The organism is Virgisporangium aurantiacum, from assembly GCF_016863635.1.
GTDB classification, from domain to species: domain Bacteria; phylum Actinomycetota; class Actinomycetes; order Mycobacteriales; family Micromonosporaceae; genus Virgisporangium; species Virgisporangium aurantiacum.
The window spans coordinates 57,672-113,801 of the sequence record NZ_BOPG01000064.1 but is presented as its reverse complement, the minus strand read 5'-3'; the positions used below and the strand labels follow the sequence as shown (position 1 = coordinate 113,801).

The following is a 56,130-nucleotide window of genomic DNA, read 5'->3' as shown; positions in this document are numbered from 1 at the left end:
GGTCGAGGGTCGCCGCGACCCAGACCTCGGCCATCCGTGGCGGCGAGGCGGCCAGCACCGAGCGCAGGCTGTCGGCCTGTTCCGGGCCGAGCCGCTCGATGTGCCGCACGACGAGCGCGCCGGTGCCGTTCGCCGCCTCCCGGCGGACGGCCTCCGGGAGGTCCGGGCCGGCCTCGAGCACGGTGATCCGGCCACCGGGATGGCGGCGCTGGTACACGGCCCGGATCAGGGTGAGTCGGCCCGTGCCCGGCTCGCCCTCGACGACGAGCCACTCCTGCGCGGCGTAGGCGGCCTCGACGAGTTGCCCGGCGCGCGCCCACAACGGTCCGGAACCGATCAGACCGGGCAGCGGGAACCGGGCCGACGGCACCGGCGCGGCGACCGGGTCGATCAGCTTGACGTGGAGGATGCCGCCGGCCAGGCGGCCCTCGGCATGCACCGGCCGGCACTGGAACTGGCTGGTGGAGCCGTTGGGCAGCTCGACGACCGAGGTCGCGGAGCGCCCCGCGGCGAGCGTCTCGGCGGCGTGGCCGAGCAGCACCGACTGCGCGGCCGGGTCGAGCACCCGGCGCGCATGCTCGTTCATCATCACCATGTCGTCGTTGAACGCGACGACGAGACCCGCGCCCCGCCGGCAGACGCGCAGGAACTCCCGGGTCAGCGCGAACTCGCCGGCGCCGCTGTCGGCGAGCAGGGCCTGCTGGATCTGGTCCGTGGTGGTCTTGGCCAGCGTGATCAGGAGCGGGCCGGCGTCGCGGCACCAGCACGTCAGGTTGACCGCCCCGACGGTCTTGCCGGTGATCGGGTGGTGGATGGGCGCGGCGGCGCAGGCCAGATTCTCCAGGTTCTCCGCGTAGTGCTCATGACCGAAGACGTGCATCGGGCGGCCGCCCTCGAGCGCCGTGCCGATGCCGTTGGTCCCCACCCACTCCTCGGCGTAGCTGAACCCGGGCGCCAGCAGCACCCGGTCGAGGTGTCGCTCCAGGTCGGCGTCGCCGGTCATCCGGGTCAGCACCAGGCCGGCCGGGTCGGTGAGGAGGACGCTGATCGGCTGGCCGTCGAGGTGGTTGCGCAGCACCCGCAGCACCGGCAGGGCGCTGCGGATGAGCGGGCTGTCGAGATCGGGATCGCGGACGTAGCGCAGCCGGATCCGGTCGGCCGCGACGTTCCAGTACCGCGACCGCTGCCACGACGCGAGGATCGTGTCGCGCACCTCGTCGGGCTCGACGGCCTCCGACGTGAGGAATCGTTCCCGCGCTTCGGCGAGCCGGTCGCCGTTCGTGCGGACGGCCGGCCCCGGGCGCGTGGGCCGAACCAATGCACCCTCGTCTCCTCCGGACCGCACCGGCGGGTGGGCGCGGCCAGACCTGTCGTCCTGGTCAGCCTAGGTCGCGAACGCTACCGGGGCGAGTACCCGGTCGATGTCTCAAGTTGAGACCGCAGGCGCGCGGGTCAGGCGGTGTCATGGCGCTCAACGGAGAAGGGCGGAGCCATGTACGAGAAGGACGGCGAGAAGTACTTCGTGGTCGACGCGCACATGCACTACTGGAACGCCGCGCCGGACAACTGGGTGCCCGGTGCCGAGCAGTTCGCCAAGGGCTGGATCGAGTGCTTCTACGCCTACCACGGCCTCGGGCCCGAGCACACCAGGTGGCCGCTGGAGAAGTACATGAAGTACTCCGAACAGGACACCATGCACGACCTGTTCGAGACCGGCCACGTCGACGTGGCGATCATGCAGCCCACGTACCTCAAGGAGTGGTACACCGAGGGCTTCAACACCACCGAGCGCAACGCGCGGCTGGCCGAGAAGCACCCGGGCCGGTTCGTGCTGAACACCCGCTGGGACCCCCGCGAGGGGGACGCCGGTCTCAAGACGCTGGCCGACAACGTCGCGCGGTGGGGTTGCCGGGGCGTCAAGCTGTACACGGCCGAGTGGCGGGAGGGCTCGCGCGGCTGGAAGCTGACCGATCCGGAGGCCTACCGGTACCTGGAGAAGTGCCAGGAACTGGGCATCAAGAACATCCACATCCACAAGGGCCCGACGATCTGGCCGCTGGACAAGGACGCGTTCGACGTCTCGGACGTCGATCACGCGGCCACCGACTTCCCCGCGCTGAACTTCATCGTCGAGCACGTCGGGCTGCCGCGCATCGAGGACTTCTGCTTCATGGCCACCCAGGAACCCAACGTCTACGCCGGCCTGTCGGTGGTGATCGGCGGTCTCATGCACGCGCGTCCGCGGTTCTTCGCGAAGGTGATGGGCGAGCTGTTGTTCTGGGTCGGCGAGGACAAGATGACCTTCGGCAGCGACTACGGCATCTGGGAACCGCAGTGGCAGGTCGAGGGCTTCGTGGACTGGGACTACCCGGCCGGCGAGGAGTACGACGACTTCCCGCGCGTCACCACGGCCACCCGGAAGAAGATCCTCGGCCTGAACGCGGCGGCGCTGTACGACATCCCGGTGCCGGCCGAGTGCCGGCTCCCGGCGGAAGCCGGCACGCCCGCGGCCGCCGAGGGCGCGCAGCTGGTCGAATCGACATGACAGTTCTTCGGGACCGGGTGCTCACGGCCCTGTCCACCGTGCGGGACCCGGAACTGGACGAGCCGGTGACCGCGCTGGGTTTCGTCGCCTCGTGCGAGGTGTCGGCCGGCGGCCACGCGGAGGTCCACCTGCGGCTGCCGACCTACTTCTGCGCGCCGAACTTCGCGTTCCTCATGGTCGCCGACGCGTACGACGCGGTGTCCACTGTGGATGGTGTCGGGCACGTGGACGTGGTGCTCGACGAGCACTTCGCGGCCGACACGATCAACGAGGGGGTGGCGGCCCGGGCCGGCTTCGCACGGAGCTTCGCCGGCGAGGCGGTCGGCGAACTCGACGGGCTGCGCGCGGACTTCCTCCGCAAGGCCGTCCTGGCCGGCACCGACCAGGTGTGCCGTCCGATGCTCGCCGCCGGCCGTTCGCCGGCGGAGCTTGCCGGGATGACGATCGGAACGGCGCCCCGGACCCCTGCGCTGGACCGGCTGCGGCACCGGCGCGCCGAACTCGGACTGCCCGCCGGCGACGGCGACCCGCTGCTGCTGGATCCGGTCACCGGAGCGGCGGTGCCGGTCGAGGCGCTCGCGTTGCATCTGCGGCGGGCCCGGACGACCAGAACCAGCCTGGAAGCCAACACCGGTATCTGCCGCGGCATGTTGCAGGTGCGCTACAACTCCGCGGGAGCGGGCGAGGAGGAGCGATGAAAGCCGTACGACTGCACGGATACCACCAGCAGCCCGTCGTCGAGGAGGTGCCGGAGCCGACCGTGCGCGGGCCGCTCGACGTCGTGGTGAAGGTCGGCGGCGCCGGCGTCTGCCGCACGGACCTGCACATCATCGAGGGCCAGTGGGCGGCGGCGATGGCGCCCGCGCTGCCCTACACGCTCGGCCACGAGAACGCCGGCTGGGTGCACGAGATCGGTTCGGCGGTGAGCAACGTCGCGGTCGGCGACACCGTGATCCTGCACCCCACCCCGACGTGCGGGCTGTGCCACGCCTGCCGCGCCGGCCAGGACATGCACTGCGCCGACAGCAGCTTCCCGGGCCTGTCGCACGACGGCGGGATGGCGGAGTACCTGCTGACGTCCGCGCGCGCGTGCGTCAAGCTCGATCCGGCGACCCGGCCGCAGGACGTCGCCGCACTCGCCGACGCCGGAATCACCGCCTACCACGCGGTCCGCAAGGCGCTTCCGTTGCTGTACCCCGGCACCACGGCGGTGGTTCTCGGCGCCGGCGGTCTCGGCCACATCGGCATCCAGTGCCTGGCCGCGCTCACCGCGGCACGCGTCGTCGTGGTCGACCGCAACCCCGACGCGCTCAAGCTCGCCGAGCAGATCGGCGCGCACGAGACGGTCGCCGCCAACGGCGGGCACGTCGACGCGGTGCGGGAGCTGACCGGCGGCGGCGCGGACGTGGTGTTCGACTTCGTCGCCGAGCAGGGCGCCGAGCAGGACGGGTTCGCGATGACCCGGCGGACCGGTTCGTACTACGTCATCGGCTACGGCGGCACGCTCACCGTGCCGACGCTGGACATCATCTCGACCGAACGCAACGTCGTCGGCAACATCGTCGGGACGTACAACGAACTGGCCGAGCTGATGGCGCTGGCCCAGTCGGGACGGGTCACGCTGCACACCCGCACCTATCCGCTGGACGCCGCCGCCGAGGCGTTCCAGGACCTCGACGCGGGCAGGGTGCGCGGGCGGGCCATCCTCGTCCCGTAGCACCTACCGGTGCGCCCGCCGTCATCGAGGTGACGGCGGGCGCTACGGCGTCGGCGTGACGATGCCGTACTCGTGGATCTTCCGGTAGATCGTCGCGCGGGACATTCCCAGGGAGTTCGCCGCCTTCGCCTTGTTTCCGGACGCGTCCAGCAGGCTCTGCACGATCGCGTCGCGCTCCATCGACTCCAACGGGTTGAGCAGCCGCCGGCTCACGGTGCGGCACTCCGGCGGCAGGTCGTCGGGTTGGATCGACCCGGTGCGGCGGTGCTGGATCACCTTCTTCATGACGTTGCCCAGCTGCTCGATGTTGCCCGGCCAGCTCGACCGGACGAGCACCTGCATCGCCTCGGGCGAGCAGACGAGGCGGCCGTCCGGACTCAGCTTCGTCAGGAAGAGCCGGACGAGGTCGTGCACGTCCTCGGCGTGATGGCGCAGCGGCGGGACCTCCACGGTGCGGGGGAAGCACTGCAGCAGTTCGGCGGACGCGCCGGCCAGCCGCAGCGTGGCCGTCACCCACAACGCGGGTCGGTTCGCCCCCGCGCGGTGCGCGCGCAACGCGGTGGTCAGGGCGCGGGCGCGTCGCCCGTCGAGCAGGTCGACGTGGCGGATCACGAGCGTGCCGTCGCCGGCCAGCTCATTGGCCACGCGGGCCGGCCAGTCGGTGGCGGCGGCGTCCGCCGCGTCGAGGACGTGGAACACGCCCGACGGGTTCCGCCGGTGGTGTACGGCCCTGAGCAGTGCCAGCTTCCCCGTTCCCGGCTCACCCGCCAGGGCCAGCCACTCGCCCGCGTCGTACGCGGCCTCGACCTGGTGGCATCCGCGCAACCAGAGCGGGCCGGAACCGACCAGTCCGGGCAGGGTCGTCGGGGTCGCGCGCACCGGCGCGCGGGTGGTGGCCCTCGGCCGGTCGACCGGGCCGGCCGGTTTCACGGTCACGATGCCGCCGGCGAGCGGGTCGCCGGCACGCGCCGGGCGGCACTGGACCCGCACCCGGCCGCCGATGGGCAGGTCGAGCACCACCGGGCCGGGGCGTCCGCTGGTCAGCACCTCGGCGGCCAGCCCCAGCACCACCGCCTGGTCGACCGGATCGAGGACCTGCCGGGCGTAGTCGTTCATCATCACCACGTCGTGGTTGAGCGCGAGCACGATGCCCGAGGTCCGGCGGCAGGCCCGCAGGTACTGCTGCAGCAGCGCGAACTCCCGCATCCCGCTGTCGTTCAGCAGCGCCTGCCGGATCTGGTCGGCAGTCGTCTTCGCCAGGGTGATCAGCAGCGGGCCGGCGTCCCGGCGCCAGCAGGTGAGGTCGATCGCGCCGACGGTCTTTCCCGAGATCGGGTGGTGGATCGGCACCCCGGCACAGGCGAGGTTCTCCAGGTGCTCGGCGTAGTGCTCGTGGCCGAACACGTGCATCGGTCGCCCGCCCTCCAGCGCCGTGCCGATGCCGTTCGTTCCGACCGACTCCTCGGCATAGCTGAAGCCCGGCGCGAGTTGGACGCTGTCGAGGTGCCGGTCGAGGTCCCAGTCCGCCGCGAGCCGGGTCAGCACCACGCCGCCCGGATCGGTGAGGATGATGCTGATCGGCTGGCCGTCGAGGTGGTCGCGGAGGCTGCGCAGCACCGGCAGCGCGCTGCGGATCAACGGGGTGTCGGGGTCGGGATCGCGGACGTAGGCGGGATCGATGTGGTCGGCCGCGACGTTCCCGCGGCGTGACCGCCACCAGGACGCCAGGATCGTGTCCCGCACCAGGTGCGGGTCGACCGACTCGGCCGTGAGGAACCGTTCCCGTGTCTCTGCGAGCCGGGCGCCATCGGTCAGCTCCGGCGGTGGCGTGCGTCCGCGCATCATCGCACCCTGCCTCCCGCTGTTCTGAAAAGAATAGGCAAGAAGACCTCGACGACTGTCTCAAGTTGAGACCTCTGCCCCGCCCTCGACGTTCTGTGATGGCGAGGTGGAGGAGACATACAACCCGTGGAGCGTGGTCAACCTCGTGTTCCACCACCTCGCCGCGCAGGGTCTGCACCCGGTGCTCGGCGACGCCGGCGACCCCGGTCCACCGGCGGCACAGTTGTTGTCGGCGTTGGGAATCCGGCCGGCGGTCGAGGGCGACCGGCAGATCGTCAACCAGGTGCGGCGCGAACTCGCCGACCTGCGGGCCGCGGCCTTCGGCGAGGATCCCGCGCCGGGAGAGTGAGCCCACGTCGGCGGCTGTCGGGGCTGCCTCATGTTGAGACCGCCGGTGGCCCCGCCGCGCGGTTTGATCCTCGGAGACGGAGTGTCGGTCTGGCCGGCCGATCGAAGTGACGGGCATCGAAGTTTTGGCAAGGAGAGACCCATGAGTCGCCAGAGTGTCGCACGGGCTCATCAGAAGATCCAGGAGCTGTCCTGGGAACCGGCGTACCACGAACCGGTGTCCCAGTACGGAACCGACTACACGTTCCGCAAGGCGCAGAAGAAGGACCCGCTCAAGCAGGTGCTCCGGTCGTACTTCCCGATGCAGGAGGAGAAGGACCACCGCGTCTACGGCGCCTCCGACGGCGCCATCCGCGGGAACATGTTCCGCCAGGTGCAGGAACGCTGGCTGGAGTGGCAGAAGCTCTTCCTCAGCATCATCCCGCTGCCGGAGATCTCGGCGGCGCGGGCGATGCCGCTGCTGTTCCGCACCGTCCCCAACCCGGAACTGCACAACGGTCAGGCGATCCAGATGATCGACGAGGTACGGCACTCGACGATCCAGCAGAACCTGAAGCGCCTGTACATGAACAACTACATCGACCCGGCCGGATTCAACAGCAGCCTGCGGAACTTCCAGAACGACTACTGCGGCACGATCGGCCGGCAGTTCGCCGAGGGGTTCATCACCGGTGACGCGATCACGGCGGCGAGCATCTACCTGACGATCGTGGCCGAGACGGCGTTCACCAACACACTCTTCGTCGCCATGCCGGCGGAGGCGGCCGCCAACGGCGACTACCTGCTGCCGACGGTGTTCCACTCGGTGCAGTCCGACGAGTCCCGGCACATCAGCAACGGCTACGCCACGCTGCTGATGGCGCTGTCGGACGAGAGCAACCACCAGTTGCTGGAGCGCGATCTGCGCTACGCCTGGTGGAACAACCACCGCGTGGTCGACGCGGCGATCGGCACGTTCATCGAGTACGGCACCAAGGACCGGCGCAAGGACCGGGAGAGCTACGCCGAGATGTGGCGCCGGTGGATCTACGACGACTACTACCGCAGCTACCTGGTGCCGCTGGAGAAGTACGGCCTGGTGATTCCGCACGACCTCATCGAGGAGGCGTGGAACCAGATCTGGAACAAGGGTTACGTGCACGAGGTCGCGCAGTTCTTCGCCACCGGATGGCTCGCCAACTACTGGCGCATCGACCCGATGACCGACAAGGACTTCGAGTGGTTCGAGCACAAGTACCCGGGCTGGTACGACCGGTACGGCAAGTGGTGGGAGAACTACAACCGTCTCTCGGTTCCCAACGGACACAACCCGATCGTCTTCGAGGACGTCGACTACCAGTACCCGCACCGGTGCTGGACCTGCATGGTGCCGTGCCTCGTCCGTGAGGACATGGTGATCGACGAGGTCGACGGCCAGGTCCGGACGTACTGCCACGAGATGTGCCGCTGGACCGACGTCACCGCGTTCCGCCCGACGTACCAGGGCCGGGAGACGCCCAACATGGGCCAGCTGATCGGCTCCCGCGAGTGGGAGACCCTCTACCACGGCTGGAACTGGGCCGACGTGGTCACCGACATGGGTTTCGTGCGCGACGACGGCAAGACGCTGGTCGCCCAGCCGCATCTCGACCTGGACCCCACCAAGATGTGGACGCTGGACCACCTGCGCCGCTGCCCTCCGCTGCAGAGCCCCAACGTCCTGCTCAACGAGATGTCGCCCGAGGAGCGCGAGGCGTTCCGCGCGAACTACGTGCGCGGCGGCCCCGCCGGACGGTTCGCCCGGACAGAGGACTGAGTCCGCAGCGGCGTCATGAAGCACGGCGTCATGAAACACACTGTGCGGTTCGAGCCGGTCGGGATCGAGATCGAGGTCGACGAGGAGCAGACGGTCCTGCGCGCCGCCGCCGAGCAGGGCGTGATGCTCATGCACGGCTGCAAGGAGGGGCAGTGCGCCTCCTGCAAGTCCTTCGTGCTCGACGGCGACGACATCGAGCTCGACCGGTACTCCACGTTCGCGCTGCCCGACTACGAGCGGGAGGAGGGCTTCACGCTGCTGTGCCGGGCGCACGTGTACGAGGACGTCACGATCGAGCTGATCAACTTCGACGAGGACATGATCCGGTCCGGGCTGCCGATCCAGCAGGCGGTGGCCGAGGTGGTGGCGAACGACCCGGTCACCCACGACATGCGCCGGCTGGTGCTGAAGCTGATCGAGCCGACGGAGCTCAAGTTCTTTCCCGGCCAGTACGTCGACATCGCCGTGCCCGGCACCGACGCGACGCGGTCGTTCTCGATGGCGAACACGTCGAGCCGGGAGAGCGGCCACCTGGAGTTCGTCATCAAGATCTACCCGGGCGGCCTGTTCTCGGGCCTCCTGGACACCCGCCTCGCGATCGGTGACCGGCTCGACCTGACCGGCCCGTTCGGGGTGTTCACCCTCCGCGAGGGCGAGAACGACCTGGTCTTCCTCGGTGGCGGGGCCGGGATGGCGCCGATCCTGTCGCTGCTGCGCTCGATGGCCGAGCGCGGCCTCGGGCGCCGGGCGACCTTCTACTACGGCGCGCGCCGCCGCCACGACCTCTGTTTCGAGGACGAGCTGCGCGGGCTGGAGGAGACCCTGCCCGGGTTCCGGTACGTCCCCGCGCTGTCCGAGCCCACCGCCGGGGACGGCTGGGACGGCGAGGTCGGCCTCATCACCGACGTGGTGAAACGGCACGAGACCGACCTCAAGCGCTCGCACGCCTACGTCTGCGGGCCACCGCCGATGGTCGAGGCCGCGATGCCGATGCTCGCCGGCCTCGGAGTCCCGGAGAAGCACATCTACTACGACAAGTTCACCACGACGGGTGAAAGTGAGGGCACCTCATGACACGCAGCGTTCCCCAACCGGTCTTCACCGACGCGGAGGCCGGCGCCCGGGAGTTTCCCGACTCGAATGCCCGCCGGTTCAACTACTACACCCCGCAGAAGCGCAAGCAGACGCACTACGAGGACGTGACCGTCGAGGTCCAGCCCGACCCGCGGCACTACCTCAGCCAGGGCTGGCTCTACGGCTTCTCCAACGGGGTCGGCGGCTACCCGCTCGACTGGACCGTTCTCAAGGCGTGGGGCTCCGACCGGCCGGAACCCGTGCGTGGGCCGGGATCCGGTGGGCAGGGCTACGAGTGGCCGGCGCACGGCTGGCACGAGTTCCGCGACCCGAACGAGGAGTGGGAGCTGTCGCTGTACCGCTACAACTCCAACGTCGTGCGTCAGCTCGGCCAGAACATCGAAGCCGCCCGCCGGTCCAAGGCGTTCACGCAGTGGAACCGCAACTGGGTGCGCTTCGTCGAGTCGCACGTCGGCGCCTGGATGCACGTCGACCACGGGCTCGGGCTGTACCTGTTCGCCAACGCCAACCGGCGCGCGCCGACCAACATGCACAACAACGCGATCTCCGTGAACAGCATGCACCGGATCCGTTCGGCACAGGATCTGGCGCTGTACAACCTCACGCTCAGCGAGGAGATCGAGGCCTTCGACGGCACAGCCCACCTCACCGCCTGGAACGAGGACCCGGCGTGGCAGGGCGTCCGCGAGGTCGCCGAGCAGCTGACCGCCGTCGACGACTGGTGCGAGGCCGTCTTCGCGGCGAACGTCGTGTTCGAGCCCCTGGTGGGCGAGCTGTTCCGCAGCCACCTCGTGCAGCAGGCCGCGCCGGGCAACGGCGACTTCGTCACGCCGACGGTCGTCGGCGCGGAGGAGTACGACTTCTCCGAGCGGGACCTGCGCTACACGAAGGCGATGTTCACGCTGCTGACCAACGACCGCGAGTTCGCCAGCCACAACAAGGCGATCCTGCACGGGTGGCTCGGTGACTGGGTGCCGCGGGCCCTTGCCGCCGCCCGCACCCTGCAGCCGTTGTGGTCGCAGCCGGACGCCCGGCCGCCCCGGTTCGAAGACGGTCTCGACCGTGCCAAGAGCCGGTTCAGCGGCATCCTCGCCGAGCTGGACCTCGACACCCCGAAGGAGCTGGCACAGTGACCACGACGTTCGGCGGCACGGACAGCCGGTTCAAGTCCGACAGCACGGCATCGAACATGTGCGGCTTCACGTTGATGAACAACCAGGTCGGCGTGGTGGTGGCGCAGGTGATGTCGACCAAGGAGAACGTCCGGGTGACACCCCTGCCGTCGATGATCCGGGTCGACGCGGAGCACCGGATGGACGTCGTCTACGACGAGATCTCCGAGGCTCTCGGCGAGGAGCCCGGCTACTTCGACCACGCCGAGTTCGAGGAGAACATGTCCACCCACTACGGCCGCATGATCCACGAGGACGACCGCACGATCATGTTCGCCAACCCCGAGGACGCCGCCGAGTACATCGGTTTCGATCTGACGGCCGGATCGAGGTAGTCCACGCCATGGCCAAGGAACTTCGTTTCGACGCGGAAGCGCGCACCCTGTTGCTCGTCGGCGTCGACCAGCTCGCCGCCGCGGTCAAGTCGACCCTCGGGCCGAAGGGGCGCAACGTCATCCTGGAGAAGATCACCGGATCACCGGTCATCACCAACGACGGCGTCACGATCGCCCGCGAGATCCACCTCAAGAACCAGTTCGAGAACATGGGCGCCCAACTGGTCAAGGAAGCGGCGATCAAGACCAACGACGTGGTCGGCGACGGCACGACCACCGCGACCGTCCTGGCCCAGGCGATCATCCGCGAAGGCATGACGGCGATCGGCGCCGGCGCCAATCCGGTACTGGTCAAGCGCGGCGTCGACCTCGCCGTCGCGCGCCTGGTCACGCACCTGCACGCGGTGGCCCACCCGGTCAGCACGGAGGCGGACTACGCGCGGGTGGCGGCGATCTCGGCCAACGACGACGACACCGTCGGCGCGGTCATCGCCAAGGCGTTGTACACGGTCGGCGACCGCGGCATCGTCACCGTGGAGGAGTCCCCGGTCAACGGCATGGACGTCGACTTCATCGAGGGTTTCGAGTTCGACAACGGGTACGTCTCGCCGTACCTGGTGACCAACCCGGCCAGCCTCGAAGCCGTCGTCGACGACCCGTACATCCTGCTGTGCGCCGAGAAGATCACCAAGGTCCAGCAGTTGATGCCGCTGCTCGACCGGGTCATGCGGGCGCCGCGGCCGCTGGTCGTCATCGCCGAGACCGTCGAGGGCACCGCGCTCAGCATGCTGGTGCACAACCACCTGAACCGGGTGTTCCAGTGTGTGGCGGTCCGGGCTCCCGGCTTCGGCGACCGGCGCCTGCACAAGCTGGAGGACATCGCCGCGATCACCGGCGGCTCCGTCTACAGTAGACACTCCGGGTTCACCCTGGAGACGATGACGATCGAGCACCTCGGGCGGGCCGCGCAGGTGCGCGTCACCGCCGACCGCACCGCCATCGTCGGCGGCTACGGTTCCCCCGACGACGTGGAGTTCCGGATCACCCAACTGCGGGCGGAACTGGAGCGGGCCACGTTCGGCGTCGACGAAGACGTGCTGACCGAACGGATCGGGGCGCTGTCCGGCAAGGTCGCGGTCATCCGGGTCGGTGCGCCGACGCCGGCCGAACTCAAGGAGTTGCAGCACCGGGTCGAGGACGCCCTGTCGGCCACCCGGGCCGCGATGGCGGAAGGCATCGTCGCCGGGGGCGGTGCCGCTCTGCTGCACGCCGTCGCAGCCCTCGACGACCTGAAGCTGAAGGACGACTACGCCATCGGGGTGGACATCGTGCGCCGGGCACTCACCGAGCCGGCGTTCCTGATCGCCGCGAACGCCGGGTACTCCGGCCAGGAGGTCGTCGCACGCATGGCGACGATGGACGTCGACGGCGGGTTCGACGCCCTGGACGGGCGGTTCGGCGACATGGTCGAGATGGGCATCATCGACCCGCTGCGGGTCGCCCGCACCGCGCTGCAGAACGGAGCCTCCGTCGCCGGCCTGCTGTTGACGACCAATACGCTGATCGCCGAGGAGCAGACGCCCTGGGGTGGCAGCGCCGCCCTGATGACCCAGTTCGGACCGCTGGACGAGGGCCTGCACCAGCCGTCACCCGACTCCAGCACCCCGCAGTCGCTCGGCCTGGGTCCTTCTGTCGGCTGAGTCTTCCAACAGCGGAGCTCGCCCGGTGGATCCGCGCCACAGACCCTCACCTGTGGCGCGGATCCACCGTTGTGTCCACAGTGGATGGTGCTTTTCCGTCTCACGATGAGACGACTCTCACCGACCGGCGGAGACCGCTCTAATGTGGCCTCATGGTGGCTGGATCGCGGGAACGTGGGCATCACGCGTGCTGTTCGACGGTGTACACCGAGACCGTCGAAGACTACCTGAAGGCGATCTTCGAGTTGGTCACGAGAACCGGGGAGGCGACGACCTCCTCGCTGGCCGGTTGGCTCGGCGTGGCGGCGCCCACGGCGTCGGCGATGTTGAAACGCCTCGACGCCGACCACCTGATCGCCCGTCGCGGTGGGCACCGGGTCGTGCTGACGGCGCACGGCAGACGGCACGCCCTCGCCGTGGTCCGGCGGCACCGGCTGATCGAGGAGTTTCTGGTCCGGATCCTCGACGTTCCGTGGGAGGACGTGCACGACGAGGCGGAGGTGCTCGAGCACGCCGTCAGCGACCGCGTGCTCGAACGCATCGACGCGGTCCTCGGCCGGCCGACCCACGACCCGCACGGGGATCCGATCCCCACCCCGGACGGTCCGCACGTGGAGGAGTGGGCGATGCCCCTGTCGCAGGCGCCGTGCGGTGGAGCGTTCCACGTCGAGCGGGTCCGCGACCGGAACCCTGATGCGTTGCGCCACCTGGGTCGGCTCGGCGTACGTCCCGGGGTCGTGCTCGACGTGGTCGGGCAGGATCCGTACGGTGGCCCGCTGTGGGTGACGGTCGCGGGCCGGCGGCACGCGCTGGGACCGGAGCTCGCCGACCTCGTGTTCGGTGTGCCGGCATGAGTTCGCGGCGTTGGGTGTTGGCGGCGGCCGGCGGCACGGTCCTCGCCGCCGCGCCGTTAGGGGCGGCGGTTCCGGCCGTCGCGCCGCTGCGGGCGGTTCCGGCCGACGACCACGACGCGCACGGTCCCGGCGCCCACGGTCCGATGACGGGCCTGAACGGACCGACGTTCCGCACGGGCGGGCGCGTCGACCACGAGGCCAACGGCTTCGACCCGGGGCTGACCCTCCGCGACTTCGACTACGGCCACACCTCGATCGGCGCCGACGGGCGCACCGTGCGCGAGTGGGAGGTCGTCGCGGTCGACCGGGAGATCGAGATCGCACCGGGCCTCCGGTTCGCCGCGTGGACGTTCAACGGCCGGATTCCCGGACCCACGCTCCGGTGCACCGAGGGGGACCTCCTGCGGGTCCGGTTCATCAACCGCTCCGAACACCCGCACACCATGCACTTCCACGGCATCCACCCGGCCGGGATGGACGGCGTGCCGATGATCGGGCGCGGGATCATCTCCCCCGGCGAGGAGTTCACCTACACCTTCGACGCCGAACCCTTCGGGCTCCATCTCTACCACTGCCACGTCGGCCCCCTGGCCGAGCACATCGCCCGCGGCATGTACGGCACGTTCGTCATCGACCCGAAGGCCGGGCGCCCGCCCGCCGACGAGTTGGTGCTCGTGCAGCACGGATACAACACCACGTTCGACGGGCAGGGCAATCAGCTGTACGCCGTCAACGGCATACCGTTCGCCTACGTCGACGCCCCGATCCGGGTCAGGCGCGGGCAACTCGTGCGGATCTATCTGGTCAACACCCTCGAATACGACCCGATCAACAGCTTCCACCTGCACGGCAACTTCTTCGACTACTACCCGACCGGCACCCGGCTCGAACCGGCGGAGTTCACCGACACCGTCGTTCAGGGTCAGGGGCAGCGCGGGATCTGCGAGGTGCGGTTCCCCCACCCGGGAAAGTACATGTTCCACGCCCACAAGACCGAGTTCGCCGATCTCGGCTGGATGGGCCTGTTCGACGTCGAGGACGCGGCATGACCGCCGTCGATGCAACCTCGGGTACCCACCGCGTCCGGATGTGGGGACTGGTGCTGGTCGTGCTCGCCCTGATCGTGGTCGTGCCGGCGATCCTGACCGCCGACGGCGGCCTGCTCCCCCACCGGGCCGGACCCCCGATCGAGGCACTCTCCGTCGAGCGGACGACGTTCGCGCCGGGCTCGATCGAGCTGACGATCCGCAACACCGGGCCGGATCCCGTGCGCGTCGCGCAGGTCGGCGTCAACGACACGTACGTCGACTTCAGCGGAGGCGTGGAGCCGATCGCCCGGCTCCGATCGGCAAAACTGACCCTCTCCTACCCGTGGATGTCCGGGCAGCCCTACACCATCTCGATCCTCACCTCGACCGGGCTGGTCATCGAACACACCGTGCCGGCGGCCACGATCACGCCGGAGCCGGGCGCCGATCTCATCCGGGTCATGACCGTCCTCGGAATCTGTGTCGGTGTGATTCCCGTGGCGCTGGGCATGCTCGTGCTGCCGGCGCTCCGGCGGGCCGGCCGCGGAGTCGTCACCGTGCTCCTGGCCGTGACGGTCGGTCTGCTCGGATTCCTCGCCGTCGACGCGGCGTTCGAGGGTCTCGCGCTGGGCGGGTTGGCGGGCGAGGCGTTCGGCGGGCCCCGGCTGGTGGTACTCGGAGCGGGCCTGGCGTTCCTCGCCCTCACCGCGATCGATCGCATGCTGGACCGGCGCCGGCGGGGTCGGGAAACCACCACCGACGGGTCCCAGCTGGCGTTGATGGTCGCCGTCGGCATCGGTCTGCACAACGCCGGTGAAGGTCTCGCGATCGGATCGGCCTACGCGATCGGCGAACTCGCCGTCGGAGCCGCGCTCGTGGTCGGCTTCGCCGTGCACAACACCACGGAGGGACTGGCCATCGTCGCTCCCCTGGCCAGCCAGCGCCCGCCGATCGGTTCGCTGATCCTCCTCGGCGCCATCGCCGGGGCTCCCGTGATTCCCGGCGCGGTGATCGGTGTCGTCATCGACAACGCCGCCCTGTCGGCGGTTCTGCTCGGGATCGGGGTCGGCGCGATCGTCCAGGTGATCGTTCAGATCGCACGCACACTCCGAAGCCGGGACGATCGGCTACTCCGGCCCGCGGTCGTCGCCGGGCTCGCCGGTGGCGTGGCCGTCATGTACCTCACCGGCCTGCTCGTACCCGCGTAGGTCGCGGTCGGGGTTGAGCGCCCGCACCACGGCGTCGGTGAGCGGCCGCATGGCCACGACGTGCGCCACGGCCGCCCGGTCGACCTCGATCTCGTAGTAGTCCCGGGCGAAGTCGACGTAGCGGTCGACGATGTCGTCGCCCAGGATGGCGAGCCGGTCGGCGCCGTCGGGGCTGGTGTCGTAGGGCCCCCGTGACGGCGGGAACGTGATGCCGGCACCGGCGTGCCAGCCGTCGTCGCCGGTGCGCCGCCACAGCACGGCGGTGGCGTTCAGACTGCCCTCGTCGCAGAACGCGGGCTCGGTGACGTGTGCGCGGAACTCCGGCGGGAGTCCGTCGAGCAGGCCGGGCCACAGCGCGTGGTCGTCGTCGGCGTACGGCGTCATGCCGGACTCGTGGTCGAACACGCGAATGAACACGCCCGCGTCGGTGAACACGATGGAGTACTCGTCGCCGCTGCCGTTGCTCATCAGCGCCGCCTCGTCGTCGCCCCATGCGACGTAGGCGTAGTACGGATAGCCGGAGTCCTGAATCCGCTCCAGCACGGCCAGTGCCCGGCACCGGTCGCGCAGCACGTCGATCGGGGGCAGCCGGTCGGCGATGTCGTAGACGTTCACTCCACGACCTTACGGACCGGCGACGGCGAGTTCCCGTGGCGGGGCGGTGAAGTCGCGGGCCGGCAGGGGTGCCAGGCCGTCGTGTTCGACCTCGGCGGCCGCGGTGATGGCGCCCTCCGGCACACCGGCGGCGATCTGTACCCGGCCGCCACCCACGCCCGGCGCGGTCGCGACCATGGCCGCGGTGACCAGCTGCGGCCCGGCGACCACCACGGAGAGCGTGCGGCGGTTCTCGGTCAGGCCGGTCTGGCCGGACACCGGGCGGCCCACTGTCCCGCGCACGCCTCCGGCCGGGACGCTGCCCGCACCGCACCGGTCACCGAACACGGACCGGTCGCCCAGCGGGCAGCGGCCGGCGTCGATCGCGGCCCGGGCCACCTCGGGGCGGAGCACCGACTCGCAGCGCGGCCCGACACCGGGAACCGGCTTCCCCCCGGCGTCGGCGACACCGGCGACGGGCAGCGGGTCGCAGCGGACGCCGTCGGCGGCCAGGGTCGCGTAGGCGGTGGCCAGATCAAGGGCGGTCGTCGACGAGACGCCGAGGGTGAACGCACCCCACGACGCGCCGTTCGGGGGCTTGCTCAGCTGCTGGTCGAGCTCGCCGCGGAAGGTGATACCCAGCCGCTGGGCCATCGCGATCACCTTGTCGGCGCCCATCCGCTCCTGCACCGCCACGAAGTACGTCACGACCGCGTGGCCGAACGCGTCCCACATGGTGCGCCGGCCCGACCGGTACGCCGGGTCGCCGGTGTTGGCCGGACACCAGTACCCGCCGCCGCAGGCCACCGGGCTCTGCGGCTCGATCCGGTACTTCGACACGTACACCCGCTCGGTGTCGATCGCGTGGTCCAGCGTCAGGCCGCTGTCCAACGCCGCGGCCACCGTGAACATCATGAACGGCGCGCCCGCCGCCTCGCCGGGGGTGTCGGCGTCACCGGACACGAGCGGATCCACCAGATCCGGCCCCGTGGACCGCCACACCGGCTGGCCCGGACCCGCCGAAGCCGAGGCCGAGGGCGGTGGCGGCGGGCGGCGGAAGTTGCGGTTCACGGCCATCGTCCTGACCAGACCGGTGCCGGGCTCGACCGTGGCCAGCGAGAACACCTTCGGATCGGTGACCGGCAGCAGCGCGTCGACCCGCTGCTTCGCGCCGGCCTGCAGACGCGGGTCGAGCGAACCACCGATGCGGTACCCACCGTGCCGCAGGCGGTCCAGCCGCTGCGCCTCGTCTGCCCCGAAGGCGGCCTGCGACCGCCACCACGTGACCACGTAGTCGCAGAAGTAGCCCCAGTCGTTGACCGGCACCCGCAGACAGCTCCCGCGGGGATCGTCGGTGTCGAACCGCGCGATCAGCGTCGTACCGTCGGCCGCGTACAACTCCGAGGCCCGCGGACGCGGCGCCGCCGACGCACCGGGCGGGGTCGCGCTTCGGGACCGCCACACGACGACACCCACCGCGGCGGCGCACACCAGAACCACCATCACCGCCAGCGCCACACGCCGGCCGCCGAGCCCGGGCCGGTGCGTCGACTCGATGATCGATTCGCCCGCCATGGAAACCCCGTCCCCCTGAGTGGCCGGATCCTATCCATTCACGTCGCTGGCCGCTGTCCCGATCCGGTCCTACCGGTCGTCGGCGTGCCGGGCGGCGGCGGTGAAGATTTCGGCCATCTTCGTCGCCGGCCAGGAGTGGTCGCCCTGTTGCGGGTGAAGGGTCGCCTCGGGCAGCGCGGCGGCGAGCCATCGGGCGTGTGCCGCCGGTGCGTTCTCGTCGTCCACACCGAACCAGATGTCGACCGGCGCGCGCACCTCGCCCAGGTCGAAGGCCCACGGACGATGCAGAGCGACCAGATCGTCGACCATGCCGACGACGCCCTGACGCAACGACTCGTCGCCGGCGGGCAGCCCCGCACCGGCCAGCGCCTGGACGAGCGCCGGCTCCACCGCCTCCGCCCCACCCGTGTACGCGAGCCGGAACAGCTGCGCGGTGCCGGCGTCCATCCCCGCGAAGTACGCATCGGACCCGATCAGGTCGATGGGTGCCGGCGGCACCACCACCGTGACACCGACCACCCGGTCCGGCATACCCGCCGCGCAGGCCAGCGCGTGCGGCGCCCCACCCGAACCGCCGACGACGACGCAGCGGTCGGCGCCCAGGTGATCCAGGAGCACACCGATGTCGGCCACCGCGTCGAAGACCGTACGCCCCGGTGCCCGGCTCGAACGCCCGTAGCCCGGCCGGTCGTACGTCAGGTACCGCAACCCCAACTGCCGGAGCAGGTCGGTCGCCGGCAACGCCGAACGACGGCTACCGGGCGTGCCGTGCAGACCGACGACCACCCTGCCGTCGGGGTCACCGTGGCTGTCGGCAGCGATCACACGCTCGCCGGTACGGACGACAAAGCCGGGCTCAGCTGAATTGACGGACGTCATCGCGACACCCTACGGTGCGCCGGCCGCCACCGTGGCGCCCCGCCGGGTCAGCCCGGGCGGCGTCCCCATGCCGAGATCAGCGGCGCGAGGGTGAGATCGAGCTCGCCGGCATCGACGGCGGCCAGGTGCGCGTCGATCTCGGCGTCGTCGGTCAGCCCGGCGGCGAGCAACTCGGCGCGGACCATGCGCACGGTCGCGGTCTCCAACCGGTCGCAGGCGACCCCGCCGACCGGGAAGCAGCCGGCCGCCGCGACATCGACCAGGCCGGCCGCCCGCAACGCCCGCGGCAACGTGCGGCCGTAGCGCAGGTCGGCGCCGCGGCGGGTCATCAACTCGCGGACGGCGCGCCGCAGCCGGTTGGCGCGCTGCTCTGCCGGGCCGACCTCGTCGAGACAGGCGAGCGGCTGCAGCTCGGTGTCGGCGTCCTCTACCAACAGCCAGCCACCGGGCCGCAGCGCCGCCACCATCGTCGCCAACGCCCGGGCCCGGTCGGGCACGTGAACGAGCACGAGCCGGGCGTGCACCAGATCGAACGTGCCCCGCTGCGGCGGCGGGTCCCCGACGATGTCGTGCCGCAGCACCTCGTACCCGCCGCGCGGGTCCAACCAGGCCGTATTGATGTCCGTGGCCAGAACGTAACCGGTCGGCCCGACGGCCGCGACGAGTGCCTCGGGAACGCCGGGGCCTCCGGCGCCGACGTCCCAGCAACGCCAGCCCGCCCGCACCCCGAGCCGGTCGACGTGCCCCCGGGTGACACCGTCTAACAACTCGGCCAGCCACGCGAACCGCTCGCCCGCCTCCACCCGGGCGTTGTCGAGCAGGTAGCGGTGATCCGGGCCAGCCCCAGGGTCTGAACTCATGCCCCATCCTCACCACCTTGCGGTGCCACGTCAGCGCGACGCGGCGAGCAGCCGCACGCAGACCAGCATCTTGGCGTCCTCGGGCTGGTCGAAGTCGTCGACCGTGGCGGAGGCGAACCGGCCGGATGCGTTGACAGGCGGGCACCACGGCGCAGCGGGAAGCAGGTTCGGACCGTCGGCGGTGGACGCCGTGGCCAGGTCCTCGCGGACGTACGCCAGCAGCACGCCCTGGATCAGGTACGCGATCGCCTCGACCGGCGGCAGCCGATCCGTATCGCCGGCGAACGTCCCCACGCCGACGTTGACCCCGACCCGGGCGGCCCGCTCGGCGCAGGAGAGCAGAGCGTCGCGGCGTCCACCGGCGGGCGCACACTCCCAGGCGACACGGAGCCGATCAGTGATACACGTCACCGGAAGAGCCGCCGGGTCGACGCCGGCGTCGTGAGCGGACGCGGCCGCGGCCACGGCCGACTCGGTGAGCACCCGCATCAGGAAGTCGGAATCGTGCACGTCCTCGACGGCGGCGAACGGTCCGTACGGATGCGGTGGTTGCGGGTTGGGCAGGCTGGAGATCGGCACGAGCCCTCACGGTATCGCCACTGTCTGCGCCCACGCTGTCACTCAGCTGGGACTCTGCTGTGCCCGAAACCCGGGTTGCCCGCTTTCCGGGTCCCGCTCCGCGCCGAGCACATCCCGTGGCGGCACGGGCCGGCGTGGTTCCCGATCCCCGGCCGCGTGGCCACCGGCCCCCTCCCGAAACTTGACCACGACGGATCCACTGCGGTGCAGGACAGATCCGGGCGCGGGGCGTTGAGCGGTGACGATCCAGACGCCGGGCCAGGTCAGGGCGCCCAGCGGCGGGCCGTCCGGGTCCTCGGCGGCGACGACGACGCCGGCATCCCACGCCACCCGCCGGGCGTCCCCGACGGTCAGTCCCACCACATCCGGGACCGTAACCTCATCAGCGTTGCTCGGTCCGACCCAGGTCATCTCGTCACCCCCGACGTCCACGATGGCCGATCGTACTGCGGACGGAAGCCCGAAATCCGGCAACGGGTGGCACGCCGACGGCGCGCCACCACGTCACGATCGGCCGGTTGCTCAGTGGGGTTCCGACGGTGCCGTGCGGGGCATCAGGGCCACGACCGGGATGCTCAGGGCCGTGACCACCAGAACGACGACAAGACTGACCTTCATGGCGTGGCCGACTCCGGAGGTCGCGGCCTGGAAGAAGATCGAGGTGACGACGGCAGAGCCGATCGCCGACGAGAGCTGCTGGATCGAGCTGAACGAGCCGCTGGCGCTGCCGGCTTCGTCGGGTTTCGCGTCGCCGAGGGCAACGGTGGGGATCGCGGCGAAGCTGAGGCCGATGCCGACGCCCATGACCGACAACGCCGGGGCCAGCGTCCACAGGCCGATGTTCGTCCCGGAGTGGACGACGAGGGCCAGGACCCACCCGCAACCGACGAGGTCGACGGTGAGGCCGATGAAGACGAGCCGGCGACCGAACCTGGCGACCAGGCCGCCCATCGCGGCGAACCCGGCGGCGAAGAGCCCCAGGGTGAGCGGCACCAGACCGAGCGAGGCGCCCCTCGGGCTGGCGTTCAGCCCCTCCTGCATGAACAGCGACAGCACGAAGAGCAGGCCGGAGCCGGCGGCGACGGCGACCAGGCACACGAGCAGTCCGGACGTGAAACCCCGGTTCTTCATGAGCGAGGGCGTGATGAGCGGGTGGGCCGCGGTGCGCTGGCGGTAGGCGAAGGCGGCGAAGAACAGGACACCGACAAGGATCGAGGTGACGGGGACCGCACTCCAGCCGTTGGTCGAGCCCTCGATCAGCCCGTACAGCAGCCCCATCATGGTGACCGCGAGCAGGCCGGAGCCCCAACCGTCGACGACGACGGACCGGTCGCCGTCGTCGTCACGCGGCAGGATCCTGACGGCCATGACCAGCCCGACGACGCCGAGGACGATGTTCACGAGGAAGATCGGGCGCCAGGACAGGCCGAACAGGTCGGCGCTGATGATGAACCCGGCCACGACCGGGCCGCCGACACTGGAGAGACCGAGAACCGGTCCGAACAACCCGAACGCCTTGCCGAGCATGTCGCGGTCGAACACCTTCGTCATGATCGCCATACCTTGCGGGAGGAGGAGCGCCCCGAACGCTCCCTGGGCGACCCGGGCGACGATGAGCAGGGTCGGGTCGGGTGAGAACCCGGCGACCGCCGAGGCCAGGGTGAACCCGCCCATGCCGATCAGGAAGAGCCTGCGCTGGCCGAACTTGTCACCCAGCCGTCCGCCGACCACGAGCAGGACACCCATGGCGAGCATGTACGCCGGTCCCAGCCACTTGATCAGACTCTCACCGCCGTTGAGATCGCGGGCGATGGTCGGGGCGGCGATGTTCGTGACCGTCGAATCGATGACGTCGAGAGCGTCGGCAACCAGCACCAGCACCAGGATCGCCCACATCAGGCGACCGGAACTGCGGGTCGTGACGGTGACCGGCTCGGTCAGGGTGGTCATGAGGAACGTCCTTTCGTTCTCCGCACAGGGCCTGACCACTGTCGGCGTCCGGACCGGACGACCGGCAGATGCCGATGTGGTCAGTCGGAGATGACAAACGTCATCCCGTTGTTCGGCCACCCCTCGTGGGCGGCCTCACCCCTGCTACGAACAGGACCGCCCCGATCCGACACCGCCTCCGGATCTTCTTTCTGGAGCCTCGAAAGAAACCCACAACCGGCGCGACCTGATTGCTCCGATCGCTTCATGATCGTTAGCGGTGCGACGCTTTTGCTGTTCTGAGCCGCCGAAACAGCAAAAACGTCGCACCGCTACGTTGTTGTGGGCATCAGAACGACTCGACGCCACCGCCGTCGACTTGGGCGGGAGGGGTCGGTCCAGAAGGCCTCGGCGGGGACCGCCACCTCACTCGGAGGTCAGCGCGCGTTCGGGGAAGACGCGGGCGAGGGCGGCGGTTCGGCTGGTGACCTGGAGCCGCTCGAAGAGGTGTTCGAGGTGGGTGCGGACCGTGTTGTACCCGGACGGCACCCGCCGACTCCGCTCTCCCCCACTCCGCCTGCCCGACCGGAAGCGGTACGTGCCAAGGACTTCTGGCCGCCGGCACCTACCGGACCGACAGCTTCCGACCGGCGATCGTCTACAGCGTCACCGACGGTTGGACGAACACCGACGACCGCGACAGCAGCTTCCGCCTCACCCGCGTGCACGATCGTCGACCGGTGAGCACCGGCGGATCCTTCATCGCCGTCTACCGCGACATCGCCGGCACCGACACGGTCAACCGTTGTCTGCACGACCCCGGGGTCACCGCCACAGCCGTACACGTCGGCGGCCTTGCCGGCCACGCTCTCACGGTCACCCGGAAGCCGGACGCCGGCGACGACTGCGCGCCTTCGCTGCCACCCGGCGGTACGAAGACCCTCTACCTGCTCACCGCCGGCACCGCCACCATCATCGTCGACGTCACCTACGTGCCGGGCCCGGACACCGCCGACCGGTACCGACAGCTCACCGGTCCCGTGATCGACAGCCTCGCCTTCTTCCCACCCCGCGCCCCCGACCCGCCCTCGCCGTGAGGCGAAATCCGGTGGCCGTCGCCGCCGCGGGCCAACAGGATCGGGGGATGGACCTGCCTGGTGGACTGCTCCTGCGTGAAGCCCGACCCGCCGATCTCGACCGGATCGGGGCACTGCTCGCCGACCGGGGCGATCCGAACGACGCGGAGGATCACCGTCTCGTCGTCGAGGACCCCGACGGCGGGTTCGAGGCCTGCGCGGTCGTGGTCGACGGCGACCGGGTGGTGTCCACCGCGACGCTGCTCGACGAGACGGTGGTCCTCGGCGGGCTGCCCGTCCCCGCCGGCCAGGTCGAGCTGGTCGCGACCGACCGCGCCTACGAGGGTCGTGGCCTGGTGCGGGCGCTCATGGGCTGGGCCCACGAGCGCTCGGCCCGCCGGGGTCACCTGGTGCAGGTGATGATCGGGATCCCGTACTTCTACCGGCAGTTCGGTTACCAGTACGCGATCCCGATCCCGCCGAGCCGCACGGTGCACACCGTGCCGGCGATGCCGGCCGGCCACATCGTGCGTGCCGCCGGGCCGGCCGACATTCCGGCGATGGCCCGCCTGCAGGACGCGGCACAGCAACGGTTCGCGCTGAGCATGCCGCATTCGCCGGTGTGCTGGCGGGCGCTGGTGGCCCGCGCCGGCAGCAGCCAGCTGGTGGTGGAGCGGGCCGGGCAGCCGGTCGGCACCTGTCGGGTGACACCGCCCGACGAGGACGTGGTGCTCGGTGAGGTCGCCGGGGTCGACGCGGAGGCCGTCGCGGCGCTGCTCGCCCACGCGGCCGGGCTCGCCGGTGGCAAGCAGATCGAGGCGAAGGACCGGGGTGGCCACCTGGACCGGTACCTCGCGCCGCCGCAGGAGGACGCCTCGGACTACTACGTGCGGGTGCCCGACGTGGTGGCGCTGCTGCCCCACCTCCGCCCGGTGCTGACGGCCCGGCTGGCGCACGACGGCGGCGAGGACGACGTCGTCGTGTCGTTCTTCCGTCACCACGTGCGGCTGCGCCGGACGGGCGGCGCGGTGACCGAGGTGCTGCCGGGCGGGCCGATGCAGGGTCCCGCCTCCCTGGGCGGCGCGGGCGTGGCGCCGGACCTGATCGCGCCGTTGCTGTTCGGACCGCACGGTATCGCCGGCCTCACCGCCCGGCACGCCGACGTGTACCCGGGGCCGAACGCCGACCTGATGCGGGCCATGTTCCCGCCGGTCGACGCCGACCTGCTCACGTTCTACCTGCCGTAGCCGTCACCAGAGGTCGACGACCCGCCCGACGACCGACGCCATCGCGACCGTGCCCTCGTGTCGCGAGTCGGTGGAGATCGAGCGGTTGTCGCCGAGCACGTAGAGGGAGCCGGCGGGCACGGTGGTCGGTTCGCAGTCGGTGCGCGCTCCGTCGGCCAGGTACGGCTCGTCGAGGACGGTGCCGTTCCGGTGGACGCGTCCGTCGCGGCATTCCACGGTGTCGCCGGGCAGGCCGATGACCCGCCGGATCCGCTCGATCTGTGCGTACCGCTTCCGGTACGCCACCACGTCGCCGTGGTGGATGCCCGCGACCCGGAGGCTGACCCGGTCGAGGACCCACCGGTCGGCGACGGCGAACGTCGGCTCCATCGCGGCGTCGGCCGTGTAGTACGGGGTCAGCGCGAACCGGCTGACGGCAACGCCGGCCACGAGGACCAGCACCGTGGCGATCGCGACGCGCCGGCCGATCCGGATGGCCCGGGGCAGCTCCCGGACGCGCTGCCGGCGCTCGCGCCACGCGGTCCGCAGGCCACCGGCCGCCCACCGGATTGCCTGCCACCGGCCCCGGGTCTCACCGAACTCGGCGAGCACCGCCTCGCCCCACGGCCCGCCCCGCGTGCGGCGGCCCCGGACCGCGACGGTGAGAACGAAACGCGCGGCCGCGCGGACGGGATCGCGCTCGCGGGGACGCGCTGTCGAGGACGGCCCGGCCGGCTCCAGCATCGGCGGGCCGGCTTGCGGGGCGCTCACGGCGTCATCCCGATCGGGTTCGCGGCGCGGGGTGCTCACGGCGTCACCTCGATCGGGCTCGCGGCGCGGGGTGCTCACGGCGTCACCCCGATCAGGCTCGCGGCGCCCGGCGCGGGTGTGGCCCGGCCCGGCCGGAGCCGCGCGGACCCCTCGGCCGCCGCCCGGCGGGCCAGCCGCTCCCCCGCGAGCGCCACACCGTCGGCCGTCAGCCGGTAGGTGTGCCGCGGCGGGCGACCCGGCTCGTCCGACGGCTCCCAGCCGGTGTCGAGCAGCTTCTGATCGGCGAGCCGCATCAGAATCGGGTACAGCGTGCCCGACGCCAGCCCGGTCTCGCGGCTGAGGTCGTAGCCGTAGCGCCACCGGGTCGGGTCGGTCAACAGCGCCTCGAACAGCCGCAGCGTCTGCGGCGAGGTGTGGGGAATCCTCGGCATGCGTCAAAGTCTACATAACTCGACTTTGCAGATCCAGGCGGCCGGGCCCGGCGTTTCCTACGATCTCGGGGTGACCGGCGATCTCGGAGTGACCGCGGAGTGGTCCGGGCACGTCATCGTGTGCGGGCTGGAGGACGTGGGCCTGCGCACGGTGGAGCAGTTGATCCAGGCCGGCGTGCGGGTCGCGGTCGTCGACGACGGCGTCGACCGGAGGCGGCTGCGCACGGTCGACAGTTGGCGGGTGCCGCGCATCACCGGCGACTCCCGGCTGCCGGAGGTGCTCGCCGCGGCCGGCCTGCCCGGCGCCGCGGCGGTCGTCTGCGTCCAGGGCGACGACCTGCACGCGTTCGAAACCGCGTTGCTGGTTCGGGAACTGCGGCCGGAACTGAGGGTGGTGGCCCGGATCCGCAACCCGGCGGTGGAACGGGCACTCGCCACCATCTCGGTGGCGGTGCTCGACGTGGCCGGGCTGTCGGCACCGTCCATTGTGGAGGGTTGCCTGCGCACCGGTAGCCAGGACGTGGTGCTCGGCGGTGAACGGTTCGTGGCGGTGACCACCGTCGCCGACACCGATGCGACGCTGCGGGACCGGTACGGCGTCCTGGCCCCGCTCGCGGTGGCCCCGGCCGGCGGCGGCGAGGTCGAGATCTGCCCCGGCCGGGACCTCCCGGTGCGGGCCGGCGACCGGGTGACGCTGATCGGCACGCCCGACGAGCTCGCCGAGTACGGCGTCGCCCCGCGTGTGGCGGCGGCCGGCACCGCGCGGCCCGGCTGGTGGCGCCGGTTGCGCGCCGTCGTCGGCTCGGTGATCTCCGTCGCCGACCGGCGGATCGCGGTCACGATCGGCGCGCTGCTGGCGCTGAGTGCTTTGTCGACGACGGTCCTCAACGTCGCCTACCACGAACCTGACGGCGGCCGGATGAGCACGGTCGACGCGCTGTACTTCACGGTGGAGACGATCGTCACGGTCGGGTACGGCGACTTCAACTTCCGCGACCAGCCGACGTGGCTGCGACTGTTCGCGATCCTCCTGATGATCCTCGGCGCGGTCCTGGCGACCAGTTTCTTCGCGCTGCTGACCAATCTGCTGGTGACCCGCCGGATCGCCGAGGCCATGGGCCAGCGGCGGGTGACCGGGTTGTCCGGGCACGTGGTGGTCATCGGGCTCGGGTCGGTCGGCGTCCGGGTGGTGGAACTGCTGATCGCGGCCGGTCGCGACGTCGTGGTCGTGGAGCGCGACGAGTCCTGCCGCTACCTCGCCCAGGTCCGACGGGCCGGCGTGCCCGTCGTCATCGCCGACTCGACGCTCCCGCAGACGCTCGGGGCGGTGAACCTCGCCGGTGCGGCGGCCGTGGCGGTGCTCACCAGCGACGACCTGACCAACATCGAGACCGGCCTGACGGTGCGCGACCAACTCGGGCCGCGCTGGACCGAGGTGCCGGTGGTGCTGCGGATATTCGACCGTCAGCTGGCCCGCAGCGTCCGGCGCAACTTCGGATTCGGCAACGTGCAGTCCACGTCGGCCCTGGCCGCTCCGTGGTTCGTCGGTGCCGTGCTCGGTCTGGACATCGAGGGGACGTTCTACGCCGGCCGGCGGGCGATGCTCGTCGGCCGGCTCGAGGTCGCCCCCGGTGGCCGCCTGGACGGCCTGGCGATGAGCGAGATCTCCGCCCGCACCCGCGTCGTGGCGATCAGCCGGGCCGGCCGGGACGGTGCCGTGGAACACGCACCCCGGCGCGACACCCGGCTGCACGCCGGCGACCGCGCGTACCTGATCGGCCCCTACGAGGAGCTGCTGACTGTGCTGGGAACCCGCGCCTCGTAGTTCCTCAGCCGTGCAGGACGGGCCGGTAGACGAGTTCCTGGATGCGGCCGTCGAGCGTGTGACTCTCGAGCAGTTCGAGGTCGAAGTCGGTCGCGCCGTGGAGCACCGGCTCCGTCCCGGTGCGGCCGCTGATCACCGGAAAGATCGTCAATTGGACGCGGTCGACCAGGCCGGCGGCCAGCAGCGCCCGGTTCAGCGTCAGGCTGCCGTGCGACCGCAGCGGAACCGTCGACTCCTCCTTGAGCCGGGCGACGATGTCGACGGCGTCGCCGCTGACGAGGGTCGCGTCCGGCCAGTCGAGCGGCCCGCGCAGAGTGGACGAGACCACCGTGGTCGGCATGCTCTTCATCCGGGCGTTGATGGGGTCGAGATCGCTTCCCGCGCTTCCCGCGCCGAGGAAGTGCACGAAGTCCCGGAAAGTGTTGGCCCCGAGGACCAGTCGCTGCTGCTCGCTGTACTGGGCGAGCCGCCGGTCGAGAAACTCGGGACCCTCCTTGCTCCAGTAGCCGCCCCAGTCACCGTCGCTGTTGTAGGAGCCGAAGCCGTCGAGGGTGGAAAAGACGTCGAACGTGTAGGTGGCGGTCATGATGCTCTCCTCCGCGGTGTTGGCGGGCGCCCCTCGTGGGCTGCCCTCACCCCTGCTACGAACACCGCCGCCCCGATCCGACACCCCCGCCGGATTATCTTTGCCGGCGCGCGGCGCTGTTGTGGGAGACAAAGGTCGGTTGCGGCAGACCGTTGTCTCCCACAATCCGGCCGCACACCGCCGCCCGGCCACAGACAGTGCCCGGAAAAGTTGATCGAGGAAGAAGATGCCTGTCCTGGCAAGCCTCTTCTTCCTCGATCAACTTTGTGCGCCACTCCCGGTCACCAACGACACCGCGGCACGAACGCCAGTAAGAAATCGGACCGCTGAACCGCGCCTTCTTTCCACCGCAGCACCCCCCGCGGCGGCTATTGGTCGACCAGCTCGGCATCGAGCCGGGCCGCGTCCTCCAGGAGCTGGAACAGGCGCTGCTCACCGGCACCGACGCGTTCGAGGCGTACCGGCGCGGCACCGGTCTGATCGCGCGGCCGGCGCCCGCGGTGGTCCCGGCCGTGGCACCGGCGTCCCCGCCAACGGTGGAAAAGCCGCGCCGGGTCCCGGCGCAGCTTCCGGCCGCGGTCCGGGATTTCACGGGACGCGCGAGAGCACTGTGCCTCCTCGACGACCTCCTCGACGGCCGCCCGGACGGCCCCTCCGACGGATCCGACGCGGTACCGCACTCCGGCCCGACCGTGGCGACCGTCACCGGGCCGGCCGGGTCCGGCGAGACCGCGCTGGCCGTGCACTGGGCCCACCGCGCGGCCGGTCGTTTCCCCGACGGCTGCCTGTTCATCGAGCTGTGCGGCTTCGCCGCCGGGCGGGCGGTCGAACCGGTCGAGGCGCTCGCCGCCGCGTTGTACGCGTTGGGCGTCCCCGGGCCGGAGATTCCCGCGGACGAGGCCCGGGCCGCCGCGCGGTACCGCACCGAGCTGGCCGGCCGGCGGGTGCTGGTGCTGCTCGACGACGCCCGCCGCCCGGAACAGGTCCGGCCGCTGCTGCCCGGCGGGCCGGCCAGATGGGCACCCTCGGCAGTCTCGCCTGCATCCACCACGAGCTCGGCAACCTCCGCCTCGCCGCCGACCACGGCCGGCAGGCGCTGGCGCTGACCCGGGAACTCGGCTCGCCGGCGACCGAGGCGATCGTCCTGGGCAACCTCGGCGAGGTCTACCACGCACTCGGCCGGTCCGGAGCGGCGCTCAGCCACGCCAGTCGCGCGGGACAACGGCAACCGCCGGTTCGAGGCCGCCGCCCGGGCCACCCTGGCGACCATCCACCAGCGGCTCGGTCACCACCGCCGCGCCGTCGACGAACACCAGCACGCGCTGACGCTGGGCCGCCGCACCGACAACCGGTTCGCGGCGGTCTCGGCGCTCATCGGGCTCGCGGACGCCTACCGCTGCCTCGGTGACCCGGAGCGCGCCGTCACCTGCGCCGAGGAGGCGATCGCCGACGCCGCGTCGACCGGACACCGGATCCTCGAGGGTGCCGCCCACACCGCCCTGGCCGCGGCGCTGCTCGCCCTCGACCGGCCGGTCCCCGCCGCCGACCACGCCCGGCGGGCCCTCACGATCCACCGCGCCACCGGCCACCGCCTCGGCCAGGCCGACGCGCGGGCGGTCCTCACCGGGATCAGTTAGGTGTATCAGCGAGGAGGGACTCGGCGACGAGGGTCCGGGCGTAGAGGACGGACCGGCCGGCGCGGTGGGCGCTGACCATGCCCGCGTCGCGCATGGTCGTCAGGTGCTGGGAGACGGCGGCGGCCGAGATCCCGGTGCGGCGCGCCAGTTCGGTGGTGGAGGCGGGGGCCTCCAACTCGGTCAGCAGCGCCGCGCGGGAGCGGCCGAGGACGGCGGCGATCGCGTCACCGCGCGACACCGGCCGGTGGTCCCAGAGCGGGCCGGTGCCCCGGGCGGGGTAGATCAGTTCCGGCGGGAGGGGTGGACGCGACCAGGTGAGGATCTGACCGGCGAAGACCGACGGGATCAGCAGCAGCCCGCGCCCCGTCGACTCGCGCGGCATCGCACAGTGCCGACGGACCATGCGCAGCGTGTTGTCGTCCCAGCTCAGGGTGGCGTGCAGGTCGTTGAAGAGGTGCGCCGCTCCGTGCTCGGCGACCTGCCGGGCCCGGTGGAACACGTCCGCGTCCAGCACCGTGCGGATCCTGGCCCAGTACGGGGCGACGGCGAGCCGCCAGTAGGCCTCGATCTCGTCCGCGATCCGACCCAGGTGACCTGCCGGGTCCCTGCGCAGCGCGCGGCCGCGGCCGGACAGGTCCCCCAGCACGTCCAGGTCGGCGCGGACCTCCTCGGCCGGCGTGGCGCGGAGCGCGGCCAGTTCCGTCTGGATGGTCGGTGCCCGCTCGCCCGGCGGCGGGGTGAGAAAGTCGGGTAGGTATCCCTGTGGCGGGACGAGCTCGGCCAGCCAGCCCGAGTCGAGCCTGGCGGCGGCCACCCGGGGGCGGACCTGGCCGAGCCAGCGGCCGTGCACCGGATGCGCGGTGCCCGTGGCGAGGAGCCGGAAGCTCGTGACGACCTCGAACATCGGCGAGACCGCGAAGCGGGTCATCGCCAGGTCGTCGGCCGTGAAGGCCAGCTCGGACAGCACCATGGGTCCTCCTGGATTCGGTCCCAGCTTAATCAATAGGCCTTCGGGGACGAGGTCACCAACATCACCTCGTGCTCTCGACCTTCAGCGGGCTGCCCCGCACGGCCTGGATCGTCTTCGCCGGCACGGTGGTGAACCGGCTCGGCTACGTCGTCACCCCGTTCCTGGTCTTCTATCTCGGCTCCCGCGACATCACGACCGCGCAGGTGCCGTTCGTTCTCGGGGCGTTGGGTGCCGGCAACCTGATCGGTCCGATGATCGGCGGCGTGCTCGCCGACCGGTCCGGCAGGCGGCTGACGATGCTGATCGGCCTGTTCGGCACGGCGCTCGCACACGGTCTGCTCTACGCGTCTCCGAACCTGTTCACGCTGGCGCTCGCGGCCGCGCTGCTCAGCACCGCCGGATCGATGGTCGGCCCGGCCGCGAGCGCCCTGCTGGCCGACTCGGTGCCGGCGGACGCCCAGCGCGCGGCGTTCTCGCTCGCCCACTGGGCCATCAACATCGGCACGGCGGTGGCCGGCATGCTCGGCGGCTTCCTGGCGACGCGCGGGTACTGGCTGTTGTTCGCCGTGGACGCGGTGACGTCGCTGGCGTTCGCCGTCATCACGGCGACGCTGCTGCCCGACGACCGCTCAATCGCCGAGCCGCGCCCGACCGGCGATCCCGTCGGGTACGGCGTGGTCCTGCGCGATCCGCTGATGCGCGCGCTGCTTCCGCTGTTCGCCGTCGGAATGGTCACCTACTCGCTGACCGAGGTCTGCCTGCCCCTGGCCGTCCGCGACCGCGGCCTGTCCCCCACGGCCCTCGGCGTGATGGCGACGCTCAACGCGGTCCTGGTGGTGGCGCTCCAGCCGGTCGCCACGCACGTCCTGGCCCGGCTGTCACAGATCCGGGTGTTCGTGGGCGGCAACATCCTCGTCGCGCTGGGGGTCGCGGCGACGGGACTGGCCCACGACGTCTGGTCGTTCGGCGCGACCGTCGTGCTGTGGTCGGTCGGCGAAGCGGTGGTCGGCGGCATTCCCGCCTCGATCGTGGCCGGCCTCGCCCCGGCCCACGCCCGCGGCCGGTACCAGGGCAGCTTCCAGTGGACGTTCGGCATCGCCCGGTTCGCCGCGCTGGCCGCCGGTGCGGCCGTCTACGCCGCCGAGCCGGCGGTGGTGTGGTGGTTCAGCGCGGTCGCGGGCACGGGCGCGGCCCTCGGGATCGCGGCCCTCGCCCCGCGCATCACCCGACCCGCGCCCACCTCCGAGGCGGTCGCGGTGTGACGGCTACCCGGTTCTCGGTCAGGCTTCCGCGCGACGCGCGCGACGGACGGCGTACGCCCGTCGCATCTTGACGGAGTTTCCGCAGACGGCCATCGAGCACCAGCGGCGGGTCTGGTTGCGGGACGTGTCGTAGTACGCCCACCGGCACGCATCGCTGGCGCAGACCTTCAGCCGTTCCCAGGTGTGCTCCTCGGCGCACCGGCGGATCGCGTCGAGGAGGCCGGCCAGCGCCCGGTCGACGTCGCGGGTGCCACCGGGCACGAGGCGCGGGCCCGCCGCGAGGCTCAACCGCAGCGGCACGTCGGCCAGGACGCGGTCGAGGCGTTCCAGCGCCGCCGGGTCGGGCTCGTGACCGGCGTGGCCGAGCAGCACCGAGCGCAGGCCCTCGCGGACGGTGACGGCGGTGGCGAGGTCGGCCGGTCGGAGCGTCGCGTCGGACGCGACCAGCCCGCGCTCGGCCAGCCAGCTCCGCAGCCGGTCGGTGCTGGTCAGGTACTCCTCGTCGAGATCCAGTTGGTACGTGTTGACGAAGTCCCGCACCAACCGGGCGGAGGACGGTACCGCTGCCTCGTCGCTCATCGTCCACCCAGCGTAGTGCCCGACCCCCTTGTCACACCATCAAACGCATTTTGATGGTGTAATGATCGGCATGAGTGCCTGGCGGATCCCGAACTTCCGGCGGCTCTGGGTGGGCTCGACCGTCTCGTGGTTCGGCTCGGAGATCGGCGAGCTGGCGCTGCCCCTGCTGGCGATCATCACGCTGTCGGCGAGCGCCGCCGAGGTCGGCGTCCTGCGCGCGGCGCAGTTCCTTCCGTTTCTGCTGGCGACGCTGCCGTTCGGGGTGCTCGTCGACCGGCGCCGCCGGCTCCCGCTGATGATCGGCGCGGACGTGGGCCGGTTCCTCCTGGTGGGGGCGATTCCCGTGCTGGTGTGGGCCGGCGTCGCGCACATCGAGATCCTGTACGTCCTCGTGCTCGTCGCCGGCGCGTTGACGGTCCTGTACCAGCTCGCCGACTTCGCGATCCTCCCGCGGATCGTCGCGACCACGGACCTCCTCGACGCCAACGGCAAGCTGGCGGCGTCGCAATCGGCGGCCGAGATCAGCGGCAAGGGCGTCGGCGGGCTGTTCGTCCAGGCCGTGTCCGCGCCGTTCGCCGTCCTACTGGACGCGGTGAGCTATCTCCTGTCGGCGGTCAGCCTGCGCCGGATCACCGTCGACGAGCCGTCGCCCGTACCCACCGCCAACGCCTCCGCCCGGCGTGACGTCGTCGAGGGCCTGCGGGCGGTCGTCGCCAACCGGTACATCCGGCCGTTGCTGGGCGAGGCGACGACGTTCAACCTCGTCAACGAGGTCTTCATCCTCGGCCTGCTGCTCTGGACCGTCCGCGACCTCGAACTCGGCCCCGGCCCGCTCGGCCTGATCTTCACCGCCGGCGGCGCCGGAACGTTCGTCGGCGCCTGGTACGGCACCCGGATCGCGACGCGCTTCGGCTACGGCCGCGCCCTGTTGGTGACGATGCTCGTCGGCAACACCGCACCCCTCGGCGTCCTCCTCGTCACCGGACCCGGCGCCGCCGCGCTGCCGGTGCTGTGCGGCGTGTTCCTCCTGATCGGCCTCGGCACCGGCCTGGCCAACGTGCACGCCGTCAGCCTCCGGCAGGCCGCCACCCCGGGCGACCTGCAGGGTCGGGTCAACGCCGCGTACCGCCTGTTCTCCTGGGGCGCGATCCCGATCGGTGCCGCCCTCGGCGGCGTGCTCGCGGGCTGGTTCGGCGGCCACGCCGCGATGGTCGTCGGGGCCTGCGGGATTCCGCTCGCCACGGTCTGGGTCGCCGTGTCGGCCATACCGCGCCTCAAAACGATCCACGACGCCGCCGATCCCGCGCTCACGTGACGTCAAGGTCGAGGCCGGGTAGCAGCGCCGTCAGGAAGCCGGCACCCGCGGGGGTGACGGTGAGGACCCGGTCGCCGCGGCCGCGCCGGAGAACGTCGTCGCGGATCAGCGTGTCGAGGATGACCCGGCCGAGTTCGCCGCCGAGGTGCGGCAGGAGGTGCGTGCGGTCGAGGCAGGCGACCGCGAGGCGGCGCCGGCCGGCGGTGATCGCGGACGGGTCGACGCCGATCTCGGTCAACGCCGCCGGATCGCGGCCGAGGGTCACCTCGTCGGTGCGGCCGTCGGGGGCGCGGAGGGCGCCGCGGTCGACGAGCCAGGCGAACAGGCGGACACCGAGCAGGCCGGCCGTGTGGTCGTAGCAGGTGCGGACGATGTCCCGGGGTGGGCGGGGGCTCTCCTGGCCGGAGTCGGACCCGGCGTAGCACAGGAGCGCGGTGAGGACGTCGCCGAGGTCGGCGTCGGCGAGGCGGTAGACCGCGTGCCGGCCGGTGTGCTCCACGTCCACCAGGCCGGCGTCGCGCAGCCGGGCCAGGTGGTTGCCGAGCCGGGGGCCGGTCACCCGCAGGGTTTCGGCGAGCCGGCTCGCCGTGTGCGGACCCTCGCTGGCCAGCGTCTGCAGCACCAGCAGGCGCAGCGGATCGGCGAGCTCCCTGGCGACCTGCGTGGCCCTGGTCAGAACCGGCTCGTTGCCCACCCCGTCAGACTAGCACTATTCACAGTTGCCTGAAGTGTGCTTGTCGCAGTACGGTGCCTATTCACGAACTCCTGAATGGTGGTTGCGATGGGGCGCGGGCTCGGTCGACTGCTGTGCGGCCGCGGCATTTCGGCCCTCGGCGACGGTATGTGGTTCACGATCTGGGCGGTCTACTTCATCCACGTACGGGACATGCCGCCCGCGATCGTGGGCGCCGTCATGGCCGTCGGTGCGGTCGGCGGGATGGCGGCCGCCGTGCCGATCGGCCTGCTCGCCGACCGGCGTGGAGCCCGACCGGTACTCGTCGCGGCAACCGGCGTGCGGGCGGCGGCCATGGCCGGATACCTGGTCGACGGCGGACTCTGGTGGTTCGTGGTCACCACCGTGATGTTCGTGACGCCGGCCAACGGCGGGTCCGCGGCGCGGACGGCGCTCGTCGCCGCCCTGGTGCGCGACAACGCCGCCCGGATACGCGCGCTGGCGCAGCAGCGGGTCGCCCAGCACATCGGGTACGCGATCGGCGCCGGTCTCGGCACGCTCGTCCTCGCCGCCGACCGCGCGTCGGTGTACCAGCTGGCGATCATCGGCAACGTCGGCACGTTCGCGGTCCTCGCCGCGATCACGGCAACCGTCCCCGGACCGCCGCCGGCTCCCGCATCCGACCGGCCGCCGGCGCGACGCGTCCTGCGTGACCTGCCCTACGTCTCGGTCATGGGAGCCACCGCCGTGCTGTCGCTGTGCTGGGCGATGCTGTCCACCGGCCTGCCCCTGTGGATCGCCGGGCACACCTCGCTGCCGCTGGCGCTCAGCGGCGTGGTCGTGGTCGTCAGCTCGGTGGGTATCGCGGCGTTGCAGGTGCCCACCACCCGGTGGGCCCGCACCCCGCCGGCCGCGGCCAGAACGGCGGTGCGGGCCGGTGCGGCACTCGCGGCCAGTTGTGCGCTGCTGGCGGCAACCGCGGGCGCCTCCGGTGGCTGGGCGGTCGCGCTGGTCATCGTCGCCGCGCTGTTGCATCTGGCCGGCGAACTCGGCTTCGTCGCCGCCGGCTGGGGACTGTCCGTCGGCCTGATGCCCGAAGACGCCAAGGGCGCCTATCAGGGCATGACCGAGTCGGCCACGGCCGCGGTGCAGATCGTCGGCCCCGGGTTCTTCGCGCTGGCCCTCACCGCCGGCCCGACCGGCTGGTTGCTCGCCGCCGCGCTCTTCCTGGCCGCCGCCGCACCGGTTCCCGCCTTGACCCGATGGGCGATACGCACCCGACGCACCGACGACAACCTCCTTCGGCCCGGGCGCACGGCGAGGTCGCCGTGCCGCGACTCAAGGCTGTATGGTGACCGGGTACCGCACCGGTAGCGGGTCGTCCAGTGGTGTGCGCGTGTAGCGCCCGTGGGAGGTCCGCTCATGTCGTCGACGATCATCCGCCCTTTCGCGCGCGGTGACCGCGAACAGGTTACGACCCTTGTCAATGCTCACATCGGCGCCGTGGTGCCCGGTGTATCGGTGTCCGTGCACGCTTTGCTGAGCCAGCTCGAGCGGGAGCCCGGCGAGTTCATCGTCGACCGATGGGTCCGGGAGCGGGTCACGCTGGTCGCGGAGCAGCGCGGCCGCGTCGTGGCGGCTGCTCACCTCCTGCGGTACGGCGACGACGACGACACCGGCCCCGACTACCGCGACGCCGGCGAGATCCGTTGGTTAGTGTGCTGGCCGAACGCCCCGTACTGGCCGGACGCCGCGGAGGCCGGCGACGCCCTCGCGGTGGCGTGCCATGCCCAGTTCCAGCGGTGGGGCGTCGGTCGTCGCTATGCCGACGGCACACTGCCCGCTCCGGGCGTGTACGGCGTGCCGGAACCGTGGCCACACATCCGGGCCATCTACGAACGGATCGGTTTTCGACACGAGGGACGCACCGAGGTCGTCTTCGTGGCCCGGGTCGACGAGCTTCGCCGACCCGCGGCGCCGCTGGCCGGTCTGACCACCCGCCGCACGGTCGGCATCAACGGAACGCGGATCTCCGCGGTTCTGGGTGCTACCGACGTGGGATACATCGAAGTGGACGCCAACCTCGATGCCGGCTCCCGGATGTCCCGCCTCGGCGCGTGGGCGGACGTCGGCAACCTGTGGGTCGAGCCGGCCTACCGCCGTCGGCACATCGGGAGTTGGCTCGTCGGTCAGGCCGCCACCTGGTTGGAGCTCGGTGGAACGTCGCGGCTTCTCGACTACGCCGACGCGGAGGAGGAGACCTACGCGGCCTTTCTCACCGCCGTCGGTTTCACGGTTCTGACCCGCACCGATCGCCCTTCGTCCTCGCTTGATCAGCGCAGGCGACCGATCGCGTTGTCTTCGACGTAGTCGACGTCGGGGTCGGCGCGGAGAGCCGCCAGTTGCTCGTCGGAGAGGCGGCCGCCGAAGAAGTTCATCATGAACCGCACACCGGTGACGCCCGCCCGGGCCGCCACGTCGCGGGGGTTGGCGACCTCCCGCACCGCGACGATGTACTCGCCGTCGACCCGTGGTTCGTGGCGGTGGTGCGGGGCCGGCTCGGCCCGCGGACCGGGGACCCGCGCGGCCCGGGCCCGGTCCTCCAGTTGCCGGTACTTGGCGCGCAGGTGCACGGATCCCGGTTGTCCATCCACGGCCGCAACACCGGCATGTCTATCCCATCCCGTCCTCGAGGATCATCGCGACTCGGGCGACCTCTTCGGCCAGGTCTTCCGGTGCGGGCCGGGATGCCTCGGTGAACCAGCTGATGACAACCCTGCCGTCGGTCAGCGTCCAGGTGCCGGACACGACTCCACCGACGGTGACGAGATTGGCCTGACGGCTGACCGGCGTCCGCCTGGCCGGCGGCACGATGCGGGCGTCGGCGGTACCCGGGCCGAGGACCCACTGGTCGTATCCCGGCAGGAGCCGCACGGCGTTCGTCGCGCGTGCCGCGGCCAGTTCCGGGAGGTCCTCCCGCAACACGTAGGTGGCCGTCCCCTCGATGTCCACCGGCGCGAGGCGTTCGCCGAGACCGGCGATCCAGGACCCGATCCGCTTGCGACCGGCGCCGAGGCCCTCGCCGAGCCAGTACCGCACGTGATCGGGCGTGGCCGGCCCGTACGCCCGGAAGTAGGCCTCGACCGCGCGCGGTCCCGCCTCGTCGAGGTCGGGCAGGCCCGCCCAGCGGGGATTGCGGTCCAGGCGTTGGAACGTCGCGCGGCCGTCGCGCGACGGGCCGAAGCTCATCACGCCCTGCCACGCGAGCGGCTTGAGCAACGTGCCCGCGCCGTCGGCGAACGCGAACCCCAGATGGGCGAAGCGGGGCCGGGCGGTGACCGCCGCGCCGAGTTCGTCGCGGGTCAGCGGCCCGTCCGCCAGCGCCTCGCCGACGGCTTCGCACAGCGGCGGCCAGTCCGGCGGCGCGAGGCCGTAGTGGCTCTGCCAACTGGGCAGCTCCCACATCCGGCTGGCGCCGCGCACGGCGAGGTACACACCACCGTCCTCGGGGGTGAGCAGATGGGTGGCGCCGCGAAAGGCGAAGGTCTTGATGATCCGACCGTCGGCCAGCGCGCGGGCGACCTCGCCCGCCCGGGAACGCCGTCGCCGGACCCGCACGGCAAGCTCGGCCGCGGCGTCGGGCATCGCCGGCACCGCACCCAGGCGACGCACGACCCCCGCGACGGACTCGGTACCGACGGGATCCAGCAGCTGTCTTCGCATCCGCCACGCCAGGGCCGCGCTCCAGGTCGGTGACATCAACGCAGGCTATCCAACCCGCCGGTCCGGGGCCGCCCGGCGTTGACAAATGTCATCGGTGATCGGCGACTTCCGCATCTGCCCGGCGACGGATGGCCCGGGAAGGCTTGTCGGAGAAGGCGGCCGTCACGGAGAAAGGAACCACCGTCATGAAGCTGACGACCATTACGCAGGTGACCATCGACGGAGTCATGCAGGGTAACGGCGGCGCGTCGGACGAGGACCGCAGGAACGGATTCGAGCGTGGCGGATGGGCCCTGGGCAAGGGTGACAGCACGACGTCGACGTTCATCAACCGGACCTACCAGCGCGCCGACGCGTTCCTGTTCGGCCGGCGGACCTACGACCTGTTCGCCGGCTCGTGGGGGTCCCTGTCGGAGCGGGACGTGCCGGGCTGGGAGCCGGTCATGCGGGCGTTGAACGCACGACCCAAGTACGTGGCGTCGACCACGCTCACCGACCCGGCGTGGGCGGGCACCACCGTCCTGCCCGCCGACGACCTCGCGACCGCCGTCGCGGACCTCAAGGCCAAGCCGGGGGGCGAGTTGCAGGTGCACGGCAGCGGCACCCTGACCCGGTGGCTGCTGGAGAACGATCTGGTCGACGAGCTGACGCTGATCGTCGTTCCGGTGATTCTCGGCCAGGGCGCCCGGTTGTTCCCGGACGCCGGGCCGGACCTCGCGCTCGACCTGGTCGAGTCGCGGGTCGACTCGAACGGCGTGACGACCCAGATCTTCCGGCCGGCCGGGCGCCCGGAGTACCCGCCGGCACGGTGACCGTCACCCGGCCCTCGGAAGGGTCAGGCCGGTGGCGGATGATCCCTGACCCAGTTCGTCTGCTCCTCGTAGGCCCGGGCCAGTTGCAGCACCTCGGTGTCGGCCCAGGGGCGGCCGACGAGTTGGATGCCGGCGGGCAGGCCCCGGTCGTCGAAACCGGCCGGCATGCCGAGCGCGGGCATGCCGGTCATCGACCAGGGTGCCACCGTCTCCATCCAGCGGTGGTAGCTGTCCATGGGACGACCGTCGATGTCGGCGGGCCAGTGTGTGGTGATGGGAAACGGGAAGACCTGGGTGCTCGGCGCGACGACGAAGTCGTACGTGTCGAGGAAGCGCACGGCGGCGTCGTACCACTCGGTGCGCGTCACCTCCGCCCGGGCCACGTCGAGCGCGCTCAGCCGCAGGCCGTTTTCGATCTCCCAGATGATCTCGGGTTTCAACTCGGCCCGGGTGACCGGGTCGGCGTAGAGGTCGTGTGCCTTCAGCATTCCCCACCAGCGCCAGGTCAGCACCGTGGACCAGATCCGTTCCGGCGGGTAGTCGGGCACGGCCTCCTCCACGTGGCAGCCGAGATCCTCGAAGACCCGCAACGCCCGTCGGCACACGTCGAGCAGACCCGGTTCGGTGGCCAGGTGGCCGCCGAGGTCGCCGACCCAGGCGATCCGGGTGCCGCGCCAGGAACCCCCGGGTGGCGGCAGCGGCGCGAAGGTTCCGGTGCTCAGCGGGGCGCTGTCGTCGGGACCGGCCAGCACGGACAGCAGCGCCGCCACGTCGTCGACCGTGCGTCCCATCGGACCCACCACCGACGGATGCGCCACGAACCCCGCCGTGGGGACGCGACCGAACGACGGCCGGAAACCGAGCACATTGCAGAACGCGGCGGGGTTGCGCAGGGAACCGAGGTAGTCGCTGCCGTCGGCGACGGGCAGCAGCCGCAACGCGAGGGCGGCGGCGGCACCGCCGCTGCTGCCGCCGGCCGTGCGGCCGGTGTCGTACGGCGTGGCCGTCGCCCCGTACACCCGGTTGTAGGTCTGCGAGCCGAGGCCGAACTCGGGAACGTTGGTCTTTCCCACGACGATCGCGCCGGCATCCCTGATCCGCCGCACGAACAGATCGTCGACGTCGGCCACCCGCCGCGCGTGGAGCGGGGAGCCCTCCGTCCACAGTAGACCTTCGGCGGCGGCCAGGTCCTTCACCGCGAACGGAAACCCGTGCAACCACCCGAGCCGCTCCCCGCGCGCGAGCTGGTCGTCGCGGGCCGCCGCCGCGCGCATCAGCACCTCGGGCTCGCGCAGCGCGACGATCGCGTTCACCCGCGGGTTCAACGCCTCGATCCGTGCCAGGTAGGCGCTCATCACCTCGACGCAGGACACCTGCCGGCGACGGATGTTCTCCGCCAGCTCGACGGCGCTGAACCACGGCATGCGAAGCAGGATAGGGCGTCACCCCACCGGTGTCGTCTGGGCCAGGGCGATCTTCCATCCGTCGGGTTCCCGCACGGCGGTGAACGTCAGGCTGCCCGTGGTCGGCAGTGCCGGACCGCCGGCGCGCTCGTCGGTGACGTGCTTGGCGCAACTGACCAGTGCGACGTCGGGCCCGACGAGGCGGATGTCCTCGACCTCCAGCCGCGTGAACACGTTGGCCAGCGGGCTCCGCAGCGCGGCCGTCATCGCGTCGCGCAGCGCGTCGCGGCCCAGCACGCGTCGCCCGGCGATGTTCACCACCACCGCGTCGCGGTGATGCAGCGCGACGAACTCGTCGACGTCGCTCTGGTGCCGATCGGCCGCGCTCACGAGGTCCCGTAAAGCTCTTTGATCGTCCATCGTCTCTCCTCGGCTAATGCGGAGCGATTCGCTCCGCATCCAGAGACTACGTGCGGAGCAGATCGCTCCGCAAGCGTTAGACTTCCGACGTGACCGAGCCCACCAGGCGCCATCACCGCGCGGCCGAGGCCGAGGCCAACGACCGCGCGTTACTCGACGCCGCCCGCACGGTCGTCGCCGTCGACGGCGCGCACGCGTCCGTCGCCGCGATCGCCGCGCAGGCCGGCGTGGGCATTGGCAGCCTCTACCGGCGGTACCCGACCAAGGAGGCGCTCTTCCAGCGGCTGGTCGACACCGGCCTCGACCGCTGGCTCGCCGCGGCCGAGGCGGGCCTCGCGCACGACGACCCGTGGGACGGGCTCGCCCACTACGTGCGTGCGGGCATCGACATCGGCCAGGGCGGCCTCGGCGCCATCGCCGGCACCGTCGAGATCACCCCGGAGCTCGCGGCGAAGAACCGGCGCACCGACACCGCCGTCGACGCGCTGATCGCGCGGGCACACGCCGCCGGCGTCCTGCGTACCGACGTCACCCGGGCCGACCTGCACCTGCTCATCGAGCAGCTCACGAAGTCACCCCTGATCGACCAACTCCGCCGGCAGCGCCGCGACGACCTCGTCGACGCGGCGGTCCGGGCCCGCGCCCGCATCACCGCCATCACCCTCGACGGCCTACGGCCCGGCGCACCCCGTCCCCTCCCCCACGATCCCCCCGACGACACCCTGCTCACGGCCCGGTGGGAGTGACCAGTCCCGATCAGGGTGCCGGCACGGCTTCGATGATGGAGATCTCCGTCGTGGTGGGTAGGACGCGGGTCAGGTGGAGGCCGGCCTCGCGCAGCAGGGTCTCGTACTCGTCGCGGGTGCGTTCCTGGCCGCCGGGTCCGACGAGCATGTTGAGGTCGGAGAACGCCGCCGGCAGGTCGGTGGCCGGATGGGGCGGCCCGGTGAGTACCCGTTCGAGGACCAGCAGCACCGAATCGGGTCGCATGGCGTGGCGGCAGACGCGGGCGATGGCCAGGGCTTCCTGGTCGGGCCAGTCGTGCAGGATCGATTTCAGCACGTAGGCGTCGGCGCCGGGCGGGACCGCCGTGAAGAGGTCGCCGGCGTGGACCTCGCAGCGGTCGGCGACCCCGGCGGCGGCGAGCAGGGCCGGTGCGGCGGCGACGACGTGGGGCTGGTCGAGCAGGTGGCCGCGCAGCCGCGGGTGGCGGGTCAGCAGCGTGGCGAGCAGGGCGCCGTTCCCCCCGCCGATGTCGGCGACGGTGGTGAGGGCACCGAAGTCGTACGCCTCGACGGCGGCCTCCGCGACGGGGCGGGACAGGGCCGCCATGGCCAGGTCGAAGGCGGCGCCCTCGGCGGGGTTGCCGGCGCGGTAGTCCCAGACGCCCTCGCCGTGCACGGACGCGAACGCGTTCCCGCCGGTGCGGACGCTGTGCCCGAGCGCGCCCCACGCCTGCCACATCGACGGAGCGCCGGCGAAGGCGGCCCAGTCGCGCAGTCCGCCGGCGCGCAGCTCCGCGCCGAGCGGGGTGCAGGCGAAGCGTCCGTCCGCCGCCTGCTCGTAGACGCCGGCCGTGGCGAGGGCGCGCAGCAGCCGGTGCAGGGAGCCCGGGTGGCAGCCGGTGACCGCGGCCAGCTCGGCGGCGGTTCGCGGACCGTCGGCGAGGTGGTCGGACAGGCCCAGCACCGCCGCGACGTGCAGGGCCTGCGAGATCCGGAACCCGTTGATCAGACCGAGAAGGTGGCGGCGGGGATCGGCGCTCTCGCTCATGGGAAGGATCGTCGCAGACCCTCGGCGGGCCGGCCGAACCAGCGGGAGAGGTGGCCGTCCAGGTCCCGCTGATCGTCGCCGACCCAGGCGACGTGGCCGTCGGGGCGCAGCAGCACGCACGGGACGTCCAGTGCCGCGGCGGGGTCCGCCAGCTGGTCGACGCGGTCGGACCAGCCGCCGACGGTCAGGCGTCCGGTGCGGTCCAGCAACAGGCCGCGGCCGCGGTGCAGCAGATCGTAGAGGCGGCCCTGGGTCACGTCGATGTCGCGCAGGCGGCGGCCGAGCAGGTCCGGGCCCGCGCCGAAGTCGTAGCGGATGTCGATCGCGGTGATCTTCCCGATCAGGTAGCGGTTCACCTCGTCGAGGTCCATCAGCTCGGTGAGCAGCCGGCGCACGGCCCGCGGGCCCGGTTCGGCGGAGGACAGTTCCATCTGGGCGCGGGTGTTGTCCAGCACGTCCTCGGCGACCGGGTGCCGTTCGGCGTGGTAGGTGTCCAGCAGCGTTTCCGGCGCCCAGCCGCGGACCTGTGCGGCCAGTTTCCAGCCGAGGTTGACCGCGTCCTGGACGCCCAGGTTGAGGCCCTGCCCGCCGGTGGGTGGATGGATGTGGGCCGCGTCGCCGGCCAGCAGCACCCGCCCGACCCGGTAACGGTCGACCAGCCGGGTGGCGTCACCGAAGCGGGACAACCACCGCGGCGAGTGCACACCGAAATCGGTTCCGGCGACGGCGCGCAACCGGTGCCGGAAATCCTCGATGGTGGGCGGTTCCGCGCGGTCGCCGACTCCGGCGGCGGGTACCACGACGCTGTAGACGCCGACGCCCACGGGCCTGAGCCACCACCGCTTGGTGAATCCGGTCACCGCGGCGGCGATCTCCTCCGGCGGCACACCCACTTCCATCTCGCCCATCAGCGTCTCGGTCTGCGCGGGTTCGCCGGGAAAGTCGACGCCGAGCAGCTTGCGGACCGTACTGCGCGCGCCGTCACAGCCGACGAGATACCGCGAACGCAGCCGCTCCCCGTCTTCCAGTTCGACGGTCACGCCGTCGTCGTCCTGCGCGAAGCCGACCACCGCACAGCCGCGCCGGACCCGCGCCCCCAGCTCGATCGCGTGTTCTTCGAGCAGGCGGACGATGACCGGCTGCGGGACGCCCAGCAGGTAGGCGTGCGCGGAATCCAGGTCCGCCGGCGCGGGCTTGTCGATGGCGGCGAAGAAGCCGCCGGCCGGGCGCCGTCGCCCGTGTTCGAGGACGCGATCCAGCAGCCCGCGCATCGCCATCAGCTCGATGCTGCGGATGTGCAGACCGACGATGCGGGCGTACGACACCGGCTCGGTGTCCTTCTCCAGGACGAGTACCCGCACGTCGTGCAGCCGCAGTTCGGCGGCCAGCATCGCGCCGGCCGGCCCGCAGCCGGCGATTGTCACGTCGAACATGTGTTGCCTCTCGGGAGTGCCTTTGGTTCAACCGACCCGCTGAACGGCCATCGACCAGGTGCCGTCGGTGCGGATGAACAGGTGGCACGGGCCGGGCAGGCGGAACGCGTGGCGGGCCGACTCGGAACTGACGACCGGCCAGTCGACGTCGCGCGCCGCGACGGACCCGGCGGGCAGCAGGTGGACGTGGATCGAGTCGGTGTCGAGCTCGTCCACCGCCTTGACATAGTCGACGAACGCGTCGCCGGCCGCGCCGTCGTAGGCCAGCACGTCGCAGCCCGTCCGGGTCACGGTCGACCCGTCGAGCGGCGACGCCGACCCGATGTCGTGCACGCGCACGGTCCACGCGCCCTTCGCCTTGACGACGAGCCGCGACGGCCGTCCACTGTGGAGGAACGCCCACGCGCGTCCGGCGGATCCCCGGTCGTACGTCTGCAGGAGCGGGTCGCCGATCAGCTCGCGCCGCGCCTTGGCGGTGACCGACAGGAAGGCATCGCCCGGCTGCTCGGCTTCCACGATCACCGGCCCCGCCGGCACCGCGAACTCGAGCGGAATCACCGTCTTGCCCGCGCTTCCGTGCCGCTCCAGGAGTAGACCCATGGACACAACCTACTGTGGGTTCACTCCGGCTTCGCGCTCGGCGGGATGACCGTAGGCTTGCGGAATGCTCGCGATCGATGTGCTCGGACCGCTGACCGTGTCGGTCGACGGCCGCCCGCTCGCGGTGTCGTCGGCGAAGTTGCGGGTGTTGTTGGTGGTGCTGGCGATGGACGCCGGGTCGCCGGTGCCGGTCGACCGGTTGGTCGACGCGTTGTGGGGCGACGACGACCTGCCGAACAACGCGCGTCGCAGCGTGCAGCTCTACGTCACCCGGCTGCGGAACCTGCTGCCCCGTGGATCGATCAGCACAGAATCGGCGGGTTACCGGCTGCGCGTCGAGGCGGAACGGGTCGACGCGCTGAGGTTCATCCGGCGCCTGGACTCGGCCGCCCGGGCGCCCGATGTCGACACCGAGCGCCGCCGGCTGGCGGAGGCGTTGGGGTGGTGGCGGGGTGATCCGTTCGGCGACGTGTCGTCGGCTCGGCTCGCGGGCCTGCGGGCACCGCTGGTCGAGCGGTATCTCGCCGCGGTGGAGCGGGACATCGACCTGGATCTTCTCGACGGTCGGCACGGTGACGTGGTTCCCCGGTTGTCGGAACTGACCGCGTCGCATCCGTTGCGGGAGTCGTTGTGGGTGCGGCTGCTGACCGCGCTGGACCGGTGCGGCCGGCAGGCGGAGGCGCTGCTGGCCTACGACACGATCCGGCGGCGCCTGGCCGACGAGCTCGGTGTCGACCCCGGCCCCGAACTGCAGAAGATCTACGCCGGTCTGCTGGGCGGGCCGCCGCCGCAGCACCGGTCGGCGCGGGTCGCGGTCGTGCCGCGCCAGTTGCCGGCCGACATTCCCGGTTTCACCGGTCGGGCCGGCGTCCTGACGGCATTGGACACCCTGATCGCCAAGGGCGCCGACCACGACGACCGGCCGGCGACCAACGCCGTGGTGATCGCCTCGATCGCGGGCATGGCCGGCATCGGCAAGACCGCGCTGGCCGTCCACTGGGCGCACCGGGTCGCCGGCGACTTCGAGGACGGGCAGCTCTACGTCAACCTGCAGGGATACGCGCAGGGTGGGTCGCCGCTGGAGCCGGCGCGGGCGCTGGCCGCGCTGCTGGGGGCGCTGGGACTGGCGCCCGGCGAGGTCCCCACCGAGGTCGAGACCGCCGCGGCGTTGTACCGGTCGATGCTGGCCGGCCGGCGGACGCTCGTGCTGCTGGACAACGCGGGCAGCGCCGAACAGGTCCGCCCGCTGCTGCCCGGCAGCCCCACCTGCGCGGCGCTCATCACCAGCCGCGACCGGCTCAGCGGGCTGGTCGCCACCCACGGCGTCCGCCGGCTGACCCTCGACGTGCTCACCCCCGACGAGGGGTTGGCCCTGCTCGAACAACTGCTCGGTGCCGGCCGGATCGCCGCCGAGCGCGCGTCGGCCGGCGAACTGGTGGAGACGTGCGCGCGCCTGCCGCTGGCGTTGCGGATCGCCGCCGCGAACCTCGCGAACCAACCCGGGCAGAGCATCGCCGGATACCTCGCCGACCTGACCGCCGACGACCGGCTGAGCCGCCTCGCCGTCGCCGGCGAACCGCACCTGGCCGTGCAGGTCGCGTTCGACGCGTCCTACCAGCGGCTGCCACCGGTCACCCGGCGGGTGTTCCGGCTGCTGGGTTGCGTGCCGGGTCCCGACGTGGGCGTGCCGGCGACCGCCGCGCTGGCGGAGCTGCCACCGGAAACCGCGGCCGGGTTGCTGGACGAGTTGATGGCCGCGCACCTGGTCGAGTCGCGCGGGGTGGGGCGGTTCGGCCTGCACGACCTGCTGCGGCGGTACGCCCGCGAACGCGTCGAGCGGGACGACGGTCCGGCGGAGGCTGCCGCCGCCGTCGCCCGGCTGGTCGGGTGGTACCTGCGGGGAACCGACGCCGCCGCCGGCCGGCTGTACCCGGACATGTCGCGCCTGCCCGTACCGGCGTCGCCCGCCGGTCCTCCGGTCACGTTCGACAGTGACGCCGAGGCCATCGCCTGGCTCGACGTCGAGCGGGCCAGCCTGGTCGCCGCCGTCCGGCAGGCCGCCGAACACGGATCGCGGCCGGCGGCCTGGCTGCTCGCCGACGCGCTGCGCGGCTACTTCTGGTTGCGCCGGCACTGCACCGACTGGCTGGTGACCGCCCACGCCGGCCTCGCCGCCGCGACCGACGCCGGCGACCACCGCGCGCGGGCCGCCGCCCGGCTCAGCCTCGGCACCGCACACCATGCGATGGGCCGCCACCCGGAGGCGATCCGGCACTACACCGCCGCCCACGACCTGGCCGCGCAGGCCGGCTGGAGCGACGGACAGGCCACCAGTCTCGGCAATCTCGGCGGTCTCCACTCGGAGCGGGGCGACTTCCGGGCGGCCGCCGACTACCACGCCCGGTCGCTGGCGCTGGCCCGGCAGACCGGCCGGTTCGCCGGGGAAGCCACCGGGCTGCTCAACCTCGGCGTCCTGCTCAACGCCATGGGGCGGCAGCGGGAGTCCATCGAACACTTCGATCGGGCCTCGGCCCTGTACCGGCGGATCGGCTCGCGCGACGGTGAGGCCCTCGTCCTCTGCAATCTCGGCTTCGCCTACCGCGAGCTGGGCCGGCTCGACACCGCCCACCGGCACCTCACCCGGTCGCTGGCCGTCATGCGCGAACTCGGTGACCGCTACGGCGAGACACACTCCGCGCGTGGCCTGGCCGTCGTCCACCGCGATGCGGGCCGCCACGCCGAGGCGTTGGAGTTCGCCGAAGCGGCGGCGGCGCTGGCCACCGAGACGGGCGACCGCAACGGGGAGTTGAAGTCCTGGGTCACCCTGGCCGGCGTCCATCTGGCCGCCGATCGCGCCGGGCCGGCGGCCGAGTGGTACCGGCGGGCACTCGACGTGGGCCGGGAGATCGGCGCCTCCATCACCGTGGTGACCGCGGAGATCGGGCTCGCCGAGGTCGACCGGCACACCGGTCGGTTCGCCGACGCCGCCGGCCACGCCCGCGAGGCACTCGCGCTGGCGGCCCGCGCCGGCCTCCGGTTGCTGGAGGGCCGGGCCCACACCTCACTCGCCGCCGCCCTCCGCGCCCTCGACCGGCCCGACCAGGCACTCGACCACGCACAGCGGGCGCTGGACGTGCACCGCGAGACCGAGTTCCGCCTGGGCGAGGCCCACACCCTGCACCTGCTCGGATCCCTTGCCCACGACGCCGGTGACCCCGCCGCCGCCGTGCGGCACTGGCAGGACGCCCTCGACCTGTTCACCGACATCGGCAGCCCCGACGCCGCCGCGGTCCGCGAACTGGTGGACGCGAACACGTGACCGCGTTGCCGGTGCCCGCCGACCTGGCCCACGTGGTGGCCGCGGCCTGGGTCCTCGACGGCGACGTGGTACCGAGAGGGTTGCCGCAGCCCGCCGTCGACCTGCTCGTCATGCCCGACGGCGTGGGCCGGTTGGCCGGGCCGGAGACACGTCGCCGGCAGGGGGCGCTGCCCACGGGTGGACCACTGGTCGGGGTGCGCCTGCGACCGGGCACGGTCACCGGGCTGTTCGGAATCGGGGCCGACGAAGTGCCGCTGGCGGGTTCGCCGGTGGAGATCGGGCCGCTGGGCGGGTCGGTGACCGAGCGGCTGGCCGGCGCGCTGGCGTCGGTACGCGCGCGGGCCGGGCGGCTCCGCGTCGACGACCGGGTGCGCGCCGTCCTCGCGGCCATGCACGCCGCGCCCGGTGTGCCGGTGGAAACGCACGCCGCCGGCGTCGGGTTGTCGGAGCGGCAGCTCCGGCGGCGGTTCGTCGTGGCCGTCGGGCTGCGGCCCAAGACGTACGCGCGGGTGGTCAGGTTGCACCGTGCGCTCGCCGCCGCCCGCGCCGCGGTCGCCCGGGGTGAGCGTCCGGACTGGGCCGACATCGCCGTGCGCAGCGGCTGCTACGACCAGTCACACCTGCTCGCCGAGTTCCGCCACGCGATCGGGGCGCCGCCGAGCGCGTTGCTGCCGGGCGTCCGATATTTCCAAGACCGTGACCGGTCGGCGCTTCGACACTCGGCGCATGGCTGATGACGTCGTCGGGGAGATCCTGGACTGGTACCGCGAGACCGCCCACGCCGGCCTCGCCGGTGACGGGGTGCGTTTCGTCGAACCGCCGGGCTTCTGGGTGGTGCACGGCCACGCCGACGTGAACCGCGTACTCACCGACCATCCGGTGTTCTCCTCCGACGAACTGCGCCACAGCGCGCAACCCGTGCCGCACCACGAGAACCCGCTTCTCCACAGCCTGTCGGCGATCGACCCGCCCCGGCACCACCTGCTACGCCGGCTCGTCAGCCGGGCCTTCACGCCCCGGGCGATCCGGTCACTGCTCCCCTCGATCGCGGACACCGTGCGGGCCCAACTGTCCGATGTGGACGGTGAGCTGGACGTGATCGGCCAACTCGGCGTGCCGGTGCCGGTGCACACCATCGCCGCGCTGCTCGGAGTCGACGCGGACCGGCAGGCGGACTTCGTCCGGTGGGCCGGGGCCATCACCTCGTTCGCCGGCTCCTTCACCCGGGATCCGGTGCGGCGGGCCGCTTTCCGCACCGCCCACGCCGAACTGGCCGGGTACTTCCGGGACGTGTTCGCCGAACGCCGCAGCCGGCCCCGGGGCGACGTCATCGACACCCTGCTGGCCGCCGAACCGGACGGCAGTCGGCTGTCCGACGAGGAGCTGCTCGACTTCTGCACGTTGCTGCTCATCAACGGCCACGAGACCACCGGGACCCTGCTGGTCAACATCGCGTTGTGCCTGGCGGCCCACCCGGACGCACTGGCCCGGCTGCGCGCCGATCCCGGCCTGGTGCCCGGCGCCGTCGAGGAGGTGCTCCGGTTCCTGCCCCCGACCGGCGGCGCCGACCGCTTCACCACCGGCCCGACGACCATCGCCGGACACGCGATCGGCGCCGGCCAACGGGTCGTCGCCATGATGGTCTCGGCCAACCGCGACCCCCGGATTTTCACCGACCCGGACGACTTCCGGCCCGACCGGACGCCCAACGAACACCTCTCCTTCGGCCACGGCGTGCACTTCTGTCTCGGCGCGCACCTGGCCCGCCACGAGGCCGCGATCGCGCTGCGCGAACTGCTCCACCGGGTCCCCGGAACGTGGTCGGTGAGCCGCATCGCGACCCGCCGCACCCCGGTCGGCATCGACGTGACCGATCTGGCCCTGGCCGGTCGCCGGGCGGTTCTGCAGGATCCTGCAATCTGATCTCCGGTGCGCTTGCGTCGGTCGGGAACGCTGTGTTGAGGTCGCGATCGACGCATGGGGGAGCGGATGACTTCGTTCGAATGGCCGCAGACCTGCGCACCGGTGCCGTCGCTGGTGCGCTGGGGGTTGTCGCCGGATGCCGATCTCGTCTACCGGGCGCTCGCGGCGGCCGGGCCGCAGACCGGCCGGTGGCTGGCGCACGATCTCGGTCTGGCACCACGACGGGTCGAGGCGGCGACCGAGGAACTGCTTGCGGTGGACGCCGTGCGCGGCGCCGCCGTACGACCGGCCGGCGGGCGCACCGAGTGGGGGTGGCGCGTCGCACCGGTCGACGGCGTCGTCGGGGCGCTGCGTCGGCGCCACCGCCGTCGTCCCACGCCGCGCGACGACGTCCGGCGCCATCACGCGCTGATCGCCGGCATGGTCGCCCAGGGCGACGATCCCGACGGCCGGCACCTCCGCGTGCACACCGGAGCCGCGGCGATCCGGTCGCGGATCGCCCACCTCGTGGACGCCGAGCGGATCGAGCACCTGGTCCTCAACCCCGAACGCGCCTTCTCCCCCGCCGTGGCCGCCGCCGCGCTTCCGTTGGACCGCAAGCAGATCGAGCGGGGCATACAGGTGCGCAACTGCGGCGTGCCCGCACCCGACGGCGACCGGAGCTCGGCCGCCGTGCTGCGGCTCGCGCGCCCCGGTGGCGAGTACCGCGAGCGCGACGACATCCCGGCGAAGTTGATGGTCTTCGACCGCCGGGTGGCGCTGTTGCCGTCCGATCCGCTGAACCTGTCGGCCGGCGCGGTGGAGTTCGACCAGCCGTCGGTGGTGGCGGCGACGGTGGCGCTGTTCGAACAGGTCTGGTCCACGGCCCGCGATCCGCGGAAGGGAGGCGTGCCGCCGATCGTGTTGACGACACGGGAGCAGGCAATCGTGGCGCTACTGGCGGAGGGCCAGACGGATCCGGTCGTCGCCCGGAACCTGGGCATCAGCGAGCGGACGATCGCGTACACGCTGCGCGCGCTCATGGATCGGCTGGGGGTGGAGAACCGGTTCCAACTCGGGCTGGTGCTCGGCGCCGCACACGCGGTCACTCCCCCGGTCGACGAACCGAGAACGGGGGAAGAATGAACAAGCTCCTGGTGACGGTCCTGGTAGCGGCGAGCCTGGCGGTGGTGCCACCCGCCGCGCGGGCGACTCCGGTCGACCTCGCCGTCTGGCCCGGCTACGGGTGCCCGGCCGGCGCGCTGGACCCGGCGTCCCTACGCTCGGAACCGATGCCGGACAGCCACGCCCTGTTGGTGCTCGACGGCCGGCTCGAGTGTGGACTTCCGGACGGACTGAGCCAGTTCGGCGTCGGCGTCCTCACGCCCGGCGACCGCTACGCCGTCATGTATCCGTCGATGCTCCAGCGGTACGCGCCGACGGCGCCGACGGTCTTCCACACGTCGGTTCCGGTGCAACGCGGCAAGCGGAAGGCGTGGTGCCTCTTCACCTCGTCGCGGATCCTGCTGTCGTGCGCCACGGTCACGGTCGCCATCGACGGCACGGCGACGGCGGAACCGCTCGACCCCGCACAGTGGCCGATCGGTGCCATCAACCCGCCGGGCAACGGCCACCCGCAGCCGCAGTGCAACACCTGCTGGTCCTCCCAGCTCTGATGGGTGCCGCGTCGATCGGGGTGCTGGGACCGCTTCAGGTGGTGGTGGACGGGCGGCCCGTCGCCCTGACGGCCCGCCGGTTGCGGACGTTGCTGACCGCGTTGGCGCTCTCGGCGGGTGAGCCGGTTTCGCTCGATCGCCTGGCGACGGTGGTGTGGGGGGAAAGCCCGCCGATGGACGCACGCCGCGCGGTGCAACTGTACGTGGCGCGGCTGCGGCGCCTGCTCGGCCGGAACCTGATCCGGGCGGCTCCCGGTGGATACGTGCTGAGGGTCGAGCCGGATCAGGTCGACGCGCTGCGCTTCGTCCGGCTCCTCGGCCGGCGGGTCGCCGTCGCCGACCCGGACGCGGAGCGGTCGTTGCTGGCGGAGGCGCTGGACCTGTGGCGGGGTGAGGCGTTCGCCGACGCCCGGTCGACCTGGCTCGACGACGTGGAGGCGACCCGGCTCACCGACCTCCGGTTGGCGGCCCTGGAGCGGCGCATCGAACTCGACCTGGCGTTGCGGGCACCGGTGGACCTGGTCGCCGAACTCCAGGACCTCACCGCGCGGTTCCCGTTGCGGGAACGGTTCTGGGAACAGTTGATGACCACGCTGCACCGGGCCGGCCGGCGGGCCGACGCCCTCGCCGTGTACCAGCGGCTGCACCGGTTGCTCGTCGACGAGGTGGGTATCGAACCGGGCCCGTCCGTCCAGGCCGTGCAGGCGCGGATCCTGAGTGAGGACGCGGCACCACGCGGCGTCAACCAACTCCCGCCGGCCGTGCCGGACCTCACCGGCCGCGACACGGAACTGTCCATAGTGGACCGGCTGCTGGCCGCCGCCGACACCGCCGCGCATCCCGTTCTGGTACAGGTCACCGGGCCGCCCGGCGCCGGTAAGAGCGCCCTGGCCGTCACCGCGGCGCAGCGGGCCCGCGGCCACTTCCCAGACGGCCAGTTGTACGCCTCGCTGCGGGGCGCGGGCGCCGATCCCCTCGACGTCCTCGACGCGTTCCTGCGCGCGCTCGACGCCGACCGGATTCCCGACACCCTCTCCGCACGCAGCTCGCTGTTCCGGAGCCTGGTTACCGGTCGGCGATTGCTGATCCTGCTCGACGACGCCACCTCCGAGCGTCAGGTCCACCCGCTCCTCCCCGCGCACCCGGGGTGTGCCGTGGTCATCATCAGCCGGATCCTGCTGCCCGGGCTCGAATGCATGGACTACCTACGCCTGGACGCCCTGCGGGCCGACAAGGCGCTCGAACTCTTCGGCCGCATCGTCGGCCCCGCCCGCGCGGCGGCCGACTCCGACACGTCACGCGAAATCGTCGAACTCTGCGACCGGCTGCCACTCGCCATCCGCACCGCCGGAGCCCGGCTGGCGGGCCGGCCACACTGGCCGTTGCACGCACTGGCCAGCCGGCTCCGCGACGACCACCGCCGCCTCGACGAACTGGCCGCCGGTGACCTCGCCGTCCGCACCAGCATCACCACGACCTACACCGGACTACCCGACCCGATCCGGCTCGCGTTCCGCCGCCTGGGAATGTTCGGCTGGAAGGAGTTCGACGCGGCACTGCTCGCGACCCTGCTCGACGTCACCCCGTGCCGGGCCGAACACCTCGCCGAACGCCTGGTCGACGCTCAACTGCTCGACACCACCACCCGCGCCGACGGCCAGATCCGCTACCAAATCCACGACCTGGTGCGGCTGCACGCCCGCGAGCAGACCGAAGGGACCCGATGACACCGGCGTGGTAACTCCGTCGGCCGATTCCCGGGTCTCGGCGGGCGGCGTAGCATCAGCCGGTACAGCGGGTGGGGGTTCGACGATGACCATCGTTTCCATGGATTCCGACGTCAACAACGGTGTGCTCGATGTGGTGCTGGGTGGCGAACTCGATTTCACCAATGTCTCGCACATCGCGGCCGGAGTCCGAGAGGCGATCAGTGTCCGGCGGCCGGCGATGGTGCGGGTCGACCTGGCCGCGGTCACCTTTCTCGACTCCTCCGGCATCGGTGCTCTGGTACAGGTGATGCGCGCCGCCGACGAGATCTCCGCGGGCTTCCGGGTCGAGAATCCCACGAGTTATGTTCTCGACCAGCTCGATTGCGCGGGTCTCCTGGAGGTCTTCGGCCTGTCGCCGGACCGGCGTGACGACGGCTGATGGAAGCGAACCACGGATACCTGCAGCGCCTGATCGAACTCGACGTCAAAATCGACCAGGCGCGTCTGAGCCCGGACCTGCAGTGCGAGCGGGCGGCGGGGCTGCTGGCCGGGCGGATCGGTTGCCGGATCGACGAGGCACACGCTCATCTGCGGCTGCGCGCCACGCAGCAGGGTTCGGACATCAGCGCCGTGGCGGCCGCGGTGATCGCCGCGTTGGAGACGACGCAACTGACCCCGTCGCGGCGGCTCTACAAGGTCGCGGACGAGGCGCTCCTGCACGCGGCTCCCCGCGTCCCGGCCGTCCGACGCCCCCAGCGCCCGTCGCGCGTCGACTCCGATCCGGGCGAGTGGGCGGGCATCGTCCAGCAGATCTTCGAAACCGTGCCGGGCGACCACATCATGGTCACGCCGATGCGGGATCTCTCCGGCCGGATCGACGACTTCGAGCTGACCTCGGTCAGCCCGACGGTCGTGGACCTCTCCGGCCGGACCGGTCCGCAACTGATCGGGCGACGGGTCAGCGAAATCTATCCGACCGTCGTCGGCGGGCCGGTGTGGCACGCCTGGGTCGATTCCCTGGCCGACGGCGAGGCGCGGACGGTCGGCCCCGTTCCCTACGTGCACCCGGACGAGCAGCGCTCGTCCGAGCACCTGCTGACGGTCCGGATTCAACCCGCCGGCCCGGGGCTGATCAACACGTGGATCCGCCAGGACGCGCAGACCCGGCAGGCCGAGCGCATCGCGCAGACCGAACGCCTCGGCCATCTCGGCTGGGGCGAGTGGGACCTCGTCACCGACGCCACCACGTGGTCCGATGGCATGTACCACATCTACGAGCGCGACCCCGCCGACGGACCGCTGCCCCGCGCGGAGTCCGAGGCGCTCGGACTGCCGGAGGACGAGGCGTTGCGCCGCCACGCCGCCGAAGCGTTCGGCCGCGGTGAAACCATCGACGTGACCACCCGCGTCCGCATCCACGACAAGATCAAGTACCTGCGGGCGGTGGTCGACGCGGTCCGCGACACCGAGGGCCGCCCGGTGAAGATCTACGGGATCATCCAGGACGTCACCGCCCGCGAGACGAGCCGGCTCAAGCTCGCCGAGGTCGAGCGGCAGCTGCTCGAACACCAGGAGAACCTGGCCGCCGAACACCGTCTCGCCGCCGAACTGCAGCAGATCGTGCTGCCCATCCCGGACGCGCCGATCGACCTTCCGGGGCTGCGCGCCGCCGTGCGCTACCTGCCCGCCGAACAGGCGAGCCGGGTCGGCGGGGACTGGTACCACGCCGCGGTCGCCGACGACGGCAGCGTGATCCTCGCCGTCGGTGACGTCGCCGGCCACGGGGTGCAGGCCGCCGCCACCATGGCACAACTGCGCCACGCCCTGGCCGCCCTGGCCGCCACCACCACCGGCGACCCGGCCGCGCTCCTGCAGCACCTCAACCAGCTGATCTACAGCAGCGTCCCGCCGGACGCGACCGCCACCGCGGTCGTCGCCCGCTACGACCCCGCGACCCAGAACCTGACCTGGGCGCAGGCCGGACACCCCGCCCCGCTCCTCACCCGCGACGGCGTCACCGTCGAACTCCCCCGACCCCGCGGAACCCTTCTGGGTGCCGTCCGCCGCCCCCGCTACGACACCGCCACGACGACGCTCGGCCCGAACGACCTGCTGCTCCTCTACACCGACGGGCTCATCGAGCACCGGTCACACAGCCTCGCCGACGGACTCGCCGCCGTCGTCGCCGTCCTCGACCGCGTCACCGCGAACCCCAACCGCCGGCCGCTGCAGGACCTGCTCGCCGAACTCCGTCGCGCCAATCCCGACGACGACACGTGCATCCTCGCCGTCCGCCGGCAGAGGCTCAGCCGTGACTGAACCCGGACCCGTCGTCGACCTGCTCAGCTGCGACTTCACCCTGAGCACGCTGCGCGGCACGCGGCACCGGGTCAACCGGCACGCGGAGCGCAACGGCCTGGCCGAGGCGGCGCTGTACCGGTTCGTGGTCGCCGTCAACGAGATCATCACCAACGCCGTCCGGCACGGTGGCGGCGGCGGGCACCTGCGCCTGTGGCGCACCCACGACCGGCTGTGCTGCCGGGTCACCGATCACGGCACCGGCCTCCCCGCCGACTACCGGCCCCACCGCCCCGATCCGCACGACACCAGCGGCCGCGGCCTCTGGCTCGTCCAGCGGACCGTCGACAACCTGACCATCGAAACCCGCCCGGACGGCACCACGGTGACGCTGTCCGTCCATGGCCGGTGAAGCCGCCGGCACCGGGCGAGGTGTGTCAGGCGACACGAGTTCGCCAGGGGAGCCGTCATCCCGCGATTTACTCGCGTAACCTGGAACGCTGCCCCGGGCGGCTGAGTGTCACTCGCCTGGCCGACGTTGACCCGTGAGGTAGAGATGGTGCGCGCCCGGTGACCCTAGCGATCGATTTTCCCGTTGTCCCCGAGGCCCCGGCCGCTCCGGCGGTGTTCCGCTCCCCCTCCGCACCGGTCCGCCG

56 protein-coding genes (2 of these 56 running past the window's edge) are annotated in these 56,130 nt (G+C 71.8%); 33 read left to right on the top strand and 23 right to left on the bottom strand.

Going from position 1 to position 56,130, the window contains the following annotated elements; translation table 11 throughout:
- Positions 1-1,318 carry the 5' portion of a sigma-54-dependent Fis family transcriptional regulator gene (locus Vau01_RS43805; RefSeq protein ID WP_204006080.1) on the bottom strand. Its footprint begins 476 nt before the window's first position, so 1,318 of the gene's 1,794 nt are visible here — the first part of the coding sequence; its start codon is at positions 1,316-1,318; the stop codon falls past the left edge of the window.
- Between the two features lie 174 nt (positions 1,319-1,492).
- On the opposite strand from Vau01_RS43805, the gene Vau01_RS43800 reads away from it, so the two are divergent.
- Genes Vau01_RS43800 through Vau01_RS43790 form a run of 3 tightly spaced genes read left to right on the top strand, consistent with a single transcriptional unit; the run spans position 1,493 to position 4,262 of the window.
- Positions 1,493-2,545: an amidohydrolase family protein gene (locus tag Vau01_RS43800; RefSeq protein WP_204006077.1), complete on the top strand. Its 1,053-nt coding sequence runs from the start codon at positions 1,493-1,495 to the stop codon at positions 2,543-2,545.
- On the top strand, positions 2,542-3,243 hold the full coding sequence (locus tag Vau01_RS43795; protein ID WP_239152325.1) for an iron-sulfur cluster assembly protein: 702 nt from the start codon (positions 2,542-2,544) through the stop codon (positions 3,241-3,243). Before Vau01_RS43800 ends, Vau01_RS43795 begins: the two co-directional genes overlap by 4 nt.
- The gene (locus tag Vau01_RS43790; RefSeq protein WP_204006075.1) at positions 3,240-4,262 is read left to right on the top strand and encodes an NAD(P)-dependent alcohol dehydrogenase; all 1,023 of its coding nucleotides are present in this window, start codon (positions 3,240-3,242) and stop codon (positions 4,260-4,262) included. The genes Vau01_RS43795 and Vau01_RS43790 overlap by 4 nt, the downstream gene beginning before the upstream one ends.
- Before the next feature lie 42 nt (positions 4,263-4,304).
- On the opposite strand, the gene Vau01_RS43785 is transcribed toward Vau01_RS43790, so the two are convergent.
- A complete protein-coding gene (locus Vau01_RS43785) occupies positions 4,305-6,104 on the bottom strand; it encodes a sigma-54-dependent Fis family transcriptional regulator (protein ID WP_204006074.1) in 1,800 nt (599 codons plus the stop codon).
- Between the two features lie 106 nt (positions 6,105-6,210).
- On the opposite strand from Vau01_RS43785, the gene Vau01_RS43780 reads away from it, so the two are divergent.
- The 9 genes from Vau01_RS43780 to Vau01_RS43740 all read left to right on the top strand — a co-directional run bounded on the left by Vau01_RS43780 (position 6,211) and on the right by Vau01_RS43740 (position 15,639).
- Positions 6,211-6,453 carry a hypothetical protein gene (locus Vau01_RS43780; protein ID WP_204006073.1) on the top strand — a complete coding sequence of 81 codons (243 nt, stop codon included), beginning with the start codon at positions 6,211-6,213 and terminating at the stop codon, positions 6,451-6,453.
- A 141-nt stretch (positions 6,454-6,594) separates the two neighbouring features.
- The gene (locus tag Vau01_RS43775; RefSeq protein WP_239152324.1) at positions 6,595-8,247 is read left to right on the top strand and encodes a ferritin family protein; all 1,653 of its coding nucleotides are present in this window, start codon (positions 6,595-6,597) and stop codon (positions 8,245-8,247) included.
- A gap of 30 nt (positions 8,248-8,277) precedes the next feature.
- The gene (locus Vau01_RS43770; protein ID WP_204006072.1) at positions 8,278-9,321 is read left to right on the top strand and encodes an NADH:ubiquinone reductase (Na(+)-transporting) subunit F; all 1,044 of its coding nucleotides are present in this window, start codon (positions 8,278-8,280) and stop codon (positions 9,319-9,321) included.
- Complete coding sequence (locus tag Vau01_RS43765; protein WP_204006071.1) at positions 9,318-10,475, top strand: ferritin family protein; 1,158 nt, start codon at positions 9,318-9,320, stop codon at positions 10,473-10,475. The genes Vau01_RS43770 and Vau01_RS43765 overlap by 4 nt, the downstream gene beginning before the upstream one ends.
- The gene (mimD, locus tag Vau01_RS43760; RefSeq protein ID WP_239152323.1) at positions 10,472-10,849 is read left to right on the top strand and encodes a propane 2-monooxygenase effector subunit MimD; all 378 of its coding nucleotides are present in this window, start codon (positions 10,472-10,474) and stop codon (positions 10,847-10,849) included. Before Vau01_RS43765 ends, mimD begins: the two co-directional genes overlap by 4 nt.
- An 8-nt stretch (positions 10,850-10,857) precedes the next feature.
- The gene (gene groL / locus Vau01_RS43755) at positions 10,858-12,549 is read left to right on the top strand and encodes a chaperonin GroEL (RefSeq protein ID WP_204006070.1); all 1,692 of its coding nucleotides are present in this window, start codon (positions 10,858-10,860) and stop codon (positions 12,547-12,549) included.
- 200 nt (positions 12,550-12,749) lie between these two features.
- Entirely contained in the window at positions 12,750-13,403 is a 654-nt protein-coding gene (locus tag Vau01_RS43750) for a metal-dependent transcriptional regulator (protein ID WP_204006069.1), read from the top strand.
- Positions 13,400-14,452 (top strand): multicopper oxidase domain-containing protein, encoded by a 1,053-nt coding sequence (locus Vau01_RS43745; protein WP_204006068.1) that lies wholly within the window; start codon positions 13,400-13,402, stop codon positions 14,450-14,452. Before Vau01_RS43750 ends, Vau01_RS43745 begins: the two co-directional genes overlap by 4 nt.
- Entirely contained in the window at positions 14,449-15,639 is a 1,191-nt protein-coding gene (locus Vau01_RS43740; protein ID WP_204006066.1) for a ZIP family metal transporter, read from the top strand. Before Vau01_RS43745 ends, Vau01_RS43740 begins: the two co-directional genes overlap by 4 nt.
- On the opposite strand, the gene Vau01_RS43735 is transcribed toward Vau01_RS43740, so the two are convergent.
- The 8 genes from Vau01_RS43735 to Vau01_RS64820 all read right to left on the bottom strand — a co-directional run bounded on the left by Vau01_RS43735 (position 15,559) and on the right by Vau01_RS64820 (position 22,604).
- On the bottom strand, positions 15,559-16,254 hold the full coding sequence (locus Vau01_RS43735) for a hypothetical protein (protein ID WP_239152322.1): 696 nt from the start codon (positions 16,252-16,254) through the stop codon (positions 15,559-15,561). The two genes, Vau01_RS43740 and Vau01_RS43735, sit on opposite strands and share 81 nt — an antisense overlap.
- A gap of 9 nt (positions 16,255-16,263) precedes the next feature.
- Positions 16,264-17,808, bottom strand: a complete 1,545-nt coding sequence (locus Vau01_RS43730; protein ID WP_204006065.1) for a penicillin-binding transpeptidase domain-containing protein — start codon at positions 17,806-17,808, stop codon at positions 16,264-16,266.
- 69 nt (positions 17,809-17,877) lie between these two features.
- Positions 17,878-18,687, bottom strand: coding sequence for an alpha/beta fold hydrolase (locus Vau01_RS43725; RefSeq protein ID WP_204006064.1), 810 nt, complete (start codon positions 18,685-18,687; stop codon positions 17,878-17,880).
- Positions 18,688-18,734: 47 nt separating this feature from the next.
- Complete coding sequence (locus tag Vau01_RS43720; RefSeq protein ID WP_239152321.1) at positions 18,735-19,547, bottom strand: methyltransferase domain-containing protein; 813 nt, start codon at positions 19,545-19,547, stop codon at positions 18,735-18,737.
- 30 nt (positions 19,548-19,577) lie between these two features.
- On the bottom strand, positions 19,578-20,126 hold the full coding sequence (locus tag Vau01_RS43715) for a hypothetical protein (RefSeq protein WP_204006063.1): 549 nt from the start codon (positions 20,124-20,126) through the stop codon (positions 19,578-19,580).
- Positions 20,127-20,168: 42 nt separating this feature from the next.
- Entirely contained in the window at positions 20,169-20,537 is a 369-nt protein-coding gene (locus Vau01_RS43710; protein ID WP_275424010.1) for a PASTA domain-containing protein, read from the bottom strand.
- A gap of 111 nt (positions 20,538-20,648) precedes the next feature.
- Positions 20,649-22,076 (bottom strand): MFS transporter, encoded by a 1,428-nt coding sequence (locus Vau01_RS43705; RefSeq protein WP_239152319.1) that lies wholly within the window; start codon positions 22,074-22,076, stop codon positions 20,649-20,651.
- Between the two features lie 405 nt (positions 22,077-22,481).
- Positions 22,482-22,604 carry a hypothetical protein gene (locus Vau01_RS64820; RefSeq protein WP_275424008.1) on the bottom strand — a complete coding sequence of 41 codons (123 nt, stop codon included), beginning with the start codon at positions 22,602-22,604 and terminating at the stop codon, positions 22,482-22,484.
- A gap of 191 nt (positions 22,605-22,795) precedes the next feature.
- On the opposite strand from Vau01_RS64820, the gene Vau01_RS43700 reads away from it, so the two are divergent.
- Positions 22,796-23,152 carry a hypothetical protein gene (locus Vau01_RS43700; RefSeq protein WP_204006061.1) on the top strand — a complete coding sequence of 119 codons (357 nt, stop codon included), beginning with the start codon at positions 22,796-22,798 and terminating at the stop codon, positions 23,150-23,152.
- A gap of 47 nt (positions 23,153-23,199) precedes the next feature.
- Entirely contained in the window at positions 23,200-24,378 is a 1,179-nt protein-coding gene (locus Vau01_RS43695; RefSeq protein ID WP_204006060.1) for a GNAT family N-acetyltransferase, read from the top strand.
- Positions 24,379-24,381: 3 nt separating this feature from the next.
- On the opposite strand, the gene lepB is transcribed toward Vau01_RS43695, so the two are convergent.
- Positions 24,382-25,167, bottom strand: coding sequence for a signal peptidase I (gene lepB / locus Vau01_RS43690; RefSeq protein WP_204006059.1), 786 nt, complete (start codon positions 25,165-25,167; stop codon positions 24,382-24,384).
- 35 nt (positions 25,168-25,202) lie between these two features.
- On the bottom strand, positions 25,203-25,559 hold the full coding sequence (locus Vau01_RS43685) for a PadR family transcriptional regulator (RefSeq protein WP_204006058.1): 357 nt from the start codon (positions 25,557-25,559) through the stop codon (positions 25,203-25,205).
- A 70-nt stretch (positions 25,560-25,629) separates the two neighbouring features.
- Between Vau01_RS43685 and Vau01_RS43680 the strand changes: the two genes are divergently transcribed.
- Positions 25,630-27,384 carry an NAD-binding protein gene (locus Vau01_RS43680; RefSeq protein WP_204006056.1) on the top strand — a complete coding sequence of 585 codons (1,755 nt, stop codon included), beginning with the start codon at positions 25,630-25,632 and terminating at the stop codon, positions 27,382-27,384.
- 4 nt (positions 27,385-27,388) lie between these two features.
- Here Vau01_RS43680 and Vau01_RS43675 read toward each other — a convergent pair whose 3' ends face one another.
- On the bottom strand, positions 27,389-27,970 hold the full coding sequence (locus tag Vau01_RS43675) for a dihydrofolate reductase family protein (RefSeq protein WP_204006054.1): 582 nt from the start codon (positions 27,968-27,970) through the stop codon (positions 27,389-27,391).
- Positions 27,971-28,341: 371 nt separating this feature from the next.
- On the opposite strand from Vau01_RS43675, the gene Vau01_RS43670 reads away from it, so the two are divergent.
- Both Vau01_RS43670 and Vau01_RS65425 read left to right on the top strand, forming a co-directional pair.
- Positions 28,342-29,076, top strand: a complete 735-nt coding sequence (locus tag Vau01_RS43670; RefSeq protein ID WP_204006052.1) for a P-loop NTPase family protein — start codon at positions 28,342-28,344, stop codon at positions 29,074-29,076.
- A gap of 153 nt (positions 29,077-29,229) precedes the next feature.
- Positions 29,230-29,607: a tetratricopeptide repeat protein gene (locus Vau01_RS65425; protein ID WP_204006142.1), complete on the top strand. Its 378-nt coding sequence runs from the start codon at positions 29,230-29,232 to the stop codon at positions 29,605-29,607.
- On the opposite strand, the gene Vau01_RS43660 is transcribed toward Vau01_RS65425, so the two are convergent.
- Positions 29,600-30,577, bottom strand: coding sequence for an ArsR/SmtB family transcription factor (locus Vau01_RS43660; protein WP_204006049.1), 978 nt, complete (start codon positions 30,575-30,577; stop codon positions 29,600-29,602). The two genes, Vau01_RS65425 and Vau01_RS43660, sit on opposite strands and share 8 nt — an antisense overlap.
- Before the next feature lie 68 nt (positions 30,578-30,645).
- Between Vau01_RS43660 and Vau01_RS43655 the strand changes: the two genes are divergently transcribed.
- Positions 30,646-31,839 carry an MFS transporter gene (locus Vau01_RS43655; protein WP_204006047.1) on the top strand — a complete coding sequence of 398 codons (1,194 nt, stop codon included), beginning with the start codon at positions 30,646-30,648 and terminating at the stop codon, positions 31,837-31,839.
- 18 nt (positions 31,840-31,857) lie between these two features.
- On the opposite strand, the gene Vau01_RS43650 is transcribed toward Vau01_RS43655, so the two are convergent.
- Entirely contained in the window at positions 31,858-32,418 is a 561-nt protein-coding gene (locus Vau01_RS43650) for a CGNR zinc finger domain-containing protein (protein WP_204006045.1), read from the bottom strand.
- A gap of 70 nt (positions 32,419-32,488) precedes the next feature.
- On the opposite strand from Vau01_RS43650, the gene Vau01_RS43645 reads away from it, so the two are divergent.
- Positions 32,489-33,733, top strand: a complete 1,245-nt coding sequence (locus tag Vau01_RS43645) for an MFS transporter (RefSeq protein ID WP_204006043.1) — start codon at positions 32,489-32,491, stop codon at positions 33,731-33,733.
- Here the strand turns inward: Vau01_RS43645 and Vau01_RS43640 are convergent.
- Complete coding sequence (locus tag Vau01_RS43640) at positions 33,726-34,427, bottom strand: ArsR/SmtB family transcription factor (RefSeq protein ID WP_204006041.1); 702 nt, start codon at positions 34,425-34,427, stop codon at positions 33,726-33,728. The two genes, Vau01_RS43645 and Vau01_RS43640, sit on opposite strands and share 8 nt — an antisense overlap.
- 87 nt (positions 34,428-34,514) lie before the next feature.
- On the opposite strand from Vau01_RS43640, the gene Vau01_RS43635 reads away from it, so the two are divergent.
- Positions 34,515-35,780: an MFS transporter gene (locus Vau01_RS43635; protein WP_204006039.1), complete on the top strand. Its 1,266-nt coding sequence runs from the start codon at positions 34,515-34,517 to the stop codon at positions 35,778-35,780.
- A gap of 147 nt (positions 35,781-35,927) precedes the next feature.
- Positions 35,928-36,776, top strand: coding sequence for a GNAT family N-acetyltransferase (locus tag Vau01_RS43630; RefSeq protein WP_204006037.1), 849 nt, complete (start codon positions 35,928-35,930; stop codon positions 36,774-36,776).
- On the opposite strand, the gene Vau01_RS43625 is transcribed toward Vau01_RS43630, so the two are convergent.
- Positions 36,740-37,060 (bottom strand): hypothetical protein, encoded by a 321-nt coding sequence (locus Vau01_RS43625; RefSeq protein WP_204006035.1) that lies wholly within the window; start codon positions 37,058-37,060, stop codon positions 36,740-36,742. The two genes, Vau01_RS43630 and Vau01_RS43625, sit on opposite strands and share 37 nt — an antisense overlap.
- Positions 37,061-37,079: 19 nt before the next feature.
- Positions 37,080-38,165 carry a DNA glycosylase AlkZ-like family protein gene (locus tag Vau01_RS43620; RefSeq protein ID WP_204006032.1) on the bottom strand — a complete coding sequence of 362 codons (1,086 nt, stop codon included), beginning with the start codon at positions 38,163-38,165 and terminating at the stop codon, positions 37,080-37,082.
- A gap of 149 nt (positions 38,166-38,314) precedes the next feature.
- Here Vau01_RS43620 and Vau01_RS43615 point away from each other — a divergent pair, with 149 nt between their 5' ends.
- Positions 38,315-38,941, top strand: coding sequence for a dihydrofolate reductase family protein (locus Vau01_RS43615; protein WP_204006030.1), 627 nt, complete (start codon positions 38,315-38,317; stop codon positions 38,939-38,941).
- 23 nt (positions 38,942-38,964) lie between these two features.
- Here Vau01_RS43615 and Vau01_RS43610 read toward each other — a convergent pair whose 3' ends face one another.
- Together Vau01_RS43610 and Vau01_RS43605 are read right to left on the bottom strand one after the other, a co-directional pair.
- On the bottom strand, positions 38,965-40,365 hold the full coding sequence (locus Vau01_RS43610; RefSeq protein WP_204006028.1) for an amidase: 1,401 nt from the start codon (positions 40,363-40,365) through the stop codon (positions 38,965-38,967).
- An 18-nt stretch (positions 40,366-40,383) separates the two neighbouring features.
- On the bottom strand, positions 40,384-40,764 hold the full coding sequence (locus Vau01_RS43605) for a YybH family protein (RefSeq protein WP_204006026.1): 381 nt from the start codon (positions 40,762-40,764) through the stop codon (positions 40,384-40,386).
- A gap of 89 nt (positions 40,765-40,853) precedes the next feature.
- On the opposite strand from Vau01_RS43605, the gene Vau01_RS43600 reads away from it, so the two are divergent.
- Positions 40,854-41,510: a TetR/AcrR family transcriptional regulator gene (locus Vau01_RS43600; protein WP_204006025.1), complete on the top strand. Its 657-nt coding sequence runs from the start codon at positions 40,854-40,856 to the stop codon at positions 41,508-41,510.
- A gap of 10 nt (positions 41,511-41,520) precedes the next feature.
- Here Vau01_RS43600 and Vau01_RS43595 read toward each other — a convergent pair whose 3' ends face one another.
- The 3 genes from Vau01_RS43595 to Vau01_RS43585 are packed head-to-tail and all read right to left on the bottom strand — an operon-like array spanning position 41,521 to position 44,570.
- Positions 41,521-42,537, bottom strand: a complete 1,017-nt coding sequence (locus tag Vau01_RS43595; RefSeq protein WP_204006024.1) for a methyltransferase — start codon at positions 42,535-42,537, stop codon at positions 41,521-41,523.
- Positions 42,534-43,970 carry a rifampin monooxygenase gene (gene rox / locus Vau01_RS43590; RefSeq protein ID WP_204006023.1) on the bottom strand — a complete coding sequence of 479 codons (1,437 nt, stop codon included), beginning with the start codon at positions 43,968-43,970 and terminating at the stop codon, positions 42,534-42,536. Before rox ends, Vau01_RS43595 begins: the two co-directional genes overlap by 4 nt.
- A 27-nt stretch (positions 43,971-43,997) precedes the next feature.
- Positions 43,998-44,570, bottom strand: coding sequence for a hypothetical protein (locus Vau01_RS43585; RefSeq protein WP_204006022.1), 573 nt, complete (start codon positions 44,568-44,570; stop codon positions 43,998-44,000).
- A 64-nt stretch (positions 44,571-44,634) separates the two neighbouring features.
- On the opposite strand from Vau01_RS43585, the gene Vau01_RS43580 reads away from it, so the two are divergent.
- The 10 genes from Vau01_RS43580 to Vau01_RS43535 form a co-directional block, all read left to right on the top strand.
- Positions 44,635-47,889 carry an AfsR/SARP family transcriptional regulator gene (locus Vau01_RS43580; RefSeq protein WP_204006021.1) on the top strand — a complete coding sequence of 1,085 codons (3,255 nt, stop codon included), beginning with the start codon at positions 44,635-44,637 and terminating at the stop codon, positions 47,887-47,889.
- A complete protein-coding gene (locus tag Vau01_RS43575) occupies positions 47,886-48,623 on the top strand; it encodes a helix-turn-helix domain-containing protein (RefSeq protein ID WP_204006020.1) in 738 nt (245 codons plus the stop codon). Before Vau01_RS43580 ends, Vau01_RS43575 begins: the two co-directional genes overlap by 4 nt.
- Positions 48,616-49,812, top strand: a complete 1,197-nt coding sequence (locus Vau01_RS43570; RefSeq protein WP_204006019.1) for a cytochrome P450 — start codon at positions 48,616-48,618, stop codon at positions 49,810-49,812. Before Vau01_RS43575 ends, Vau01_RS43570 begins: the two co-directional genes overlap by 8 nt.
- A 66-nt stretch (positions 49,813-49,878) precedes the next feature.
- Positions 49,879-50,937, top strand: coding sequence for a helix-turn-helix transcriptional regulator (locus tag Vau01_RS43565; RefSeq protein ID WP_204006017.1), 1,059 nt, complete (start codon positions 49,879-49,881; stop codon positions 50,935-50,937).
- Complete coding sequence (locus tag Vau01_RS43560; protein ID WP_204006015.1) at positions 50,934-51,467, top strand: hypothetical protein; 534 nt, start codon at positions 50,934-50,936, stop codon at positions 51,465-51,467. The genes Vau01_RS43565 and Vau01_RS43560 overlap by 4 nt, the downstream gene beginning before the upstream one ends.
- Positions 51,437-53,194, top strand: a complete 1,758-nt coding sequence (locus Vau01_RS43555; protein WP_204006013.1) for an AfsR/SARP family transcriptional regulator — start codon at positions 51,437-51,439, stop codon at positions 53,192-53,194. The genes Vau01_RS43560 and Vau01_RS43555 overlap by 31 nt, the downstream gene beginning before the upstream one ends.
- Before the next feature lie 100 nt (positions 53,195-53,294).
- On the top strand, positions 53,295-53,615 hold the full coding sequence (locus tag Vau01_RS43550; RefSeq protein ID WP_204006011.1) for an STAS domain-containing protein: 321 nt from the start codon (positions 53,295-53,297) through the stop codon (positions 53,613-53,615).
- On the top strand, positions 53,615-55,495 hold the full coding sequence (locus tag Vau01_RS43545) for a PP2C family protein-serine/threonine phosphatase (protein WP_204006009.1): 1,881 nt from the start codon (positions 53,615-53,617) through the stop codon (positions 55,493-55,495). Before Vau01_RS43550 ends, Vau01_RS43545 begins: the two co-directional genes overlap by 1 nt.
- Positions 55,488-55,886 (top strand): ATP-binding protein, encoded by a 399-nt coding sequence (locus Vau01_RS43540; protein WP_204006007.1) that lies wholly within the window; start codon positions 55,488-55,490, stop codon positions 55,884-55,886. Before Vau01_RS43545 ends, Vau01_RS43540 begins: the two co-directional genes overlap by 8 nt.
- A gap of 158 nt (positions 55,887-56,044) precedes the next feature.
- Positions 56,045-56,130, top strand: the beginning of a protein-coding gene (locus Vau01_RS43535) for a Pls/PosA family non-ribosomal peptide synthetase (RefSeq protein WP_204006005.1). 3,757 nt of this gene lie beyond the right edge of the window; only the first 86 of its 3,843 coding nucleotides appear in the window; the start codon lies at positions 56,045-56,047; its stop codon lies off the right edge, out of view.

Excerpts from the sequence above, each read along its gene's own strand:
- Vau01_RS43580 (WP_204006021.1), top strand. The coding sequence starts at position 44,635 with ATGCTCGCGATCGATGTGCTCGGACCGCTGACCGTGTCGGTCGACGGC.
- Vau01_RS43635 (WP_204006039.1), top strand. The coding sequence starts at position 34,515 with ATGGGGCGCGGGCTCGGTCGACTGCTGTGCGGCCGCGGCATTTCGGCC.
- Vau01_RS43565 (WP_204006017.1), top strand. The coding sequence starts at position 49,879 with ATGACTTCGTTCGAATGGCCGCAGACCTGCGCACCGGTGCCGTCGCTG.
- Vau01_RS43720 (WP_239152321.1), bottom strand. The coding sequence starts at position 19,547 with ATGAGTTCAGACCCTGGGGCTGGCCCGGATCACCGCTACCTGCTCGAC.
- Vau01_RS43685 (WP_204006058.1), bottom strand. The coding sequence starts at position 25,559 with ATGCCGAGGATTCCCCACACCTCGCCGCAGACGCTGCGGCTGTTCGAG.
- Vau01_RS43745 (WP_204006068.1), top strand. The coding sequence starts at position 13,400 with ATGAGTTCGCGGCGTTGGGTGTTGGCGGCGGCCGGCGGCACGGTCCTC.
- Vau01_RS43790 (WP_204006075.1), top strand. The coding sequence starts at position 3,240 with ATGAAAGCCGTACGACTGCACGGATACCACCAGCAGCCCGTCGTCGAG.
- Vau01_RS43560 (WP_204006015.1), top strand. The coding sequence starts at position 50,934 with ATGAACAAGCTCCTGGTGACGGTCCTGGTAGCGGCGAGCCTGGCGGTG.
- Vau01_RS43795 (WP_239152325.1), top strand. The coding sequence starts at position 2,542 with ATGACAGTTCTTCGGGACCGGGTGCTCACGGCCCTGTCCACCGTGCGG.
- Vau01_RS43785 (WP_204006074.1), bottom strand. The coding sequence starts at position 6,104 with ATGCGCGGACGCACGCCACCGCCGGAGCTGACCGATGGCGCCCGGCTC.
- Vau01_RS43775 (WP_239152324.1), top strand. The coding sequence starts at position 6,595 with ATGAGTCGCCAGAGTGTCGCACGGGCTCATCAGAAGATCCAGGAGCTG.
- rox (WP_204006023.1), bottom strand. The coding sequence starts at position 43,970 with ATGTTCGACGTGACAATCGCCGGCTGCGGGCCGGCCGGCGCGATGCTG.
- Vau01_RS43730 (WP_204006065.1), bottom strand. The coding sequence starts at position 17,808 with ATGGCGGGCGAATCGATCATCGAGTCGACGCACCGGCCCGGGCTCGGC.
- groL (WP_204006070.1), top strand. The coding sequence starts at position 10,858 with ATGGCCAAGGAACTTCGTTTCGACGCGGAAGCGCGCACCCTGTTGCTC.
- Vau01_RS43605 (WP_204006026.1), bottom strand. The coding sequence starts at position 40,764 with ATGGACGATCAAAGAGCTTTACGGGACCTCGTGAGCGCGGCCGATCGG.
- Vau01_RS43705 (WP_239152319.1), bottom strand. The coding sequence starts at position 22,076 with ATGACCACCCTGACCGAGCCGGTCACCGTCACGACCCGCAGTTCCGGT.
- Vau01_RS43740 (WP_204006066.1), top strand. The coding sequence starts at position 14,449 with ATGACCGCCGTCGATGCAACCTCGGGTACCCACCGCGTCCGGATGTGG.
- Vau01_RS43610 (WP_204006028.1), bottom strand. The coding sequence starts at position 40,365 with ATGCCGTGGTTCAGCGCCGTCGAGCTGGCGGAGAACATCCGTCGCCGG.
- Vau01_RS43710 (WP_275424010.1), bottom strand. The coding sequence starts at position 20,537 with ATGACCTGGGTCGGACCGAGCAACGCTGATGAGGTTACGGTCCCGGAT.
- Vau01_RS43770 (WP_204006072.1), top strand. The coding sequence starts at position 8,278 with ATGAAACACACTGTGCGGTTCGAGCCGGTCGGGATCGAGATCGAGGTC.
- Vau01_RS43620 (WP_204006032.1), bottom strand. The coding sequence starts at position 38,165 with ATGTCACCGACCTGGAGCGCGGCCCTGGCGTGGCGGATGCGAAGACAG.
- Vau01_RS43675 (WP_204006054.1), bottom strand. The coding sequence starts at position 27,970 with ATGACCGCCACCTACACGTTCGACGTCTTTTCCACCCTCGACGGCTTC.
- Vau01_RS43765 (WP_204006071.1), top strand. The coding sequence starts at position 9,318 with ATGACACGCAGCGTTCCCCAACCGGTCTTCACCGACGCGGAGGCCGGC.
- Vau01_RS43660 (WP_204006049.1), bottom strand. The coding sequence starts at position 30,577 with ATGGTGCTGTCCGAGCTGGCCTTCACGGCCGACGACCTGGCGATGACC.
- Vau01_RS43550 (WP_204006011.1), top strand. The coding sequence starts at position 53,295 with ATGGATTCCGACGTCAACAACGGTGTGCTCGATGTGGTGCTGGGTGGC.
- Vau01_RS43645 (WP_204006043.1), top strand. The coding sequence starts at position 32,489 with ATGAGTGCCTGGCGGATCCCGAACTTCCGGCGGCTCTGGGTGGGCTCG.
- Vau01_RS43650 (WP_204006045.1), bottom strand. The coding sequence starts at position 32,418 with ATGAGCGACGAGGCAGCGGTACCGTCCTCCGCCCGGTTGGTGCGGGAC.
- Vau01_RS43570 (WP_204006019.1), top strand. The coding sequence starts at position 48,616 with ATGGCTGATGACGTCGTCGGGGAGATCCTGGACTGGTACCGCGAGACC.
- Vau01_RS43585 (WP_204006022.1), bottom strand. The coding sequence starts at position 44,570 with ATGGGTCTACTCCTGGAGCGGCACGGAAGCGCGGGCAAGACGGTGATT.
- Vau01_RS43695 (WP_204006060.1), top strand. The coding sequence starts at position 23,200 with ATGGACCTGCCTGGTGGACTGCTCCTGCGTGAAGCCCGACCCGCCGAT.
- Vau01_RS43545 (WP_204006009.1), top strand. The coding sequence starts at position 53,615 with ATGGAAGCGAACCACGGATACCTGCAGCGCCTGATCGAACTCGACGTC.
- Vau01_RS43725 (WP_204006064.1), bottom strand. The coding sequence starts at position 18,687 with ATGACGTCCGTCAATTCAGCTGAGCCCGGCTTTGTCGTCCGTACCGGC.
- Vau01_RS43615 (WP_204006030.1), top strand. The coding sequence starts at position 38,315 with ATGAAGCTGACGACCATTACGCAGGTGACCATCGACGGAGTCATGCAG.
- Vau01_RS43800 (WP_204006077.1), top strand. The coding sequence starts at position 1,493 with ATGTACGAGAAGGACGGCGAGAAGTACTTCGTGGTCGACGCGCACATG.
- Vau01_RS43595 (WP_204006024.1), bottom strand. The coding sequence starts at position 42,537 with ATGAGCGAGAGCGCCGATCCCCGCCGCCACCTTCTCGGTCTGATCAAC.